The organism is Bifidobacterium sp. B4081 (assembly GCF_026537335.1).
Classification (GTDB): Bacteria; Actinomycetota; Actinomycetes; order Actinomycetales; family Bifidobacteriaceae; genus Bombiscardovia.
In genome coordinates this window covers 1-57,671 of record NZ_JAFNMM010000006.1, presented here as the reverse complement: position 1 = coordinate 57,671, position 57,671 = coordinate 1, and the positions used below count along the sequence as shown (strand labels likewise).

Below are 57,671 nucleotides of genomic sequence, written 5' to 3'. Positions count from 1 at the left end.
TCGATAGACCCGCAGCCCGGCGGTCATGTCACGCACTGAGGATCCCAGGGCGGTGCGCGCATACCAGGATCCCATACGCGAGATCAGGTCCCGATACCAGGGCCAATGTTGAGTGCGGCCTCCGCGCACCCGGCGCGAGCCGATGACCAGATCCGGATGCGCCTCACCTCGGGCCACCGCCAGCATCCTAGCCAGATCCTGGGGTCGATGGGAGCCATCCATGTCCATCTCGCAGATCAGGCCATAGCCATGCCCCAAAGCCCAGCGGAAACCCTGCACGTAGGCAGGACCCAACCCGCGGCGGTCATGCCGATGGATGACGTGCACGCGAGGGTCGCGCTTGGCCATGTCCTCGGCCTTGGCACCGGTGCCGTCCGGCGAGTTGTCGTCGACGACCAGGACATCGACTTCCGGACAGCAGGCCAGCAGCTGTGGAAGGGTCACCCCAATGTTGTCAGCCTCTTGATAGGTAGGCATGACCACAACGGTCCCTGCTCCACCACGAACAGCGTCCATGGCCGCTCTCAGCGTGCGATGCCGTAGGCCCCGCGCCGGTAAGGCTCAGGGTAGGGGGCCTGCTGAGCGGACAGCCCCAGTTTGTAGGCAGCCCTGAGCGGCCAGTAGGGGTCGCGCAGACTGGCTCGACCGATCTCGACCGCATCGGCCAGACCCTTGCGTACGATCCGGTCAGCCTGCCTGGGCTTGGTGATCAGCCCCACCGCTGTGGTGGGAATCAGCACCTGACTGCGCACCTGGTAGGAGAAGGGCACCTGGTAGTTGGGAGCGGCTGGGATCTTCACGCCTGGCACCAGACCCCCGGTGGAAACGTCAATCAGATCCACCCCGTGCAGCTTGAGCACCTTGGCGGTGCGGATGGTCTCGTCCAGACCCCATCCGCCAGTGGCCCAGTCGGTGGCGGACATGCGCACCAGCAGGGGCATGCCCGAGGGAATGACCTCGCGCACCGCATCGGTCACCTGGATCAGCAGGCGCATTCTGCCGGACAGGTCACCCCCGTACTCGTCGCTGCGTCGGTTGATCAGGGGATCCAGGAATTGTGAGAGCAGGTAGCCGTGGGCGGCGTGCAGCTCCACTCCCAGGAAGCCGACTTGAACGGCTCGCACGGCAGCTGAACGGAAGTCAGCCACAATGGAGGCTATCTGCGCCCGCGAGAGCTGAACCGGGACCGCCATCCTCCCGAAGGCGATGGGGCTGGGACCCACGGGCTGCCATCCTCCTTCGGCCACGGGTACGGTGGCGTTGATATAGCCCATGGAGGAGCACCCGGAGGAGCCCTTGCGCCCCGAATGGTTGAGTTGGACGATGGGGACGGCTCCAGCGGCCTTGACATCCCGGACGATGCCCTGCCAGGCCCTGGTCTGCTCGTCATCCCATAGCCCCACGTCGCAGGGAGAGATCCGCCCCTGGGGATTTACAGCCGTGGCCTCCCCGATGACGACCCCGAAGCCGCCCAGGGCCCTGGATACATAGTGCTGATAGTGGAAGTTGGTAGGAACCCCGTCATGCCGCAGGGACGAATAGGTGTCCATGGGCGGCATCCAGATCCTATTGCGGATGTGCTGGTCGCGCAGTTCCATGGGCTGGAAGAGCGCAGGCAGGGCCGTCTCCCGCCTTTTTCCTGATTTTGATTTCCTGGCCTTTTTGACTCTTTTGGCCTTCTTGTCCTTCTTGGACGATTTGATCCCCTTGGCAGCCTTGCCAGTCTTCTTCTTGCCGTCGCCGGCATCCGGCTCAAAGGGCCAGATCGGTTTGGAAACATCCAACCTGCCGGAGCCGCTCACCGGCCCCGGCATCACCTGATCCTCATGAACCCGGCCGTCGGCCCGAGGGGCCTTGTCATCCAGCTCTGAATATTCCTGGACCATCTATTCCTGCCTCTCCCGGCGGACGGCCGTACCCCTCGTGGTCCCGCCCGTCGACGAATCCCTAATGGTCTCCATTGTAAGCACAGCCTCGCTCGGGTCCCAGCCGGAACCCATCAAGCGGATCAGGCCAGGTACTAGTCAGCCGCTTGCACGCTCTGAGTCGCTTCCGAAGTGAGCTCCTCGCTCTCCGGCTCCTGCACGCCTACACCACGGGTCATCTGACGCTGCTGCATCGGAGCCGACTGCTGAGGCTGGACCCCGCCGGTAAAGCGAGCGTCGGGGTTGCCGTAGGAATTATCAGGCTGAATGTTGGCAGCGGCCAGGTAGGTGTTCATGAACTCCTTCCATGCCGGGGTGGCGATGTACATGCCGTACCAAGTGCCCATGGACCGTCCGTTGATGACCTTGCCATTGAAGGAGACCTGACCCTCGGCATTGCCCACAGTGACGAAGGAGGCCACCTGGGGCACGAACCCGCCGGTCAGCATGTACTTGTCCTCATGGGTGCCCGTCTTGGCGAAGGTCTTGCGGCCCCCGTCCAGCTGGGTCACGGCCGCCTCGCCTCCGGGCTGGACCACGCCCTGGTTGAGGGCATAGGCGGTGGTCTCGGCGATGCCCGGGTCGATGGCCTGATGGCAGTTGGCCTTGGGCACCTTGATGGACCGCTTGTTCTTATCGATCACCTTGGTCATGGCAATAGGGCTGCAGGCCACGCCCTTGGCGGCGATGGTGGCGTAGACGTTGGCCATGGTCAGCGGGGAGGCCTGGACCGATCCGATGGTCATGGGCGGCTGGAAGCTGTTGTCTGAGTGGATGTCCATCTGGTCCTTGGGCGAATTGTGGTAGCCCATGTCCTTGGCTGTATCCGCTATGCTGCACAGACCAATCTGCTGGGCCATGGAGGCCTGGGTGGTGTTGTGCGAGCGAATCAGGCCCTGCAGGGGGCTCTCAGGCGAAGTGGTGCCGCCGCCCGAGTTCTCAACGTGCCAGCTGCCAGTGCCGAATCCGTAGGAGGTACCGTCAGCCGTCTTACAGGCGAAGGCGGTCTGCGGATAGCTGGTAGAGGTGCGCAGGGGCTGGTTGATGGACTTGCCGGCCTTCATCCAGGCCACCAGATTGATGGGTTTCCAGGTGGAACCCACGGGGAAACCCCAGCCGCCGCCATCCTGCTGGTCCACTGCATAGTTGATGGCCGTGCGGGTGCCACCGCCGGAGTTCTGGGTGGCGTCGTAAATGCGGTTGATCCCGAAGCCCAAAACCTCGCCGGTGCCCGGACGAATGGCCGCCATCGTCACTTCGAAGCCGGTCGGATCATCCACGGGGATGGTGTCCCGGGCCGCCTTCATGGCTGCGGCGTTGGCATTGACGTCCATGGTGGTGTAGATGTCCAGGCCGCCCTCCTTGAGGAGTTTGTTGCGATCCTCCTGGCTCTTGCCGAACTCCTTGGAGTTGAGGATCTGCTTGGTCACGTAGTCGCAGAAGAAGGCCGCGTCCCCGGCCGCCTGGCAGCCGGCGTCCGCAGACTGCACATGCAGCATCTGATCCAGCGGCTTGGCCTTGTTCTCCTCATACTGGCGCTGACTGATGTAGTTCTCCTGCCTCATCAGATCCAGGACGATGTTCCGCTGCTCCTGAGCGGCCTTGATATTGACGGTTGGGTCGAAACGTGCGGGATTCTTGGTCACGGCGGCGATGGTGGCCGACTCGCCCGGATCCAGCTCCTTGGCCGACTTGCTGAAATAGCGCCTGGCCGCCGACTCAACCCCGTAGACGTTGGTTCCGAACTGGGCGATATTCAAGTACCCTTGAAGAATCTCGGCCTTGGAGTACTTCTTCTCCATCTGCACCGCTATCAGCATCTCCCGCATCTTGCGGGCTATGGTCTCCTCCTGGGCGTGATACTCGGCGATGGGGTCGTTGTTTTCCTCGGCCTGGTTCATGAGCACGTTTTTGACGTACTGCTGGGTCAGGGAGGAACCGCCCTGGGTGTCACCCTGCTTGATGTAGGTCTGGATGAAGGCCCTGAGCACGCCCTGGGTATCCACGCCCGCATGCTCGAAGAAACGACGGTCCTCACGGGCCACCACGGCCTTCTGCATGTAGTCGGAGACATCCTTGATGGGTACCACAATCCGGTTTTGCGCGTAGAAGGTGGCGATGACGGTATGCCCGTCGGAGGCGTAAAGGCGGGACTGCTGGGGCAGATCGTTGACGTTGAAGTCGATGTTCTCCGTCTTCAGAGCAGGCATCAGATTCTTGGAGACGGCGTTGATGCCGAAGACTGCGGGGAACAGAAAACCAGAGACGACCACGCCACCTGCGACGCAGAAGATGAGGTAAGCCAGCAACAGCGTGAAAAAGCGCCTGACCGACATGGATTTCTTTTGTTCGGGCATGGTCTCCATCCTAGGCCGTTGGCTCTACCTGACAGCGGCGTTCACATGCGTGAGCGTCGAATCAGCGGTCCTGGCTGGAAAATGATGATGGTGCGGCCCTTGCGAGAGATCCATCCCCGGTTGGAGAAGTCCATCAGGGCTTTGTTGACAGTCTCGCGCGAGGCACCTACCAGCTGGGCCAGCTCCTCCTGAGTCAGGTCATAAGGAACCATCAACCCCTGCTCGAAGGGTTCGCCGAAGCGTGTGGCCAGATCCAGCAGGGTCTTGGCCAAGCGGGCCGGCACGTCCAGGAAGACCAGGTCGGAGATGCGCTCGTTGTCGGTCCGCAGGCGGTGGGCCAGCACCTGAAGCATGTCCACGGCCACCTTGGGATGCTGGTTGAGCCAGTCAAAGAGGGCGTCATGGTCCAGGGCAGCCACCTTGGTCTTGTTGACCATGACCACGGCCGATGCGGTACGAGGCCCGCCTGAAGGGTCAAAGACGGGAATCTCGCCCAGGATCTCCCCGCGCCCGTGGATGCTGAGCAGCTGGATGCGGCGGTCGGGCGACTGCCGGACCAGCTTGACCCGGCCCTCCTCCAGCAGATACATGCGGTGGTCTGTGTCACCCTGTCGAAAGATCGTGGACCCCTTGGCGTAAGTGGACTCGTGCATGGTGTCCAAAAGCTGGTCGGCATCCTGCCTGGGAACTTGTTTGAATAGGGCGGTCTGCCTGAGGGCGTTCCCGTCATCGGGAATCTCGTTGGGCTTGTGAACCGCCATACTCCGCACTCCTTTTCGCCATATTTGGCGGGTCTGCACCGACTCACGCATGGTTGATGACCTCACGCCGGGTTCGACGCGACTGAGCACGATTATACCCACACACATCAACCCCCTCGCCTGTCATGCGATCTGGGCGGTCCACTCCCCACGGCCGTAGCGCTGCCGGGCCAGGGTGCGGGCCCGTTGCTCAACCTCGGGCGCAGGACTTGATATGCGAAGATCCGACACCAGGGAGGGCAGGGTGTCCAGAAGGGCATCGATCAGAGATTGACGGGTCAGACTGGTCTGCCTGTCGATGGGATCCACCCGGCTTTTGACCGAGGTCACGGCCTTGTCGTGGAATTTCGCCGGATCCACGTTGAGCACCTGGGCCATCAGATCGGCATCCACTGAGTAGGAAAGGGTAGTGTGGTGGAGCAGTCCGCCCGGCCCACGGGAGCCTGGCGGCAATCTGCGTTGGGCGGCGCCCCCCATCTTGCCCCGCGGGGAGGCGATGTCATTCATACCCTGCCAGCCCGCCTGAATCCCTTGCATGCGCAGACCACGAACCAGCCAATAGTCGCAGATCCGGTAGGAGTCGATCAGGTCGGTCCCCTTGACGAAGTCCAGGGGCAGATAGAGGGAATAGGTGATGGCCCGGTCGGGCTGGATGACCATGGTGCCACCGCCGGTACAGCGGCGAACCAGGGTAAAGCCCAGACTGCGCGCCCGCTCCACGTGGACCTCCCGGCTCAGGGACTGGAAGCGTCCCAGGATCACCGCTGGCGCCGCCCAGTTCCAGATGCGCAGGGTGGGTGGCAGCTGGCCCTGGGCCACGACATCATTGAGAGCCTGATCCATGGCCATCTGCATGGCCGACTGACGTGGACGGTCCCTGATCAGGTCCAGCTTCAGGCCAGACCAACGGCGGCGGCATTCGACCTCGTCCGGCTGCGACTGTTGAAAAGACGCCTGGTCGGGCTCCTCGTGCCTGTGGATGACCAGCCCAGACGGCAGGGCGCGCTCCAGTGCAGTCACTAGGGTCCATGGGGACACGCCGACAACCCGTTGGCCATCCCCTTCTGCCATGATCCTGCCCAGTCGCTTCAGAGCCAGACCAGGATCCAAGGGCAGCGGGATACGGCAAATTGCGGATTCCAGCCGGGATACCGGCCCATGATCATCCTCGGGTTCACGGGAGGCGGTAGGAGCCGGCTCCGTAAAGAAGTCGCCGTCAATCCTGCAGGAAGTGATGACTGGACGGGAGTCTGCCCCCCGGCCCAAGGTCAGGGTTACGCCCGCAAGTTTACCGCACATCTGCTTGCCGACACCGTGCAGAGGGGCCGGATTCAATCCGTCAACTCCCATCCGCGAGCGTCACGATGCCAGAAGGAGCCGGTTGAAGATGTCAGAATCAGGATGCCTTCGATCAGCCCCCAGATTATGGCAATGGTCGGCCCAATGAAGAAGAAGAGGAAGCCGATCAGGGTGAGCATGAGCTGAGCCACACCCCGGCCGGTTCTGCCCAGGTAGAAGTTGCCCACGCCGAAGCAGCCCAGAAAGATGCTGAGCAGACCTGCCGCCAACTTAGTATGCGGAGTGGGTGATATTGGATAGGGACTCCTGCCGGTGGGCATAGCCCCTGGATACCCGCCCTGGGGCATGCCCGGATAGGGCCAAGGCATAGGAGCCTGCGGGGGATACTGCCGGCCAGGATATTGATTGCCTGGATACTGGCCTGCTGGGTATTGATTGCCCGGATACCCGCTCGGTGAGTACTGGCCAGACGGGTACTGGTCGGGATAGCCCTGTCCCGGCTGATAGGGCCTTGGCGGATACTGGCCACCAGGATATTGCAGACCGGTTGGATATTGTTGACCAGCTGGATACCCGGCGGTCGGATACTGACTGGGCTGATAGGGCCCTGGCTGATACGCCCCAGGATATTGGCCGCCGTTCTGAGGGGCAAATGGGTATCCGGCATTGGCCCTCTGACCTGTCGGATACCCACCATGGGGATACTGACTCGTGGGATACTGACCGGTCTGATACGGACTCTGATTCCCTCCGCCAAAATCATGGCCAGCGGGATAGCCCGAAGCCTGTTGCTGCCCGTCGACTGCATCTGGACCTGACTGGCCCGGCTGCGCAGATTTGGCAGCGGTATCTCCCCCGGCGGGCTCCTGTTGCTCGGGCGAAACCTGCGGGGACGGGGAGGGACCGAAGCCGGGATTCCCTGTCGGCATATCGCTGGACTGCCGGTCATCCGGCTGGGGGGCATCATCCATAGTCATGCCCTCCAGTCTAGCCGCCATCCGGCCCGATCACAGCCGGCTTAGGATATCTCTGCCGATCTGCTCCGTGCTCCGCTGGGTGGAGCCGGAGCGTTCGATGTCGTCCTCCACGGCCCGTTCGATGCCGGCCGCCTCGTCCTCAAAGCCCAGATGATCCAGGAGCATCCCGGCCGAGAGAATGGCAGCCGTGGGGTTGGCGATCCCCTTGCCGGCGATGTCAGGGGCGGACCCGTGGATGGGTTCGAACATGGATGGGTAGGTGCCCGAGGCGTTGATGCAGCCGGAGGCCGAGTAGCCCACGCCTCCCACCACAGCCCCCGCCTCGTCCGTGAGGATGTCGCCGAAGAGGTTGTCGGTCACGATCACGTCGAAACGGCTGGGCTCGGTCACCAGGAATATGGTGGAGGCATCGATGTGCAGGTACTCGCGCTCCACGTCGGGGTACTCCTGACCCACCTGGTCGACCAGCCGCTGCCACATGTCTCCCGCATTGGTCAGTACGTTCTTCTTGTGGACCAGGGTCAGGCGGCGGCGACGCTTCATGGCCAGCTGGAAGGCGTAGCGGATGACCCGTTCCGCCCCGTAAGCAGTGTTGATGGAGACCTCGGTGGCCACCTCCTGGGGAGTGCCCCGGCGAATGGAGCCGCCGGCCCCGGCGTAGAGCCCCTCGGTGCCCTCCCGCACGACCACGAAGTCGATGTCACCCGGATTGGCCAGGGGTGACACCACGCCCTTGTAGAGCTTGGAAGGCCGAAGATTGACATACTGGTCCAGTTCGAAACGCATTTTGAGCAGCAGCCCCCGCTCCAGGATGCCGGCCTTGATGCGGGGGTCGCCGATGGCCCCCAGGAGGATGGCATCCTGCCGCTTGAGCCGGTCCAGATCCTCATCGGGCAGAATGGCTCCATCACGCAGGTATCGCTCAGCACCCAGGTCGAAGTCCTCATAGCGGATATCAGCCTTGCCCCGGGTCACCTTCTCCAGCACAGCCTGAGCCTGGGGAACGATCTCCTTGCCGATGCCGTCACCGGCAATGACCGCAATGTTATATGTTTTCTGCTTGCTATTTGTCATACTGCGAGCATAACGAGCCAGCCAAGCCCCTTTCACGACCCCGACCGAATCCCGGACAGACTAGAATCAGCGGCTTTCGGGGACCATGATGGACAGGCACCAGGCATTCTCGAAGGCCAGTTCCTCCCACTGCCGGTAGCGTCCGCTGATGCCCCCGTGGCCTGCCTGGACCTCGATCCTAATCAGCGCATCGGCCCCCACCTGCGGCTCCTGCAACCTGGCAACCCACTTGAGCGGCTCCACGTAGAGCACACGGGTGTCGTTCATGGATGTGGTCGCCAGGATTGCAGGGAAATGGTCGCTGTCGAAGAGCCGGAGCCTGCTATCGGCGTCAGGAACGTTCTCGTAGGGCGAGTAGGAGCGCATATACCGGTAGACCTGCTGGTCATGCAGAGGGTCTCCCCACTCGTCCCATTCAGTCACGGTCAGCGGCAGATCCGGGTCCAGAATGCTGGTCAGCGCGTCCACGAAGGGCACATCCGCCTCGATGCCGGCATAGAGCTGGGGAGCCATATTGGCCACGGCCCCCATCAACAGCCCACCGGCCGACCCGCCGTTGGCCACGGTATGACGGGGATCCGCCCAGCCCTGAGCCTGCAGTGCGGCGGTCACGTCGATGAAGTCCAGGAAGGTATTGACCTTGTGCAGCCGACGGCCCTGCTCGTACCAAGCGCGGCCCATCTCCCCGCCGCCACGCACATGGGGGACGGCGTAGAGCACGCCTCTGTCAAGCAGGCTGAGCCTGCCTGTGGAAAAACCAGGGTCCTGGCTGATCTCGTAGGCTCCATACCCGGTGATGAACATGGGAGCAGGCTTGTCCTGATCCTGGTCCGGCCAGGGACGGCGCTCGGGATGGTTGGGGACCTGAATGACCGTGTCATCAAGACCAGTCCTCCCGCAGGCATCCAGCGCCGGATGCATGCCTCGCCGCCAGACCAGGGAGACCGGCACCAGGGCCCCATCCCTGACACGGACCAGAATTCGACGCTCGGCGTAGCGCTCTGGCCGGAAGTCGCCCAGCACCCTGGCCCGCTTGAGCAAGCGATCCACGCCCCGGACCGGATCCAGCTCCCGCAGCTCGGCGGGGGTCCCATAGCTGCCCCGGATGTAGCGCAGCCCAGGAGCCTGGTAGGAGGGATTGTCCGTGGAGCCTATGCTGTAGAGACGGTCGATGCCGTCCCTGGCCTGGTCGGGCAGGACCTCGCGGAAGCGCCAGGGTCGGCCCGCCCGCAGATCCTCCAGCGCCTGGTCCTTGGTGATAACGGCTATGTGGGGCATGCTGTCGGCCCGGTAGGTCAGGACCACGAAGCTGCGGTGGATGCCCAGCCCCTCGATGGCTAGCCCGCGAGCGCCTTGGAGGATGGTCGGATTGCTTGGATCCCGATAGGGCTTCTCTGGCGGCAGGGAGGCTAGGTCTCCGGAGCGCTCGCAGCCATAGGGGCTGCCCTGGGCCAGCCGCACCCCTTCTCCCAGCCGAAATGGCGGACGATGGCTGCGCAGATCGATAAGATCCACCTCAAAGTTGGGGTTGTTCACATTGTGATAGACCACAGCCACCGGCAGGTCCTCCCCCGCGGGACCGGCATTTTCGAACCGGGCCAGGCTGATGTCGTACTCGATTCCCTCCTTGCGGGGGATCAGGGGCACAAATTCGCCCTGCGGATCCTTCAGGTCCAGCATGAGCACCTCGCTGGTGGTCTTGGACCCAGTGGCAATCAGCATGGCGGATTCGTCGTAACTCAGGCCCAGCCCCACCCAGAAGCGCTCATCATCCTCCTGGTAGACCATGACATCCTGATCGGCCGAAGTGCCCACCTTATGCCGCCAAACCGTGTCCGGACGCCAGGCCTTGTCCAGGCCGGTGTAGAAGACCCAGTGGCCGTCGGGGGTCAGCACTGCCCCTGAGGAGACCTGGTCGATTCGATCAAGCAGGTCTCGGCCTTGACATAGATCACGAATGCGCAGGTCGTAGCGCTCATTGCCCCTGGTGTCCAGTCCATAGAGCATCCAACGGCCATCGGCGCTCAGGTCCAGACATCCCAGAGAGAAAAAGTCATGCCCCTTGGCCTCGGCATTGGCGTCGAAGATGACCTCCTCGCCAGGCATGGATCCAGGTGCTGCATCGGCCTGGACAGCAGGAGGGTCCCAGTCATGCTGGTCGCGCACCGGCAGGCGGCACTGCACCCCATACTCCTGGCCCTTGAGCGTCCGGGAGAAGTACCAGTAACCATGCATCCGAGTGGGCACCGACATGTCGGTCTGCTGCACCCGGTCGGTGAACTCCTTGAGCAGGGTGGCCCGCAAACCCTTCTGGCCGGCAAGCCGTTCCTGGCAGTAGCGATTCTGGTCGCGCACGTAGGCCTTGGTGGCAGGATCCTTCAGGTTGCGCATCCACTCGTAGGGATCCTCGAAGTGATCCCCATGAAAGCATCGATCAGCAGGACGGCGTTCCGCACGAGGAGGGGCGGGGTTGACGGCCGAAAAACTCATGGGGCGATTATATTCGGGCGCGGCGACGCAGATAAGGCAGCAGGGTCCGCATCAGATTGGCGCCCGTGGTCCCGTAGAAGACAGGCACCTCCGTCACGGGCACCGGCTGTGTGGCAGTGCGCTTGACCAAGGTTCCCAGCCCGGTCTCCTGGGGGCTCAACTGACGGATGCCGATGGCCAGGACCCGGCCCGGATACTGCCGTACCACCTGAGCGAAGGTGGAGGGATCGCTCTGGCCGTCGTCGCCCATGAGCACGAAGCGCATCTTGGGAAAGTCGGCCATGAGCTGGCGGATGAACTCCATCTTGTGCTGCACGATGGAAGGCACGAAGGTCTTGGGCCTGGGATCCAGATCCCGTAGCAGCAGAGGCCCGGCAGGAAAGCCATGATCGCGGATGAATCCGCGTATGGATCCCTCCACATTCCAGGGCGAGGCCGACAGGTAGAAGAAAGGCATCCGGGGGTCCAGATCGCGGATGCGGTTGTAGAGCACAGCCATGCCCGGCACCGAGGACCGGCGGTGCGGATTCGAAAGGAGCAGGTTCCAGGCAGCCTTCCAATGATTCGGCACCTGGCTGATCATGATGGTGTCGTCCACGTCGGATATGACGCCGACAGGAGTCTGACCGGGCACGATATAGAGCGGCGCATCGATGGGCCGGCGGCCCCGTACCTGGTAGGAGACACGGTGCACGCCTGGGACCAGACCATGCTCGGCCACCAGATCCAGATAGCCCGATCTGTCCGAGAAGACCGCATCCGCGCTCAGGCTGCGGGCGGGATCGACAGCATCGTAGACCGAGGAGTCACCCACCTGGACCCTCCCGATGGCAGTGCTGTCGATGGCCAGACTGACCCTGGTCCTGGGCGCAGGTACGGTCAGCAGGCCACGGATGCCCCGAATGGCCGGATCCCCGCGTCTGCGGCCGTCAGTCAGAATGGTGCGGCAGATCAGCCGGGAATATGATTCGGTGCCGTAGCCCACATAGGGTTGAACGTCGGGCGACCAGCCCAGGCGGCCGGTCATATTGATGGACAGCCCCACCCAGAGGTCGAAAGCGCCAGTAATCAGGCGACGCAGCAGACGCACCGGGGCTGGTCTGCTCTCGATGCCCTCACCGGGCGCGGCCGAATCGAAGGTAGTGCTGACCGATCGGACCCGCAGAGGCCCTTCATTGCGGCCGGATCGCCTGGTCATCACCGGACCGTCAGTTCAGGCTCTTCAGCAGCTGACCGTACTCCTCGGCGCTCATCAGATCGGGCTCATCGTCCTCCAGATCGATCTTGGCTATCCAGCCTTCCCCATAGGGGTCGGAGTTGATGACCTCCGGATCGTCCGAGGCCGCCCTGTTGACGTAGGCGATGGTGCCCGCCACCGGGCAGACCACCGGCTCAACAGCCTTGGAGGACTCCAGCTCGATGACCTCATCACCGGCATCGACGTGGGTGCCGGTCTCGGGCAGGTCCAGAAAAACCAGTTCTCCCAGCTGATCCGCCGCATACTCGGTCACACCCATGGGCGCCGGGGACTGGCTAGGGTCGATCCAGACGTGATCCTGGGAATACTGCAGATGGTCGGGCACATCCAGACGGGAAGTTCCATCACTGTGTTCATCGCTCATGGTTCCAGCCTACTCGGCCGTCTGCCGCGACAGTTGCACCTATCGGGCCGGACCTGGCGGAACCTGTCCCTCCACCTTGACCATGGTCCCGACCGGTGCGTTGTCGTAGATCCATTTGGCATCCTGCTCATACATGTTGATGCAGCCGTGTGATCCGTAGTGAGTGGGGTCGCCCTTGGCAATGCCTCCGTAGTTCCAATCGGCCGTATGGAAGCCCTCGCTGCCATTGTAGTAGGAGACCCATCTGACATTGGGCGACACGTAGCCGGGGCCGCGCATGGTCTGAACGGTATAGCGCACATTGATGAAGAAAGTGCCTGTATCTGACCAGTCCCCGTCATAGGGCTTGCCCGAACAGATAGGGAAGGCCTTAACCTCGGTGGTCCCATGGTAGGCGGTGGCTGTCTGATCGCTCAGGTTGACTCGGATCCAGATGTCGCCGTCAGGCACGTCATAGCGGGCCACCCGAGTCTGCTCCTTGTGAGGCGTGACCTCAGCGCTCGCCTGGATCGGGTTCACGTCGCCCTGGACCAGGGCCTTGACGACCAGATCAGCTGTGGCGGGCACATTCGTAACACGGACCCCGTCTACGCCCTTGGTGGTCTCAGCCACTACATCGCCCTTGGTGTTCTTGACATTGACGGCGGTGACCATATCCCGATCCAGATGCCGAGCTAGCTCCTGATCCAGATACTGCTGGATGGCCTGCCGATCGAAGCCCAGCTCCATGGTTCCCTTGCTGAGGTCTGTCACCGGCTTGACCCAGGTGGCTACAGTGGCGGCCGGAACAGTCATGACATCGTCATCAGCTCCCTTGATGACCAGATCCTTGGCCAGCCGTTGGTTGGCTTGAGATGCCACCTGATTGGCGGTGTCCAGGCTGATGGGCATGCCCACATCCTTGTAGACCAGCCCAACAGCCAGCTGCCTGCCTGGCTTGTCTATCAAGGAGGAGACAGCACTCTGCACACGGCCCAGTTCAGCCCCCTTGCCGCCACGTCCCTCCTGGGCTCTAAAAGCATGAGCACCGGAATCAAAGACGATGGTGGAAGGAACAGAGCGATCTTGACTGGGGATGAAACGTTCAGTCAAATACTTATTCATGGCCAGTTGATCCCGTTCTGCCACCAGCGGCACCGCCTCGCTATAGAAGGGGTTGAGCCGGGAGAGGCCTGCAGGGCCCTTGGCTGTCATGACTCTTGTGACTGTGGCATCCTGATCCACGCTCACGCCCAAATCCTTCAACCCAGCCCGCGCAGAGGCGCCATTGCCTTTGAGCTCCACCTGGGAGTCGCGCACCTGCTGATCGACGATCCGCCGGACTTGGTCGCTGGTCCGGCCCATCATGACCTTTCCGCCTAAGGTGACGCCGGGGGCCACCCGATCACGGAAGAAAGCACGAACGCCGAACCAGCAGCCTACCAGAATCAGCACAGCCAGAAGCGACATGGCCAGGATAGTGCGTCCTCGATGACCACTCGAAGGAGTCTTGTCGCTGGCACCTGCGCCGAAAGCCCGCTCTGCTTGTTCGTCGGCGAACAGGTCCACTGGGTCGGGCCCGTTACCGATCGCGGGCGGCATGGTCACAGTTTCAGTCTGGTCGACATCCGGAATACGAGGCTCTTCTTGCCCCTCCATGGCCATAACGCACCTTTCGCTACTTACATTTCCACAAAATATTTTACGACAGAACCAAACCCAAAGGCACGGGCCTTCCCAAACAGGTCAGAGCTCGCTGCCATACCATTGTTCAATCATATGTCTGGCAACACTGGCCGCCTGGGGTATGTGCAACCGGCCCGAGGCCAGAGCATTGCTGAATTCCTCCCGTGTGAACCAGCCGGCATCCTCGGTCTCCTGACCATCCACCCGGATATTCGTATTCAGGGATCTGGCCTTGAAGGCCACCATCAGGGAGGAGGGGAAAGGCCAGGGCTGAGAGCCCAGGTAACGCATCTCCCCCAAATTCAGGCCCACCTCTTCCAGAGCCTCACGCCGGCCTGCATGCTCCAGATTCTCTCCAGCCTCAACGAATCCAGCAGTGACCGAACGAAAGCCAGGAACCCACTTCCGGTTGTGCTGGAGCAGAAGCCGATCATGGCCGTCCACCACGGTCATGATCACTGCGGGCTCGATGCGGGGAAAGAGCGTGTGTCTGTCCCCCGACACATTCCCCTGGCAGATCTGAGCCCATCCAGCCTGGCAGGGATGAACCGGTGCGCCACAGTGGGGACAGAAGACCTGGAGTCCATGCCATACGGACAGAGCGACTGCGCAGATTGCCAGGCCCACCTGACGCGGATGTCCATGAGGGGCATACTCGCGCAGGCCAAGCCAGTCGAAGCGCTGATCCGCAGCCTGAACCAGGTCACGAAGAGGGTCATGGACGACCCGACCGGCACAGGCTAGATCCAGATCCAGGGCCAGCCAGGCCTGCTGGTCGGCCTTCCCCAGGTAGTAGCAGGGCGGCTCGAACTGGTCTGTCGAGCTTGCTAGAGGACCCCGCAAGTATGCAGCGGGCAGTGTGGCCAGACGGATGCTGGCTCCGGTGCGGCCAGACAAGGCTCCCTCCCCCCTGGGCACGGCCACCTTCTCGCCCCTCACCAGGATGACCCCCGTGCCGTCCTGGTCCAGCAGGTGGTCAAGCAGACCGGGCTGCGGCCGCGATGCCGTGTCGTAGTCCACATCCCCCTGTGCCAGGGGCAGGAAGGGCAGGGGCTCGGTGAGTGCCAACGGGGAGAAGACCGTTTTAGGATTGCTCATGAGAGCCTCCCCACGCGACGAACCAGATCCAACAGGGCAACGGCCACCTGATGCGGATGCTCGACGGCGCTGAAGTGGCCACAGTCGTCGATAGCGGTAAAAGTAACGTCGGTTCCTGCCTGAAGCATGGCCTGGGCCAGAGGCTCCATGGCACGTGGGGGGCTGGATGGATCGCAGCGACCGCTGACCAGAGCCACGGGCACCCTGATGCGGCCGACAAGATCGCTCTGATCCGGGCGGCCTGCAGCCATCCGCTCTCGCCAGGCGATGCCGCGAGGATCCTGGGACTGTATCCATTCGGTCATGGTCTGCACGAAAGCAGACGAACGCTTGACCTTGGAATCGCCCTCCTGAGGCCTGGCGAAGTGCATGACCGGATCCAGCGTCCCCTCCACCTCACAAGTTTGGGCGATCCGCAGCCGGTTGGCCCGGGAGACTGGACGGTCAGCCATCATGGTGGTGTCGCACAGGGCCAGCCCGGCCGCCATCTGTGGATAAAGTCTGGCTATGGCTTCGACCAGGTAGCCTCCCATGGAAAGTCCGACCCAGATGGCCTTCTGCGCCCCCGTGGCGGCGACCATATCCACAAAGGCTCGAGCCATGGCATCCAGAGCACTAGGCAGGGCGCCATCAGAGTCTGCCGGGCCGCAGGACGCCGGCTCAGGCAGGGGGCAATCGCCTGCTCCGGGCATATCTGGCGCAAAGACAGGAAAGGGGGCCATACCAGCACGATCCGCCTGGTCAATCAGCAAGGCCGCACACCGATTCCACATGCGGTGGTCCACAGGGAAAGCATGGACCAGCACCAAGGGCAGCCCCTCCCCTTGTCGATATACGGTATTGACGATGTTCATGCCCGCCTCCAAGGTTTCACGGCTCATAGTGCACCAGCCCAGGTCAGGGCGCTCATCAGCACCTTGCCGTGCCCACCAGGCATCTGGCTCATGAAGGACTCCAGCATATCCGCCTTGGGATCGATCCACTCCACATCCAGGGTCTCGTCCTGGGGCTTGCAGTCCCCGGCCACCGGCACCAGATAACACAGAGCGATGGCATGCTGGCGGGGGTCGTAGTACTCCGAGACCCCCGGTGTGGGGAAGAACTCAGCCACGGTGAAGGGCTGTGGGCTGGCAGGCAGCATAGGCAGGGCCAGCTGGCCCAGATCCTTGGCGATGTTTCTGGCCAGAGCCTCCCTGATGGTTTCATGGTAGAGGATCCGTCCGGTGATCAGGGTGCGTTCAATGTTGCCCTGATCATCCACGCGCAGAAGAGTGCCCACTTGGGTGACAGCGCTCATTTCATCCACGCGAACCGGCACTACCTCCACATAGGGCATGGGTAGGCATCGCCGCGCACGGTCAATGGCATCACGGTCCAGCCATCCGGGAGGATTCGAACCCGAAAAACCCCGGTTGAAGTCCTCTGGAGTGATGTGCGAGAAGGCGCCACGGTCGCGATCGGCATCGAAGTCGTCATCATCGGGAATCTCGTCGTTCAGCACTGGCATGGTTCCATTATCCGCACCAGGCTTGACCGCCCACGGGACCCCGACGGACATCTCCACCCAGAGCATATTCGGGCGCTTTCTCCAGCCTTGATGAAATGCTGATGGTTGAAAGCGGTTGCTAAACACGGGAGCTTCCCGCGCGACAGTCAAGCGACTTCAAGGAGCGTCATTATGACCACCACGACTATCACTTCGGAAAACTTCGAGCAGACCATCAAGGACAACGACCTGGTGCTGATTGACTTCTGGGCCACCTGGTGCGGGCCCTGCAAGGCCTTTGGCCCCATTTTCGAGAAGGCTTCGCAGGCCAACACCGACATCGTCTTCGGTAAAGTGGATATCGACCAGAATCGGGATTTGGCCGCGGCGGCCGACATCCAGGCGGTGCCCACGCTGATGATCACCAAGCAGGGGCAGATCATCTTCAAGCAGGCCGGCGCGCTCAGGTCTTCGGATCTGGACGACCTGATCAACCAGGCACGTAAGGCCGATTTGTCAACCCCTGCGCAGCCCTGAGCCGGTCGAGTTGGCTCCAAGGCAGGTTTGTACTAAAATAGAGATGTATTTGTCCAGTGACCATTTCGGTCTTACCGGAAGCATGCGGTCGATAAGAAGCATTAAATCGACTGATCACTGAGGATCTGTCGGTCCAACAGAGGAGAGTAATGGCGAACCACCGTAGAGGACGGATGAGTGCGGTCAAGGCTCTGACCAAGCGTCAGTGGCTGCGTCTAGCCGCCGGTGTTACTGTTCTCGGTATGGTCATTGGCGCGGGTTTCGCCTCGCGCGACTTCTACGCATCCACTGAGAACTCGGCCAAGTCCGGCGTAACATCCTATTCCGCCACCCAGGATCTTGGCACGGTGTCCCGCAGCAGCACTAGGCAGGCCATCCGCAATGGTGCGGGCGGTGCCAACTCCGGTACATCCTACGTGAATGTGCAGATCAACGGGAAGAACAAGGTGGTGCTGGGCAACGGCTTCACCGATGTCAAATCCGTGCTGGAAGCCGGGGACATTACCCTGCAGCCGGGAGACCAGATCGCCCCGTCGCTGACCACTCGCATCAACGAGAAGACCATCATCCGCATCGACCGGGCCAACGCCCAAGTCAAAACTGACGAGTCGCCCATCCCCTTCAACACCATCGAAGAAAAGACCGACTCCCTGCCGGCAGGCACCACCAAGGTCAAGACTGAGGGGCAGAATGGCGTCATGGAGACCACCAGCCTGGTCACCGAAGCCGGCAGCAAACATCTGGCCAGCAATATCTTCGCATCCTTCGTTAAGACCGTCCCCGTCGATAAGGTAATCCTGGTGGGCACTGGTGGCGGAACCCCTGCACAGTCCGGCTCGACTACCACCACGACGCCTGTAGGCGAAGCCCAGAGCATCGCCCACGATGTGGTCGCCTCCCGCGGCTGGGGCGAAGACCAGTTCACCTGCCTGGTGCAGCTGTGGAACAAGGAGTCCGGTTGGCGGACCAATGCCGCCAACCCCTCAGGCGCCTATGGCATTCCACAAGCGTTGCCCGGCAGCAAGATGGCCTCGGCCGGCCCCAACTGGCAGACAGACGCCCACACTCAGATCGTCTGGGGACTGGACTATATCCAGGGCCGCTATGGGACACCCTGTGGCGCATGGGCTCATTCCCAGTCATCCAACTGGTACTGATTCGTTTTCATACAACTCAACCAGGAACTTCCGGTAGGCTAGTTCGGCTTACCGGAAGTTCTTTTTTGCCTGAGACACGACCTGTTCCAATTACCTGCTGATAATCCGATCGTCAAGCGAGAGAAGGCCATCACTGAAACCTCGGTATTCCAGAGCTGTGATAAACTAATCATAATTGAGCGACATACACGTTGGCCGTGCGGATTGAGTCGGAGATGCAGTTGCAATGTTGTATGCGCTGTTGCTTTTGAAAAGGACCGTATGCAATTGTTATATAAGAATCGCGCATGCTGCATTACTTCTCTTATAGCTATTATCGGATCAGGGTTTATATTGGCAAACCTTTCGTGGATTGACCTAGCACAGGCAGATGCCACCGCATCCCCAATAGCATCGCAAAGCATGAAAAATCCAGGGACGGGGGGGGGGGGGGACTCCAAGTATACCTGGCTCTACTCAAATTCCCTCTAATATTTCCACACCACCTATAACTCAAAAGCTGGATTCCTCTATTCAACTAACACCCTCTCCGGCTTTGCCCTCCCCCACTTCACTAGACTCAGCAAGCCCCGCTCTTTCCACTCGGTCGATAAGCTCCTGCCCCAATAGTCAATGTTCGGTCACCTTTGACACGGTCCAAGCTGACACAGAAGCCCCTGTCGCACAAATTATCCCTTCGGGAGGTCTGGCGAAACGACCGACAGATCCCACCAAGCACGGATGCCTCTTCGACGGCTGGTTTACGGGCCAGGTAGCCTACGACTTCAACCAGCCCGTCACCAGCAACCTGAAGCTGACTGCAAAATGGACAGCCGGCGATGGCCATTGGTCTCTGGCACCTGCGCACGGAGCTGCATCGGGAAATACTGCAGTGACACTGACTCCCCCAGCAATCCGTGGCATCAAATTCTCTCAAATCACATCAGGAGCAACCCATTCCTTGGCTCTTGGGTCGGATGAAAACCTCTACGCCTGGGGTGATAATAGTTCAGGACAATTGGGCGACAGCACCAACACTCTGCGACAAACACCAGTGAAAATAAACAAGCCGGCCAATACGTCAGCCCAATTCACTTTCACTACCATTGCCGCTGGCGACCATTCCTCTTTCGCTATAGGTTCTGACGGTAACCTCTATGCTTGGGGGAACAATACCCGTGGACAACTTGGCGATGGAACTACCACAAACCGGTCGGCTCCTATCCAGGTTCCGAAGCCTGCCGGTGTCTCAAATGGATTTACCTGAACCCAAGTAAGCACCCGATGGGATCACACCCTGGCATTAGGCTCAGATCACAATCTCTATGCCTGGGGATGGAACGAGTACAGCCAGCTCGGCAACACCAGCGTCCCTACTGGCACCGATAATTCCGATGCGTATAGCAGCAAACCTGTACTTGTCAGCAGGCCAGCAGGAGTCACTTTCACTCAGTTAAGTGCTGGACGGTATAACTCTTTTGCCCTAGGCTCAGATAACAACTTGTACGCTTGGGGATGGAACGGATACGGACGGCTAGGAGATGGGACCGATATTCCGCGATCTACTCCTGTTCAGGTCCACCAACCCGCCGGCGTTACCTTCTCCCAGTTCAACGCGGGAGATACATCTTGTTTCGCAATCAGCACGAATGGAGATCTTTACGCTTGGGGATGGAACGGATACGGACGGCTAGGAGATGGCAGCAATGCAGAAGATAGAAAAACACCCACTTTAATATCTCCACCCAACGGAGCACCGTCAGGGTTTACCTGGATACGAGTCATGATAAGAGACTCTCACGTCCTAGCCATTGGCTCGGACGGCAATCTCTATTCCTGGGGACGAAACGATCACGGCCAACTAGGTATCAAAGATATAAGCACCGACGGTTCATACATCAATAGACCACACATTGTCAATCAACCAACATCTACAACTGCCCAGAAATTCACTTGGGCTCAGATCAATGCAGGATGGGAAGAATCATCTGCATTAGGATCAGATGGAAACCTGTACACCTGGGGATGGAACAACGGCGGACAGTTAGGTGATCCAGACGTTCCTATAGGTACGGATAATAAGCAGGCGATGAGGCTGACACCAAGCTTGGCTGCTTTCCCGCTTTCGCCAGATGTTACTGCGGTCAAATTCGACCAAACACTGGTCAACGATATCAAAAAAGCAGGTACGAACTGGCAGGTGATGACCCCAGCTCATAGGAAGGGGCGAGTAGATGCGACCATTACCTGGAATCTCTATGGCCAGCAGTTCGATGAAATCCTGAATTACACCTATGACCCGCCCAGATATGTCGTCTCTTTCGATAAGGCTGACGGCAGCCAGACCACCAGTCAGTCGGTCATCGAGGACCAAACGGTTCCCAGACCAGATCAAGACCCGACCCGACCGGGCTTCCTATTCGACGGCTGGTTCAACGGCGATGCGGCCTACGACTTTTCTTCCCCCGTCAAGGGTCCCACGAAACTGACAGCCCACTGGACGGCAGGCGCCGGGCAATGGACCACCTCTCCCAAGCAGGGTCCCGACAGCGGTCAGACCAAGGTGATCCTGATACCACCTGCAGCACGGGGCATTAGGTTCAGCCAAGTCAGTGCCGGCGACGATCATTCATTGGCTCTCGGATCGGATGGAAACGTCTATTCTTGGGGGGCCAATAAATACGGACAGCTGGGCGATGGGACCACAACGGACCGCTTGACGCCGGTTCAGATTCCCAAACCGACAGGCGTAATCCGATTCACACAGGTCAGTGCGGGAAGAGCCTTCTCATTGGCTCTGGATGGACAGGGCCACGTCTGGGCATGGGGACTCAACAGCTCCGGACAGCTGGGCAACAATGCCGTTGCTACCAATGGCTCAGCTGCATACAGCTCGAGCCCGATTCGCGTGCAAGCCCCAAGCGGGATGACGGCAACAAACTTCAGTCTCATTGGTATCAGCGCGGGAATCACTCATGTCCTCGCCGTAGACGAGCAGGGCAGAGCCTGGGGCTGGGGATCCAATGAGTTCGGCAAACTAGGCGTTCCTTCTAGCACTGTAGCGACGACAGGAATCGCCACCAGACCCGTCCAGGTTGCAACTCCGCAAGGCGAAACGACGGGATTCCGCTATGCACAGGTCAGTGCGGGCGGTTCACATTCCCTGGCGACTGACACCCAAGGCCATGCCTGGGGCTGGGGATCGAACCAGAACGGTGTCCTCGGCAACACGAGCGATGTAACACTCAATGGTTTCACCTCCATACCTGTCCAGGCCAAGCCAGACACCAACCCGACAGGCGGCTTCAAGCCTGTGCAAATATTGGCAAGCACAGGCCACTCCTTCGCCCTCGATGAGCTGGGACGCCTATGGTCCTGGGGCGGAAACAGCAATGGAGAGCTCGGCCTGAGCGACACCAACATAAGGACTGCTCCGTCCCTGGTAGCCATGCCTACAAACGTCAGCATGTTCACTCAGTTGACAGCCAGCAGAGCTAGCGGCAATTCACTGGCTCTGGACCAGAACGGAAACATCTGGGGCTGGGGTCAAAACTCATCAGGCATGCTGGGGACCGGAAATACAGGCAGCCTGAACAAGCCAACCAAGATGGGCAATCCATCAGGCATCGACCACTTCGTCAAGGTCAGTGCTGGCACTGACCACACTCTGGCTATAGCCTCCAGCGGCAGCACCTTGGGCTGGGGAGACAACGGCCAAGGACGCTTGGGCAACAATGCAACGCAGACAGCCTATTCCCCTGTCGACGCACTCTTCCCCTTCAGACTCGGTATCCCATCCACAGTGAAATTCGGAAACACCAGAGGAACCAGTCCAAGCTTCACGGGGCAGGAGGACGGCGCATGGACCGTGCTGACGCCAAACCACCAGGCCGGCGACACGACTGTCAGCATCACTTGGACGCTCAATGGGGCTCCACAACCCGAGGATGAGACCAATGCCTTCCGTTTCATCCACTATGGCGTCCTGCCCTTGACAGGAGAAACAGGCATCCTGATCACCATCTTGGCTGGATCGCTGGCCGCAATCAGTGGCTTGGCCGCAAAACGTCAGCGGGTTGAAATGCAAAGTGGACAAGGTGGAAGGACGAACGTCCGACACGAGCACTGACCCGAAGTGCCAACCACATCACCAGGCCACAAACAAGCAAGGTCCCGCCACTACATACATGGCGGGGCCTTGCTGCGGTCTCTGTATCTACTTTGCTCTATGCGCACCCTCAAACCCTGACAACCGCATGGCAACTGCTTGCGCGACCGGGGAATGCTCCTGACAAATACTTCTTGAGGATGCCGTGTTTGCGAAAACGTGCTTAGAGCACGGCCTGGAGCACGAAGTCCAGAATGAAGAGGGCTGAGACCGCCCAGATGATGGGGTGGACCTCCTTGCCCTTGCGCTTGCAGACCATGGTCAGGCAGTAGGTGATGAAGCCGGCGGCCACGCCGTAGGAAATCGAGTAGGCAAAGCCCATGAAGATGGCTGTGAAGAAGGCCGGAATGGCCTCAGACAGCTCGCCCCACTCAATCTCCGCGAAGGAGCCCATCATCATGCAGCCTACAATGACCAGAACGGGTGCAGTAGCCGCCGAAGGCACAGCCGATATCAGCGGAGCGAAGACGGCGCTGAGCGCGAAGCAGGCGGCGATGACCACCGAGGTCAGTCCGGTCCGGCCACCGGCCGCGATGCCGGCTGCGGACTCCACATAGGTGGTGGTGTTGGAGGTGCCGAAGAGGGCGCCGATGGAGGTGGCCGTAGCATCGGCGAACAGGGCCCTATCCATCTTGGAGCTGAACCCTCGGCCGTTTTCCAGAGCCTGCTCATCCTCGGCTGAGAAGATGCCTGAGCGCCGGCCGGTGCCCACAAAGGTACCGATGGTGTCGAAGGTGTCAGACAGGGAGAAAGCGAAGATGGTCACCAGAACCAAGGGCAGCTTAGCCGGGTCCGAGAAGAGGGCAGGGAACCCATCCTGACTGAAAATGGCCAGGAAGGTCTGCGGCAGCTGTGACCAGGCCTGGCCCAGATCGACCGACTTGGCCATGCTGGTGACCCCCATGGGAATGCCCAGGAGCGTGACTGCGATGATGGCGATGACGAAGGCGCCCTTGTTGATGAAGGCAAGGCGGCCCTCGAACTTGAAGATCAGAAGGAAGACGGTCAGCAACAATCCGATGACGAAGAGGATGACCCCGGGGGTGTTGAAGGTGGTCAGTCCAGGGTTGGCGCCTGCTGCCGAAGTCTTGTCGGGCGCGAACTTGATAATGCCCACATTGAGCAGACCCACATAGGCGATGAAGACGCCGATGCCGCCGCCGATGGCATGCTGAAGCAGGGGCGGAATGGCCTGGATGATCATCTTGCGCAGCTTGGTGGCCGTGACCAGGATGTTGATCAGGCCGCACAGGAAGACCATGCACATGGTCTGTTGCCAAGTGAAGCCCAGCCCCTTGACCACGGTGAAGGTGAAGAAGGCATCCAACCCGACACCTGGCGCCACGCCATAGGGCACGTTGGCCACCAGACCCATGATCAAAGTGCCGATGACAGCAGCGATCAGGGTGGCGAGAAAGACGGCACCCCAAGGCATGCCCGCCGTGGAAAGCACCGAGGGATTCACCACGATGATGTAGGCCATGGCGAAGAAGGTGGTAATGCCTGCTACCACTTCCGTAGAGACTGTGGTATTATTATCCGAAAGCCGAAATAGCTTATGCATATTCGATTCCTTATTGTCTTATTTGGCGATGAGACAAGAGCAGAATATCACGAGCGCTCGGCTTTTTTGTTACAAGACCTCCTCCAGGCTCCAATACCGCCCCACCACCTTCCGCTCATCTATAATCGGCATACCGGCACGGCCCTGAAGCCGTCCCACATGGGGATGAGCTGATGGGCGGGCACTGTTGAGGAGGGGTGTATGGCCAGGAACAATCATTGGGATCCGGACGATCAGAAGCAGTATCAGCACGTGCATGACAGCGAAGTCGGTCGCGGACAGGACGAGCGCTCCGCCGAGCGGATTGCAGCCGCCACAGTCAACAAGCAACGCACCCGCGAGGGCCGAACCCTGCGTCAGGAGCAGGAACGCCGCGACCAGCGCCAAAACGACAAGGAGGATTGATTCCTCAGAGGGCGCCCATCAGCAGGTGCGCCAAAACCATGAGCACGGCACCGATCAGCGCAGTCAGAGCCAGGGTGAATCCCGCCAGACGGGCGCTGCCAAGAACCTTGTCAGTGAACATGGTGGCGAAAACCGCCGTCGGAGCCAGGCAGCACAAGGCCACCGCCTGACGGATCAAGGGTTCGAAGGGCAACAGATACCATGCGGCCACCGCGAACAGGATGCCGAAGGGCAGTCGCCAGGCCAGAATCTGCAATACGGCCTTGATGTCAGCCCGTCCGCCGGGCAGCTCCATGAGCATGCCCACCATGAGCATGGAGCAGAAGGCGTTGGCCGCCGAGAATGGACGGGTGATTTGGGCCGACCAGTCAGGCAATGGGATCCCGGCCAGCGTAAATCCCACCATGACCAAGTAGGTGTCGAATGAGGGCGAGCTCAGGAAGCCCTTGGCTATGGAGATGGCTGCAGCCTTGCGGTGGAGTTTGCGGGCATCTGGGTCATCCAGCTTGACCGTCTCCCCCGCATCGGGATCCAGAGACTGGCCCGGTCGAATATGCAGAAGCCCCTGGGTCATGACGTTGGTGCCGGCAGAGACCATAACCGAATTGCCGATGTCGAACATGGCGGCGGGGACCAGGGCCGCCGTGCCCAGCAGCGACTGGAGCATGGGGAAGCAGAAACACCCGATGTTGAAGCCCGATCCGTTGAGCATAAGAAAAGCCCGCTGAGCCGTAGGACGATGCCTGCTGGTCAGGAAGATGGCCAGGGGTGGAGTCAGCGAAGCCACGAAGGCGAAGGCCGAGACCAGAAGCAGGCTGGGATCGTGGGGGCTGGTGGCGAAGGAGTAGATGATGGCCCCGGGCAGGACCAGATCGAACACGACAGTCTGCAGCACCCGGTAGTCCAACGGGCGAAAGAGTCCAAACCGCTTGAACAGGTAGCCCACCAGGATGATGCCCAAGAGGGTGGCCGGTTCCAGCAGTGCTCCCATGCTCTCGCTCCTTCCACGGATGCCGGAACCATGATACCTGACGAGCGGGTGCGCAGACCGGTTCTGTCTCAGCCGAAGCGACCGGATATGTAACGCTCGGTGTCCGGCTCGTGCGGGTTGGAGAAGATTGTGGTGGTGTCGTCCATCTCCACCAGGTGGCCGGGCTGACCCACGGCCTTGAGATTGAAGAAGGCCGTATAGTCCGAGACCCTGGCGGCCTGCTGCATGTTATGGGTGACGATGACGATGGTGTAGTCCCGCTTGAGCTCGTTGATCAGATCCTCTACGGCCAGAGTGGAGATGGGGTCCAGGGCCGAGCAGGGTTCGTCCATGAGCAGGACCTGGGGGTGCACGGCCACGGCACGGGCAATGCAGAGCCTCTGCTGCTGACCGCCAGAGAGCCCGATGCCCGGCTTGTCCAGACGGTCCTTGACCTCGTTCCAAAGATTGGCCCCGCGCAGGGCCCACTCCACCAGATCGTCGGCGTCAGACTTGGCAATGTGCTTCTTGTTCAGCCGTATGCCAGCCAGGACGTTCTCCCGGATGGACATGGTCGGGAAGGGATTGGCCCTCTGGAAGACCATGCCCACGTCCCGCCGTACCTCGACCGGGTCTACATCCGGTCCATACAGGTCGCGCCCCTCCAGGAGCACCTGCCCGCTCACATGCGCCCCCGGGGTGATCTCGTGCATGCGGTCCAGGGTGCGCAGAACCGTGGACTTTCCGCAGCCGGAGGGACCGATGAAGGCGGTGACCTTGTTGGCTCGGATGCACATGTTCACGTCCTGGACGGCCAAGAAGTCGCCGTAGTAGACGTTGAGATGGCTGATGTCTATGCGTTGGCCCATATTCCGGCCTCCGTTCCTCTCATGGCGGCGCTCAACGGGTCCGCCCAACAGCAAAGATGCGCGAGACCAGTCGCCCCAGCAGGTTGAGCAGCAGAACAATAAGGATCAGCACCAGAGCCGCAGCCCAGGCCCTCTGCATGTGGACATCAGTCAGGCATCCCGGGTCAGCGCCTGGCCCGCAGACGGCCAGACCCTGGGAATACTCGTTGTAGACGAAGACCGGCAGGGTGGTCATCCTTCCGGAGAAGAGGTTGGGGTTGGTGGTGGCGATGAAGCCCGAGGCTATCAGCAGGGGCGCCGTTTCCCCGATGACCCGTGCCACGGCCAGAATAGTGCCCGAGACGATTCCAGGCAGGGCGGTGCGCAGAACAATACGGGTGATGGTCCGCTGCTTGGTCACCCCCAGGGCATAGGCCGCCTCACGCAGGTCATTGGGAACCACTGTCAGCATATCCTCGGAGGTCTTGACCACCGTGGGCAGCATGAGCAGGGAGAGCGCCACGGAGCCGGCCAGGCCGTTGACCGTGCCCGGTCCAACCACCAAGGCGAACATGGAGAAGGCAAAGAGGCCTGCCACGATGGAGGGAATCCCGCTCATCACGTCCACCATGAGACTGATGGCCTTGGCCAGGCGGCCTCCATGGGCGTACTCGACCAGGTAGACCGCGCACATGACGCCCACCGGAATGGATATGACCATGGATCCAAAGGTAATCTCCAGGGTGCCGATTACCGCGTGCAGGATGCCGCCATAGCCTCCAGTCGGCGTGGGGTTGCCCCCTACCACACCGCTCATGTTGTGGGTGAGGAAGTCCGGTGTCAGCCGTCGCACACCCTTGGACAGGCTGACCCAGAGCACCGAAACCAACGGAATCAGGGCCACCAGGAAGGAGAGCCCGATCAGGACGGTCATCAGCCGGTCCTTGCGCTTGCGCGCACGGATGGAGGACCTTGTAGGCCTGAAACGATCAAAATCGATGACCGGCCCACGATCAGTTCGGCTCGCCATCATACACCCGCCTTCGCTGTGATCCTGCGCGCCATGTAGTTGACGATGAAGGTGATGATGAAGAGGACCAGACCGGTAGCCACCAGAAGGGCCACACCCTGGGAGTCCGCCTCCGGGAACTGGGCGGCGATGTTGGCAGCGATGGTCTGACTGTTTGAAGCCTGCAGTAGCCGCAGGGAGTAGCTGAAGCCTGGCGAAAGAATCATCAGCACCGCCATGGTCTCGCCCAGAGCGCGGCCCAGGCCCAGCATGGAGGCCGAGATGATGCCCGAACGGCCGAAGGGCAGGACCGCGAGCCGGATCATTTCCCACTTTGTAGCGCCCAGAGCCAAGGCAGCCTCCTGTTGCAATCGAGGGGCTTGGATCAGGATGTCACGGGTGACCGAGGTGATGATGGGCAGGATCATGACCGCCAGCACCAGGGCCACAGTGGCCACGGACCGGGCAGGGGCTGCAACGGGTCCGGCAAACAGCGGAATCCATCCCAAATGAACAGATAGCCAACGCCAGAAGCCTGTGATATTGGGAACCAAGACCAGAGCCCCCCAAAGCCCATAGATCACCGAGGGCACGGCGGCCAGCAGGTCGATCACCGTGCTAAGCAACGTGGACAGGCGGGCGGGAGCGTAGTAGCCGATGAAGAGGGCGATGCCAAGGGAGACAGGGAAGGCCAAGAGCAGGGCCAGACCGGCAATCAAAATGGTGCCAAAAACCAGGGGACCTACATAGCCCAGGAAACTGCCCGCCCGCCCCCCGCTCAGGGAGAGGATGGCCTGGGTGCGGGAATCTGGGTCCCCAGTGAAGGCCGGAAAGGCCCGCAGGATCAGAAAGAGGGTGACAGCAGCCAGGGCCAGCAGGATCAGAATGCCCGCACCGGTGGCGCAGGCCTTGAAAATCCGATCCGCCCGTTTAGCCTTGTTCAGGGTTGCAGCCCCGTCCAGTTTCTCGTTCATGCCTTCCCCCCGATGGTCTCCACCGAGGCCATGGCCTGGTTGCGCAGCCCCTGCCCCAGCTCGGCGCTGCCCGCATTTGCCGCAGCCATGCGCTGACCCTGCTCGCTCAGCAGATAGGTCAGCCAGGCCTTGGCGAACCGGGTTTTGGATCCGTCTTGATCATCTCGATAGGCGGTGCAGACCACGTTGTAGGAGACCAAAACAATGGGATAAGTATGCTCCCGGCTGGTGCGATGGTCCACGGTCAGGACCACCCGGCCGGGCTGGCTGGCCTGCGGATCCCGCTGGGCTGCATCCAGCAGGTTGGCCACGGTCTTGGCTGTAGGCGGCTGCCAGGTCTTCCCCGCCTGGACCGCCACCGTGCCCAACCCAGTGGTCTGGGCCGCGTCCGCATAGCCAAAGGTACCCTTCGCCTGGTTCATGGTCATGACCACTCCGGCAGTGCCCTTGGCGCCCTGTCCTAAGTCGTTGGGCCAATTCTCGCCCGCTGGGTAAGGCCAGGCAGACCCGGCCGTGTCGTGCAGGTAGGACAGAAAACTTTTCGTAGTGCCCGACTTGTCCGAACGATGGATCACCGTGATGTCCAAGTCGGGCAGATTAGCCCCCGAATTGAGGGCTGCTATGCGCGGATCCCGCCAATTAGTGACCTTTCCGGAGAAGATCATGGCGATCAGAGCCGGGTCCATCCGCAGATGGCCGCCTGAACCCTTTGGCCACAGATCGGGGAGATTATAGGCCACGGCGATTGGGGTGGCGTAAACGGGCAGATCAATGGCCGTACCGGAACCGCAGACCTTGCGCGAGCGCTCAAGCTGGTCTGAAGTCAGCGGTGCATCAGTGCCGGCCCAGATGGCCGAACCCGAAAGGAAGGCGTTGACCCCAGCACCGGAACCTGCTGGATCATAGGAGATGCGCGCACTTGGATGCTGCTTGCGGAAGCCGGCTATCCAAGCCTCGTCGGCGCTCTGCTGGGAGGATGCGCCGGATCCGGCGAACTCGCCCTGGAACAAGGCTTGATCTGGAGCATCGATTGCTCCGCCGCCTTCGATGGGGACGTTGTCGCCGCAGGCCGCCAGGGGGATCAACATTGCCAAGGACACGAGGAGGGCCGCAAATCTACCACGACCATGACCATGTGCGTGCATGTTACCTACCTCGACCGCCGTTGCATTTCAAACGTCCGTCCTCATCAGCCCGTGTCGGACCCTCCTGCATTCACATTACCGAAGCCCGCTCAACAACAGCATACTGGAAACGCTGACCGCAGGACAAGGCCGCCGCAACCGCGTCAGCCAAGCGGAAAAGCTCAATCACAATCCACAGCCGGGTATATTATAAGGACATTGTCAGACGCTTCACTCTCTAGCTTTTCTTAGTGTCACCGGTATCGGTATGCCCTGATTCCTTTTCTAGGACGGCACCGCAGGGAGTGGTATACGCAGCGGAAACTGAGCCCAAAGGAAGTGGTGGTTGCATGAGGAAGCAGGAGCTCGCCAAACAGGGGCGGACCCTCAGCAAGGATGGAGCCTTCGTCAACGGAAGACTCACCCGTGAGGCCTTCCTGTCGCTGGCCATCCTGACCGTCATCACCTTCCTAGGCAACTTCACCCAGCTGCAGCTGGCTTCGGCACTGCCCACTATAGTGGACGAGTTCCACATCACCCTGACCACCGGTCAGTGGCTGACCTCGGTCTTCCAGCTGGTCATGGGCGTTATGGTGCCGTTGACCGGCTTTCTGACCAAGCGTTTTTCCACTAGGCAAATCGTCATCACCTCCATGGCGGTCTTCACACTGGGTTCCCTGCTGAGCTGGCAATCGCAGACCTTCGCCATGGTTCTGCTGGGGCGCATCCTGGAGGCCGTGGGCACCGGGACCATGTGGCCCGTCCTGCAGATCACCGTCTTCTCCATCTATCCTCTGGCCAAGCGCGGCATGGCCATGGGCACCGTGGGCCTGGCCATGAGCGTGGCCCCGGCCATCGGCCCCACCCTGGGCGGATGGCAGACCGATGCCAACGGCTGGCGCTCCATTTTCCTGACGCTGAGCATCTGCGGGGCCGTGGCGCTGCTCCTGTCGATCCTTGGTCTACGCAACTTCGGGCAGCGAGACAAGAGCGTCAAGGCGGACTTCTTCTCAGTGGCCCTGTCCATCTTCGGTTTCGGCGGCCTCATGTTCGGCTTCACCAACATCGAGAACTTCCCCATCACCTCCTTCATGACCTGGCCCTTCATGCTGGTCGGCCTGATCGGAATCATCTGGTTCGTCCTCCGCCAGCTCAACCACGACAAACCCCTGCTGGACCTGCATGTGCTGCGGATCAAGAACTTCACCGTAGGCACCATCATCGCCTCTATGTCCTTCTTCGCCTTCAGCTCGGTCACCGTCATCCTGCCCATGTACATTCAGACGGATCGTGGCTTCTCAGCCACCATGAGCGGCCTGGTCATGCTGCCAGGGGCCATCGGCACCGCCATCGCTCAGTTCTTCGGTGGCCGCATGCTGGACCGCTGGGGCGCTCGGCCCGTAGCCATGACCGGCTGCTCGGTCCTGCTGCTGGGCACCATCGCCATGAGCATGATTGGGGCCAACACCTGGATCGGCCTGGTCTCCATCTGCCAGTTCATCCGTCAGATCGGCATGGGCTTCACCCTGATGCCCCTGACCACCTGGTCCCTGAACAACCTGGCCCCCGAGGATGTTTCAGCCGGTTCGGCCGTCACCAACACGGCCCGGCAGATCGCCGGAGCTGTCGGCGCGCCCATCCTGGTCATCCTTATGGAGACCATCACCACCCTGCGCCACAACGCCTTGGGCGGCGGCCACTCCACCCAGATCGCAGCCAACATTTTCGGGGTGCAGTGGGCTCTGCGCATCTCGGCACTGATCTGCCTGGGCATGGTCCTGCTGGTCTACTTCGGCGTTCGCGGAAACGGCGCCGGCTCCGGCCGTCAGATGACCCGCATGCTCCTGCGTCACATGCACATCATCCACACCGATGCGCCTGCCGTCACTGCCTCCACCGCCGACTCCAAAACACAAAACTGATTACCGGGTGGTTTTGCGGGCTATGACCCGCGATCCTATGACAAGATCCTGGGGAACCGTAGCTCTGCCCCCAATACGTCCCAGGACGCGGTCAACACAGGTCCGCGAGATCCACCCCAAGCATGAATCCATGGTAGTGAGCGGAGTCTGCAGGTAGGCCGACTCTTCGATGTTGTCGAACCCGACGAGCTGAACCTGGTCGGGCACGGCTCTGCCGTAAGCAGTCAGAGCTGACAGGGCGCCGATAGCCAGCTGATCATTGAGAGCAACCACCCCATCGAACGGCATCCCCGCCTCTAATATCCTTTGCATGGCCAGATACCCGCTGCCCAAGGTCCAGTCATAACCGGTAACGCCCAGAAGCCGATCATCCAGCTGGAGCCCCCTGGCATGAACCGCTTTAAGCACGCCTTTCATCCTTAACTCGGCATTGCCTTCGACTGCAGCCTCCAACTGATTCCGGTCAAGCGGCGCATGCAGACCGATGACCGCCAACGAACGCACCGACCGATCAAATAGATACTCTGCAGCCATCCGAGCTGCCTCGGCATCGTCGACCATGACATGATCCGCCACCCCATGGGTGGTCCGCGCACCCACGCAAACCAGGGGATAGCGTACATTCAGGTCCTCCACGGCAAATCGTTCAAGCTCCGACATAGAAAGGATTATGCCGTCGCTGATAGTGCTATTAAAGGATGCCAAAATCTCGTGCGCACCCTTGGCGGACCCCTCGGCATATGTGCTGACATATACTGCATAGTCCCGCAGGCGAGCGCTGTCGATGACCCTATTAGCCAATTCAGCCAGATAGGGAGGTGTCAGCGAAGGCACGGCCAGCGTAATGATACCGGTTTTGTTTCGATGCAAATTGCGGGCCGCGGCATTGACCTTGTATCCCGATTCGTCAATCACCTGCTGCACACGCGCACGGGTCGCATTTGACATACGGCCATTGCCATTGATCACATTGGACGCGGTCTTCAGCGAGACACCCGCCTTGCTGGCCACCTCGCGCAAGGTGATCCGTTTACCTGGACGTCCTTCATCCGTAGCCATAGGCACCCCCTAGAATGCAGCAACCTCCAAGGCACTATGGCAATCAGATCCATTGACGGGTGATCACCACACCATGCACTCCTATAGTGTACTGATTACCGGATAAACCGCCTCCATTGGACCGGGTTGCTCGTTGAACCGCCAAAGCCTCACCCATGGTGGACACATCTCTGACAACTGTCGACCCCCGGTTGAAATAGAAATGATAACAGCCCTGTGGCCCGGACCTGATCAGGTGCACCAACCGCGGGTCGCCATCACGTCCGTTATGCAACCCTGCCCCTGCCGCGCCAGTGAGAAAATCAGGAGGAAAGATCCGATTGATCACCGAGACCAGCGATTCCTTGGTGAAACCAGTCCCGAGATAGAGAACCCGGCCCTGACCGTATCCATGGATGGTCGCCGCAGGTTTTCCAGCCATGTCGAGGTCATAGGAACGACGCCCATGGTAACGAGCCAGCACCCTTACCGAATCCTCTATGCTCAAGGGATCGTTGACCCATATATTGCCCTCAATGCCCTCTGATACCAGGATGGATCCACCGCCTTGGCCACTCGTGCCCAAGGCGATCATCTCCTGGGAAGCGATACCTGTCAAATCACGCAAAACCGCAGGATACCCGCCCAGACCGACGTGCATATGGCCGTCCATAATGCCACTGGCGAAGTCCACCACCAGACGGCCGCCCTCGCTCACGTAGTCTCGCAGACGGCCGGCTTGCCTCTGGTCCAGCAGGATCAGGGCGGGCAGCACCACGACGTCATAGCGCTCCCACTGCCCTTTCAGCGGCATTACGTCCGCTCTGAGCCCGACGTCAAGCAAGGCTTGATACCAGATATAGACCTGCTGCCAATGATCCAGAGAACAATCGGGCAGAGTCGAATCAGCCGTAGACCACTGGCAGTCGGCATCGAAAAGCAGAGCAATAGGCGAGGGCTCCAATTGGGTCCCGGCCAGTCCACTCCCGGAGAGCCTGTGCAGAATGTCTCCCAAAGCAGCAACCTGAGTATAAATTGCCGAATCCGGCCCTGCATGAGGGACCATGGCCGAGTGGAAGGCCTCTGCTCCGAAGGCGGACTGCCGCCATTGGAAGAAGTTGACTGCATCCGCCCCCATGGCTACGTGGGCCAGAGCGTCCCGGATCAGTTCGCCTCGACGCTTGGAAGCATTGAAAATGCGCCAATTGACGGCTGACGTGGAATGCTCCATCAGACACCAAGGATGCCGTTGAGCATAGGCATCCACCAGTGAATCCGAGCAGAGGAGCTCATCCAGGTGTCCGGGTCCATGAGCGAAATAGTGGTCATTGGCCACGAAATCGACCTGGTGGGACCAACGCTCATAATCAAGGGCACATTGGTCTGTAGAGACCATGAAATTGGTCGTCAAGGGTTTATCAGGCGTGAGCTCCTGCAACTGATCGCGTTCGGCACAGAAAAAATCCATCAGCGCATCTGAGCAGAATCTACGAAAATCCAGACGCAGTGCTGGATTGATAAAGGCATCACGCACGCCGGCATGTTCAGGCAGGGGAACCTGATCGAAGTTCTGCAGACGTTGGGACCAGAAATCGTTGCCCCAGGCTTGGTTAAGCTCCTCGATGCTGCCATAGCGCCGGCGGCACCAGCCTTGGAAGGCCTTTAAAGCATCCTGCGAGTAGTCGGTTGCGTTGTTCCATCCATATTCATTGCCGACATGCCAGGCGACCACAGTCGGATTGTCGCGGAAATGCTCTCCCATGACCCTGCAAAGGCGGAGGGCATAGCGCCGAAAAACAGATGAGGTGGGCCTCCAGGATTGTCGAGCACCAGGATGGACCAGGGTTCCGTCCGCCTTCACGGGCAACACCTCAGGATGTGCCTGATAAAGCCAGTACGGAGCCGTAGCTGTAGCCGAAGCCATGTCCACTGCAATACCGGCTTCGCCTAGTAAGGCCACCGCCCGATCCAGCCATCCGAAATCCCAGACTCCGTCGCTTGGCTCCAGACGTGCCCATGAGAAAATGCCCAGTGCCACCATGGTGACGCCAGCCCGCTTCATCAACGCGACATCTTCGGTCCATGCCCGCTCCGGCCATTGGTCCGGGTTGTAATCCCCGCCGAACCAGATCTCCCCTGAATGACCGTCGAGGCCTTTCGGCCATCGGTAAGGTCTGTACTGTTGGGGCTACCGACGGTCATGATAGTCCGTTCTGCTCATGTCTGATCCCGTCTGCGCCTTCCCGCTACTCCTTGACAGCGCCGGCAGCCAAACCGGACTGCCAGTATTTCTGCAACAGCAGGAAAGCGACGACGATGGGGATGATGGTGACAAGGCTGCCGGTCACCACCAGGTTCTGAATGGCATGGGCACCAGCGGTCGACGCCTGGTCCTTCCAATTGTTGAGCCCGATCGTCAGCGGATACCAATTGGAATCTTTGAGCATGATCAGAGGCAGGAAATAGTTGTTCCAAGTGGCCACGATAGTGAAAAGCGCCGTAGTCACGATGCCGGGGGCCAGCAGAGGCAGACTGATCTGCCAGAAAGTGCGGAATTCCCCGGCCCCGTCGACTCGGGCTGCTTCCAGCAGCTCAGTAGGCACTGCCTGGTCGGAAAAGATCCACATCAGGTATAGGCCGAAGGGCGAGATCAGACTGGGGATGATCATGGCCCAAGGCGTATCAGTCAGTCCGATCTTGGCAAAGAGCAGGAACTGAGGCACAGCAAGAGCGATGCCTGGCACGCTGATGGCTCCGATGACTACAGCAAAGACGAGGCGACGGCCGGGAAAGCGGAACTTGGCCAGGGCGTATCCACCCAGCACAGCCAGTAGGGTGGCGCCACCGGCTCCCACAACCACGTAGAGCAGGGTATTGAGCAACCAGCGCCCGAAGATTCCTCCTTCATAGGTGAACACCTCGCGCAGATTTTCCCAAAGGGCGAACTTGTGCCCAAAGGCCAAACCGAAGGTGCCGATGAAATCCGACTGGGTCTTGGTGGCATTGATGACCAGCCAGATCAGGGGAAACAGGCAGTAGAGGGCGAAGATCCCCGCGGCAAGGGTCAACGGCCAGCTGCGCCGCGGATTGTCCGGATTGGAGAATCCTGTTCGAGCTGCCCTTTGGCGTTCCGCACGCTCATCCCGGGCGACGCGTCGGGCCAGCATACGTTCAGCCTTGGCCCCGTCGACAGCCGTGGAATCAACCGTGCTCATTGCATCTGCTCCTTCATGCCCCTGAGCTGGACGGCGTAGGCAGCGACCATGGTGATGATGGCCATGACGATGGCCAAGGCCGCCGCATAGTTGCTCTGACCGCCCATGAAGCTCAGGTTGTAGGCATACATGTTGGGGGTGTAATAGGTGGTAATCGCATTGCCTGGGACCATGGTCTGCAGCACCGAGGGCTCATTGAAGAGCTGGAAACTGCCGATGATGCTGAAGATGACCGTGATGACCAGGGAGCTCTTGAGCTCGGGAACCTTGATGCTGCGCACGATCTGCCACTCCGAGGCTCCGTCAATAGCCGCCGCCTCATAGAGCGAGTGCGGCACAGTCGACAGCGAGGAATAGAAAATCAGCATGTTGTAGCCCGTGAACTCCCAGGTGTTGATGTTGCCTATGGCGGCCAGGAGCACGCTGGGCTGCAGAACGTCGATATGCGTGCCCAGCCATTGATTCAAGGAACCTACCATTCCGTACTTGGTGCCGTAGATGAACCCCCACATCAAAGCCGCCACCACGGCGGGCACTGCGTAGGGCAGGAAGGTGGTGATCCTGAAGAAGCGCGTGCCGTGCAGCTTGAGCGAGTCCAGAGCCAGCGCCATCAATGCCGCCAGAAGGAGCATGATGGGCACCTGGACCACAGTGAAGAGGGCCACACGGCCCACCGATGACCAGAACTGCCCATCCTTGAGCAGCCTGGCGTAATTGGCCAGGCCTACAAAGACGTTCCCTCCGATCATGCGCTTCTCGTACAGACTCAGGTAGATGGCATAGAGCACCGGCAGAACGAAAACGAACACGAAGACCACAACAAAGGGCCCCATGAACTTCCATCCACGCCAATCTGGTCTGCGGGGCCGCTCCCCAGTGCGGCCCCCGCCGGTTTCGCTAGGGCCTTGATCCCGCGCAGGGGCCAGAACCCGCGCAGACGAACCTTCGGCTTCACTCATAATGCCTGCCCTTCTCTCCTGTAGCCGTCCGGAGACGGCCCTGATCGGCCGCCTCCTTCATCATTCACTTGTTGACCTGGTACCCCTGCTGGTTGCCATGATCCACCAGCTTCTGCTGATAGTTCTCGAAAGCCTTCTCCAGACTGGTCTGCTTCATGTAGGCCTTGCCGATGGAATCCCCGTAGGTCGACTGGGCGAAGGGGTTGTAGGGCAGATACTGGAATTTGGAGACTTTGAGGTTGGCTGCCTCGGTCAGGACCTTGTTGACCTCCTGGCCTCCGAAGTACTCATTCTTCTTGCTGGTGAATTCAGCTGAGCTCAGGATGCGTTTCAGAGAGGGGAAGCTGCCCTGGTCAGCCATGACCTGGGCTCCCTTGCCGTGTGTCAGATATTCTGCGAACTTCCAGGCTGCCGCCTTGTTCTTGGCCTTCTTGGGCACAACAAGAGCCGAGCCCCCGTCTTCGGCGGACACGCTGCCCCCCTCTTCCCACTGCGGCAGGGGCGCGACCCTTCAGTTGCCCTTCTGGTCGGGTGCGCCGGACTCCAGATTGGTGGGCATCCAGGCGCCGATGGTCAGCGAGGCCACCGACCCATCATTAAGCGCCCTGTTCCAGTCATCGGACCAGTTGGCGGTCTTGGTATCGAGCAGGTCTTCGTCGATCAGCTTTTGCTGAAAGTCGATATACCGCTTCATGCCGGGGTCCTTGGTCATGTTGATGGTGATCTTGTCCCCATCGACCTTCCAAGGATGCGCCCCGGCCTGCCAGGCCTGTGCAGTAAAAGGCTGATAGGCATTCTTGTCACCGGCGTTGTTGGTGATGTAGGAACCTGCGGCTCGGATCTTCTTGGCATCCTGATAGTACTCATCCCAGGTCTTAGGAGGATCGGGGATGCCGGCCTTGTCGAAGACCGCCTTGTTGTAGAAGAAAACCTCGGGACCGGCATCAATGGGCAGCGCATAGGGTTTCCCGTCGTACTGGACCTTGTTCCATGGCCCCGGGGTGAAATCGTCAGCGAACTTGTCGGCCCCATACCCCGACAGATCCTCCAGGTTGTCTTCAATGGCAAACTGCTGGACGGTAGGATCCTCCATCATGGTGACGTCGGGGATGCCCTTGCCTGCAGCGACCGCATTGGACAAGGCCACCTGGGTGTCACCAGCAGTGCCGGTGTTGTTGTACTTCACGGTGATGCCGGGATTGGCTTTTTCAAAGGCGGCAATGGTCTCCTTGATGCCATTGCCCCAGCCCCAAAAGACTATGCGCCCCGAGGCCTTGCTGGCGTCCGCCGGCTTCGATGCTGATCCGGAGCCGCTGCTTCCACAGGCAGCGAACGAAGCCAGGGCGACCACGGTGATGCCCATGGTCATGAGTTTCCGTGCAGAATGCATGATGAACCTTTCGATGTTTGAAAAACCACGTCCTTGATAAGGTTTTGATGCCCCACTCCTTCCGATCGTTGATACAACTGTGTACCAACGTGGTATTCAGTATAACCCTTAGCCATGGATTGTCAATTCAGCGCAAGAAGACGCCGCCCACGCCCGGCTACAGCCATCAACAGAACGCCCGCCGCCACACAGCCGGCCGCGAAGATCGGAATGCTGCCGGCGGCGATGCCCCCGGCAGCCAATGCATGGGATGAAACCGCGCTCTCGATGCCAAGACGAACGGAGACGGCCCCTCCTCCTGCATGGACCGCCGGAAGCACATTTGCGCCCTGATTGATTTCACCATTGCTTTCAGCCCCCTTGTCAGGCGCATCTGTCAGGGACACGTCGTCCACATGCAGGGTCTGGCCCGAACTGCCGGAAGCCTCGACAGCGATCCTGGTCCTGGCCGCCAACTAGTTCGACCGGCAAGGAGGCCTGCCTCCAGCCTGTGCCAGTAGAGTCAGCCAGGTCGATTTCAGAGGTTCTCCCACCGGATTCGATTGCGATCCTGGCCCGATCCATGCCTTTGGGATTCATATAGGAGAGTTTCAGAAGGTAGCGGCCCGCGTGCAGGGGAACATGTCCCGGTGCATTAAGATCCTGGACGATGGAGGCGTCGCGGGATCGCCCGGGAGCGAACCGCAGGTCGAAGTCGCCCACTCGCCCATAGGCATCGGCTACGTTGGCCACAGCATCCGGATTGGCACGCCGCCATCCGGCGATGTCGCCAATCACCTGGCCATCCTTATCCCGATACCCGTGCTCGCCTACCGAAATCCTGTCCGCTTCGAAGGACCCATTGAGCACGTAGTCATTGGCCTCACCAACCGACCAAAGGCCGGTATCCGCATCCAGCCTCCACTGGCTCATGGAATTGAAGCGGGGCGTGCCGACATCATCGAAGCTCAGCGGATTCCACTGGTTGTAGCCAAGTCCGTTGCCTGCGAAGTCAGCCCATCGGTCGCCGCAGTGGATGACGGTCTCCGCTCTGCTGCCACGCAAGGTGTAGTAAAAACCGGTATGGGTGATATGGCCGAAATCTGCTCGGCTGCCATCCATGATCACCGTCTGATTGACGGGCTGATACGGGCCGAAAAGGTGATCTGCAACCTGGAAATGAATTCGGGAAGCATCCCACCCGAACAGATCGGAGCCAGCAAGATAATACCGGCCAGCGTGCTTGAAAAGCGCATTGCCTTCACGCCCAAAACCTTGGTAGAGCTTGGTAGGCTCCAGCAAATCCACCCGGCCGTTTCTGGCGCCTATTCTGGCTGCCCAGACACTGCCGCGGCCACGGCCATAGGAATAGATCAGATAACCTGTGCCGTCCTCATCCTGGAAGACGCTCTGATCCCCGGTATTGCTGGTGCCCAGTCCGTAATCGCGCATGTCGATACGCCTCTGGGCTTTGAACGGGCCAGCAGGTGAATGGGCCGTAGCGATCAACACCTTTTTGTCGAAATTGCGACCAGCGGCATCAGTAGGCATCTCATGCTGGATGAGCATGGCATAGGTTTGCAGCTCGGGGATATAGGCAACCCCCGTTCTGCACACCCAACCCGCACGGCGGCCACCGAAATCACCGGAGAAGGCATCGGCCTGTGCTCTGTCCAAAGCCACGCCTTGATAGCGCCAGTCGGACAGATTCTCGGATTTGTAGACATCCACTGAAATGAAGTCATTGCCGGTGAGCGCATGGGTGGGGTCATGACGGTAAGTTTCCGCCTGTGAAAAGTGAACACCATACCAAAAGTGAGAGACCCTCCCCGTGGCCGGATCCGGGAAATCGAAGATTCCTCCGCCTTGCATATACATCGGATTGCCGTCGGCGTCATTCCAGAAACGGTCATTGACAATTTGCCCGCTTCCGCCTGCAGAATGAGATTTTTGCCCTGCTTCTTGAGCGGCGACCGTCTTTGGCGCCACGAATGACAAACCCATAATCACAGCCAGAGCGACAAGCAGAATGGCCGATTTGCGGCTTTTCAGCATATGGCCCCCTATGTGATGCCCTTCCCCTGGCATATGCGAACCACGATTGCCGTTCATGGCCAACCTCCCTGTTGCCGATGGCTGCGGGCATAGAACCTGAGAAATTCAGGAATCCATGCGGATGATACAACTGTGTATCAACCTCCGATCATTTTACCACACCAGAACAGGCCCGGATCAAAGCAGGGGGGGGGGGGGGAGAGAGAGAGAGAAGCAGTAGAACGAAGGAGGAGAGGGATTGTGACGATCCTATACGAGCAGACCCGTCCATCGCGGTCTGTTTCCGCCTATCAGGGAAAGGCCAGCAATCAGCGATCCTGCGGAAGGGGCTGGCCCGGGCAGGTATGCAGAACGGCCAGCATGGCCTGCTTTTCCGAGCTTGTGACGCTCAGGGAGTACTTGTCCTTGACTGCTATCTGACGGGCTACATAGGAGCACTGATAGTCCTTGTTCTCGGGCAACCAGTAGTCGGCCGAAGCACTCCCCTTGGCCTGGTTGGCCGGGCCGTCCACGGCAAGGAGATTGTAGGGGTCGTTGCCAAAACGGTAACGGCGGGCCGTGTCCCATTTGCTGGCTCCTGACCGCCAGGCATTCTCCAGGGCGACCACGTGGTCGATCTGCACAGCCGAGCTAGTCTTAGGGCCTCTGATAAATTCAATGGTCCGCCCAGTGTAGGGGTCCTGCAGACGGCCACTGGCCACCTTGCAACCGCCGGGGGTGGTGGTGCGCAGATCAGTCAGATCGCGAGTCAGCACATCCTCTCGCACATTGCAGCCGTTGCCGTCCTCATCGGTCTCCTTGAAGCCGAAAGCCTCGCGCCGGTACTGGCGGCCCGGTCGGGCATGATCGTCCACTGTCAAACCCTGCAGGGTCTGGGCCGCATCGCCGGTTGCCGTATATCGGCCGGTCAGCCGTCCGACTCCACCATTGACCCTTGGCAATATCAGGCCGATAGTGATGCCCAAGACCACAGCCACCACCAGAAGGATCAACACACGTTCCGTCAGCGATTCGCGACGAAAGCGGGCCGGGGCGGGATTCCTCAATGTCGAACCGTACCGGCCGCGGCTCCGATATCGATGTCTTCTGCGCCTCGAATCGGTCATCTGCCGCTAATACCTCCTATGCCGGCTGCATGCATGAAATCTCCATCATAGCGCTCAGGCATAGGCGTAAGTCATTGGGTCGTGTCCTGCACGCACCGGAGTGTCCATGGCATCGATGGAGGCATGCTCCTCAGAGGTCAGACTGAAACCGAACAGGTCCAAGTTCTCCGCCTGCCTTTTCCTGTGGACGGACTTGGGGATGATGATGGTTCCGTTCTCGATGTGCCAGCGGAGTACCACCTGGGCCGGCGTAACCCCGTGGGCCTGGGCGATTTTCTCCAGTCTTCCGCCGCCGACTGTCAGGTCTGCGCCGCGCGCCAATGGCGAGTATGCCTGGACGGCGATGCCGTGTTCCTTGCAGAAAGCCGTCACTGTGCGCTGCTGCCAGCTGGGATGCAGTTCGATCTGATCCACGGCAGGGTATTCCCCCGTCTCCCGGTGCAGCCTTTCCAGATGCTCAGGCAGAAAGTTGCAGACCCCCAGAGTCCGCACTCGCCTCTCATCACGCAGCCGATGGAATGCGCTCCAGACCTGGTCGGCCCGCCAATCAAAGGGGGTGGGCCAGTGGATCATATACATGTCGACATAGTCAGTGCCCAGCAGGGCCAGCTGGCGGTCGAACGCCCGAAGAGCACTGTCGTAGCCCTGTTCGGAGTCACGCAGTTTGGTGGTCAGCCACAGGCGAGCACGCTCAGGGCCACTCTGACAGCCGAAAGCCCTGAGACCACGGCCCACCCCGCCTTCATTGCGGTAGCCCGCCGCGGTGTCGATGTGGCGATAACCCAATTCCAAGGCAGAGCGCACCGCCCCAGCGGTCTGATCATCGTCGATTCTGAGCACGCCCAAGCCCACCTGCGGAATGCGGTTGCCGTCAGACAAAAGAACGTCAGGGACTGCTGCCATGGTCCACACCTTCCATGATGCAGCCCGGCAGTCTGCCGGGCCATGCTCGCTCCATTCTAGAGCCGGGGAAGAGCCGGACCCGGACAGAACTGATACCTGTGGTCAAACATGCTTCCCCATGCACCAGCTAGAATTTGGCGATGCCGAAGAAGTACAGCAGGTGGGTGTCGAACCAGTGATAGCCAAGGTCGAATACAGGCAGGAAGCCGATCCGCATCATCATGCCGACCGAGCCCCAGGCGAAGAACAGACAGAGCAGAGCCAGCAGCCACATGAGTGCGCTGCAGATCCGCCGTGTTTTGATCAACCGGCGACGACGGGTGGCTTCGGCTCGGGTCTTCTGCTCATGGCTGACCATGATCGTGGCCAGTGGCTCCCCCACGGTTCCGGATCCTGTGGCCCGAGACACCAGATGCTCCATCTGCTCCAGGTCTTGACGGCAGCTGCGCCGGCGGCGCGAGAGCAGGTACCAGCCCACAAGGCTGGCCGCAAACAGGGCAAGGAGCACCCAGACCATGTAGATGGGCGCCCCCTCAGGTTGAGTGGGGGGTACATCATCACCGATATAATGCCCACGCACGATCAGTCGGTGGGAGTTGACGCCATAGGGATAGCAGGTCAACAGGGTCACGTAGTTGGAATTCTGGCTTGGCTGCAGTGCGCTGACATCGGTAGGCAAGATGACCTTAATCTGGTCCACCTTGTAGCTCATGTGCCGTTTGAGCACTCGTATCTGGAAAACATCCCCCTTGCGCAACTGGGTCAGGTTGTCGAAAAGCATGTACCCGACCTCACCGGTATGCCCGGTGATGACGGCATGGATGGTTCGGTTGTCTGTAGGCACGTGGGTCGTGGCAATATGTCCTGTGCCGTCCTTGAGCACCGCATCACTTGTTCCATGGCGCACGGGCAGCTTGACATTGATTTTGGGGATCTCCACATAGGCCATCATGCCCTTGCCGTCCACATTGAGGATCTTGTAGTAGCGACCCAGTGGTTCCTTGACTTCCTTGTACTTGAAGGGGTCCCTCAGCGTAGGCTTGCCTAATTCCTCGTCGTACTTCTTGGCATCGCGCCACATGGCTTTGCGCTGTGCAGGCGAGAGTGCATCCACGATCTGATCGTAGTTGTCGACTGCGGCGGAATCCTTGGAATAGTTCACGTAAGCTGCCAGCAACGGATAGAGGAAGATTGCCAGACCAATCAGGAAAGCCAAGGTCTCCAGGAGGCCGAACCCTCGCCCTGACTTGCTGGCCTTGCCATTGTTCTTAGCTTGTTTGGACGCAGCCGCAGTTGTCTGGCCTGCGTCCTGAGCATGATTTCCTGAAACAATAATTATAGGAGCCGACGTGGTAGCTTGGACAGGAACCGGCGCTGGAGCTGCTATTGCATCTGAATTATCCGACTCTACAGCTCTGCGATCCTCAGGTGTTGCCGAAGGTGGATAGGAAGGGGGTACATCGGAACTTGGAGCATAGGCAGGCGGCATATCCGCTTGCACAGCAGGCTTTTCTAATGAGGACGATACTGTCGGAATGGACTCATATGCTACATCACCGTTGCCGGTGGCATTTACTGGGCTGATAGTAGCCGAGTCAGTGTTCTGGTCCATCTATAGCCTTCCTCGTACTGCGCTTCCTATAGTCCAGTTGCCAGTTTTTTGACATATAAAAACCGGCGGTACCTGTATGATACCGCCGGTTTTTACGCATCCTCACAGATGCCTACGATGCCATTTGGTGGCAACATGCCGACATCGCCATGAGAATACCTAGCGTTCATCCCGGTTCCAGGATCGTGCAACTACCCCCAAGTAGATGCCCATCATGGCCAGAATCATAAGCAAAATGCCAGGCGCCACCATGGATGCACCGGTAGCTGCCAGTTTGCCTGGCCCAGATCGCACCACTGGCACGACCTGAGGCACGTCCACAAGCTTGGGGCTTATAGTCACATCATAAAGCGGATGGACCTCCCCCTGCTCGCGGTAGAGCGGCAACTGTACAACTACAGGGTCGGCTTTTACCTTTGCATTCTTAGGTGTGGCTACCATAGTGACCAACCAGTACGAAGCGTGGAAGTAGTCGCCATCAAAAACAGCCGGGCTGCCTCCGGTCAGGCTGGATGCGTCTGAATCGAGATTGGCCCCAGTAAGCCAAACACCTTGCGATTTCGCCTCTGACGCATTGGTTATAGTGCCTTCTTGATCAGAGACACCGTAATATTCAGCGGGTTGCGACTTGTCTTTGAAAGCATCTGGATTGGCTGCCACCTCGTTGCTGATGGCCGCTTGTGCCTTATCAGCGCCTGGATTATGGTCAAGTGCCTCCACCCGGCTCTTGAGAGTACCTGCATCCAGTCTTAGGGCACGAAAGACGTACCCTGCTCCAGCAGATACAGGAGCACTCGGCAGGATGTCATTCTGGCCTCCTTGACCTGAATGCCCTCTCTTGAGTTGCACCGTCAGGGTCGGGTTAACCGTCGCCGCCTCTGCCGCCGGCGTCATATCGAAAGCGGTAAGTCCTAAACAGGCCAAGGCCGCAATCAGACAAAGCAGGACCCGGCGGGTGAGGCATTTCGGCAAGGCAATTCCCTTCATAAACCTTCCCTTCCAAGGCCGCCTTTCGACGACGTGGTTGCGTCAGATCCGCTGGCCCAAATGGAATCAGACCAGCGTCCCGACATGCGCGGACCGAAGAAGATCTCAACAGTCCATATGAAAATGGCGGACGATTCACGGAGGAACCGTCCGCCATCAGGTCACCTCACATGATTCTTGATATGACCGTGATCATCAGGCCCGGGCGGCGTTATTGCGCCGATTGCGGGCGTAGAGGGCACCACCCATGATCAGGGCGCCGACAACCAGCAGCAGCAGGATGCCGCGACCACCAGTCAAAGGCAGGGCCAGAGGCGCATCACTGTCAGTGGTCTTGTAGTGAGCCAGATACTTACTGATTGCCACATTGTTGAACTTCATCTGAGTATCGGCTGGCACCTCACTTGCAGGCGCATCAAAATGGCCGAAGTCCAGCTTCGAGTAGTCTGGCTGCACAGTAGCGTTACTGCCATACTTCTGAACGATGGCTTCCTCAGTCAAGCCGGCATCCTTATAAGTTACAGTTCCCAAGGGTATACCAGGGTTACGCCAACCTTGTGGCGTCTTAGTTTCAACCAACATCCAGCTTGTATTTTGGACTGTCTTGTCGGCTGCTTTTGCAGTAGTAGATCCGACTTCGAAGATAGGCAATGCCGCGAAGACTACCAGGCCCTTATCGTTGGCAGTAGCCTTATAAACCTGAACACCGTCAGGAAGGGTATCCTTCGAGCCATAGAAGTTACCATCCGAACCCAAGTATTTATCTGTCGAATTGGCATCCTTAACAAGACGATATTCTGTACCGGGCAAAGCTCCATACTTTGGATTCTGATTCTTACTCTGCACAGAACCAAAAGCTAACACTGCATTGGTAACGTTTGTATGAGATGGGACAGGTTCCAGTGGATCGCCGTTAGAATCCTTGTTTTCACTAAAGTCGGATGCTGCATCGTTGACTACACCACCAGTACCTGTAGAATCACCATCTCCTGTAACCAATGCATCATAGGTGACTTCAAGCTCCATCACTGATGCTTCGACAGTCTGCGCTTTTGAAACTCCGCTTTTGGTAAAGAAATTGAATACCCAGTAAGTCACATTAGCCGAAGGCGCATCTGCAAACATCTTCTGATCTGCAGCATTCAGACGAGCGGGATTTGCATTAGTACTTGTATCTGAATCGAAATCAGTTGCGTTTACCAGTGGTACCACCTTACCATCAGCGCTCCGAATGACAGCCTTGATGGTGGCTGGGTCGCCCTTCAGCGAGCTAGACATACGATCAGCAAGCCTCACATCAGAGCCAGTACCACCCAATTCCTGGACGTCAAGCTTCCCGTCATTCTTAGCACGGGCACTACCTTCATTGTAGATCTTCTGAGACAGCTTGTATGTAATCGTATCACCCGCAGTCGCTGTGGTTTGACTCTTGACTGCACCGTTTTTACTCTTCACGCTTTGCACAGTCTTAGCGAAAGACTGTGTATTGACATTCTTGGGATACAGGTGCAGGTGATATATAAAACCACGAGTCTGGTTTGCATCCGATCCATTAGTTGCATAAGGCAGACCGAAGAACGAGTTTGCTGCAGCCTTGTACTTCGTCTTGTCAAGCTTGTGTGGGTTGCTGTCGAGGAAAGCAGGAGAAAGGTCCTTGTTCTCAGACAGGATATAGTAATGATTGGGGCCTGCGGGGAAAGTCGCTGCTGTGCTAGTTGCTGTCCCGTCTGCATTGCCTGCGTACCATTTATCAATGACACCATGGCCGTCAGTCACACCAGCAAATAGCGTGCTACCACTCTTAACAGTGTAGGTTTCAGCGTTATTTGCATCGATATCAGCTAAACTCTTGCCTTCTGTTGGCTCGACTTCTTTAACATTAAACAGAATGCCTTGAGCAGGAGCCAGATCTTTATTTTTGTCCAGCTGTACGACATCATTGGCTGAACCGGTAGGCGCATAGCCGTCATTCAGCGACAGATACTTGGTGACAGTTAACTGAGGCACCTTGTTGGTATCCAGATCGCCTGCTACGAAGTTATCTTCAGGTGCAAATCCATAGGCATCAGCATCAGCGGCCGAAGCCTGGGTGACAGGCATGACGACCATGCCCGCCAGGAGCGTCGCTCCGGCAACCGCTAAGCCTAAAAGCTTAGGGAGCCTTGTCCCTTCATTATCTCGTTGCATGTGCATGCACGCATTCCCTTCTTTGTTAATAGGCACAGGATGGCCAGGCACATCTTCACCTCCCCAACCGTTTACTGCCCCGACTCAGGGGGGTGGGTAATATGTCAACTTTGGGACATGCCACTGTTCCCATTGCCTAATCATCACTGTACCGACAAAATATGGACAACGCAAACCGACAAGCCGAACATGCGAAGGCCCCGCCATGCTCTGTGGTCGGGGCCTTGCAGTCTTTCCAGGAACGGGGGCTCAGTGCCGGTTGTCCAGCCGATGGTAGAGCTCGGCTGCTCGCAGGTCGGCCTCGAAACGTCTGGGTTCGCTGTTTTCGTCAATGACGGCCAGCTCCACTCCGGCCATCCGCGCGAAGTCCTCCCAGGCCTCACGGCCCACGGTGGTGGTCATGCAGGTATGATGCGCCGCACCAGCGCGCAGCCAGCACTCAGCCGAGACCTTGAGCGAGGGCCGGGGCTTCCAGAGTGCACGGGCCACAGGCAGCTTGGCCAGGGATCCGCCGGGCTCAACCACATCCACCACGTTCATGACCAGGCGGAAGCGTTCACGTACATCCGCCAGGGAAATGACCACGGCATCCGTGCAGGGTGTGGCCGTGAAGACCAGACGCACAGGGTCCTCTCTGTCGCCAATGGACAGCGGGTGGATCTCCAGGCGGGGCCGCCCCTCGGTCAGCAGCGTGGGCGAGACCTCCAGCATGTGGGCGCCCATGATCTCCTCGTGACCTGGCACAAAGTTATAGGAGTAATCCTCCATGAGCGAGCAGCCGCCCTTGAGCCCATAGCCCATGACGTTGCCGATACGGATCAGAACCGAGGTCTTCCAATCGCCCTCTGCCGAGAATCCATACCCGTCAGCCATCAGCCGCTGGGCCCCCACGCCGGGCAGCTGATGCAGACCACCCAGATCCTGGAAGTTGTCCACGGCGGCCGAGGCGCCCACCTCCTCCATCATGGCGCGCATGCCGAGCTCCTCGCGGGCGGCCACAGCCAGCGAGTCGTACCGGGAGTCCAGAAGTTCGGGAGCCACCTCATAGCTGTTCTTGTAGTCCTCGATCAGATCCTTGACCTGGTCGTCAGCGACGGCGTTCACATGGTCTACCAACTCATTGACCGGCCAGGTGTTGACGGAGACTCCGAAGACCCGCTCGGCTTCGGTCTTGTCGCCCTCGGTGACGGCGACATCGCGCATGTTGTCGCCCCAGCGGCAGACCTTCATGTTGTTGGCGGCGTCCCAGCCGGCGCAGGCGCGCGCCCAGACGCCGATCTTGTCGGCGACCTCGGGATCGGTGTAATGGCCGACCACGATCTTGCGCGGGATCCCCAGCCTGGTCAGGATGTAGCCAAACTCCCGGTCTCCATGGGCCGATTGGTTCAGGTTCATGAAGTCCATGTCAATGGTGTCCCAGGGGATCTCCATATGGTGCTGGGTGTTCAGCTGCAGGAGCGGCTTGCGCAGCCTCTCCAGGCCACGGATCCACATCTTGGCCGGGCTGAAGGTATGCATCCAGGCCACCACGCCGATGCAGGCAGGGTCCGAAGAGGCCTCGACCATGAAGTTCAGGATGGAATCAGAATCCTTCAGTGTGGGCTTCAGGACCAGCTTGACCGGGATGCGGCCGGATTCGTTGAGAGACTTGGCAATGTCCGCAGCCTGAACGCCCACCTGGCGCAGGGTCTCTTCGCCATAGAGGTCCTGGGAACCGACGGCGAACCAAAGCTCTTTGCCTTCGAATGGATTTTTCATGCTCATGCTTGCTCCTTTGCTTATGCGTTTGTGCGATGTGATTGCCCGACCGGTTCAGCGCTGGCCATAGACGTGTTGGTAGCGGTCGTTGAGCCGGGCTATGTCGGCCGGATCGATAGGCTTGGGCGTGCCGATCTGCTCAGCCGCCCAGACCGTGTGGGCCACCTCCTCGGTCATGGCGGCCGCCTTGACCGCGGCCTCAGCATCGGCTCCCACAGTGAATGGCCCATGGTTGCGCATGAGCACGGCAGGGCAGCCGGGGTGGCCCTTGAGGGTGTCGACCACACCCTTGCCGATGGCTTCCGAACCGATCAGCTCGAAGGGGCCCACGGGAACGGGACCGCCGAACTCGTCGCCCATCATGGTCAGCACGCAGGGGATGTCCCTGCCGGTGGCCGCCCAGGCGGTGGCATAGGTTGAATGGGTGTGGACCACGCCGTAGACCTCGGGCATGTGCCGATAGATATAGGCGTGGGACAGCGTATCCGAGGAAGGGGCCTCGGCGCCGTCAACCACATTGCCATCCAGATCGGTGACCACCATGGATCCCGGGGTCAGATGCTCATAGCGCACCCCCGAGGGCTTGATGACCATCAGATCGGCAGAACGCAAACGCTGCGAGACGTTGCCCGCCGTCCAGACCACCAGATTCCACCTGGTCAGCTGCGCATGGAGGGTGGCCACTTGCTCGCGCACCAGCTTCACCTCGTCGCGCACCTGGGGTGAATAATCAGCCAAAGACACCATTCTGCAACTCCTTTTCCCGGCCCGATCCCGCTGATCCGGCCGCTTGACGTTTATTTCGTTCCCTGCCTCATCCCTGCAAGGGAATGGTCTTTACGGCCGCCTGTTCGATGGGCAGGCCCTTGGCGAAGCGGCCGAAGAAGGCTCTGAAGCCTTTCACGTCGGCCGGGTCCGGCTGCTCTGTAGTGGACTGAACGCCCGCAAAGACATTGGCGTCCAGGTAATCGGCCAGCGTCTGGTCGGCATGGCCCAGGTAGTCGGCCAGGACGGCCATGCCCCATGCGCCCCCCTCGACCGCTGTAGACATAACCTTGATGGGGGCGTTGAAGGCAGCCGCCAGGATCCGCTGAGCCACCACAGGGGTGGCGAAGATGCCGCCGTGACCGACCATGGTATCCACCTGGACATGCTCCTGGCGGGTCATCACATCCATGCCGATGGTGACCGGCGAGAAAGCCGAATAGAGCTGGGCCCGCATGAAGTTGGCCAGGGTCATCCGCCCCTCGGGGCCGCGTGCAAAGACCGGGCGGCCCTCCTCCAGGCCAGCCAGGAACTCCCCGGAATAGAAGCAGTAGTTGATCAGCCCGCCGGCATCCTTGTCACCCTGGAGCGCCTGGTTGAACAATGCGGCGTAGAGCGCATCCCCCTTCAGGTCCAGGCCGACCACCTTGGCGAAGTCTCCGAACAAGCCCACCCAGGCGTTCAGATCCGAGGTGAAATTGTTGGCGTGGCTCATGCCGGCCGGATCTCCAGCCGGGGTGGTGACCGGATCCACCTCGGGATGGAAATCGCGCAGGGGATGCTCCAGGACCACCATGGCAAAGATGGACGTGCCTGCAGACACGTTCCCGGTGCGGGGGCGGACCGCGTTGGTCGCCACCATGCCGGTTCCAGCATCGCCCTCGGGCGGCGCCATGGGCACGCCGGGCTGCAGCCGGCCGCTGGGATCCAGCAGGGCGGCGCCCTCGGAGGTCAGTGCGCCCGCCCGGCTGCCGGCGGTCAGCGGCTCAGGCAGCAGGTCGTGGATGTCCCAGGGCTGCGCCTGAACCCGGGGCAGCTTGGAGAAGATGTCCAGCAGGCTCTGATCGAACTCCTTGCGGGAGGAATCGATGGGGAACATGCCCGAAGCGTCGCCGATGCCGATGACCTTGCGGCCGGAGAGCCTCCAGTGCATATAGCCGGCCAGCGTGGTGATGTAGGCCACCCTGGGCACATGCTCCTCGCCGTTCAGGATGGCCTGGTAGAGGTGGGCGATGGACCAGCGTTCGGGAATGTTGATCCTGAAGGCCTTTGACAGGGCCTCGTGGGCCTGGCGGGTGTTGGTGTTGCGCCAGGTGCGGAAGGGCACCAGCAACCGGCCGTCCTTGTCGAAGGCCAGATAGCCGTGCATCATGGCCGATATCCCCATGGCGCCGATCCTGGTCAGCGTCACTCCGTACCGGCGGAGGACATCCTCGGCCATGGCCGAGTAGGCCGCCTGCAGACCCTGGTGGACCTGTTCCATGGAGTAGGTCCACAGGCCATCCTTCAGCCGGTTCTCCCACTCGACGTCCCCGGTGGCCAGCGTCCGGTAGTCATGGTCGATCAGCACCGCCTTGATGCGGGTGGAACCGAATTCGATGCCCAGACTGGTCTTGCCCTCCTCCAGTTCGCTCACGATGACACCTTGCTCGCCTACCGCCATGTCTGCTCCTTTGCCTGATATGTTAACGCTCACATAATCTGGTCCCGATTGTATCCGAGACCGAAGCGACAGGCAAGCCCGGGGGAAATGCGGGCCGACGGGGTCAGAACCGCTTGACGGCGTAGCCTAGCGACCGACGCGGAACCACATCCGCCTTGATAAGCCCCACCCCATGACGGGTGACGGGAAAGTCCACCGGCTGGCCCTGGTGGAGCAGAGCCAGAACCTGCCGCATGGTGGCCACCCCCAGATCCTCGAAGCGGGGACGAACCGTGGCCAGCGGCGGAAACATATTATCCACAGTGGGAACGTCGTCGAAACCCACCAGACTTATGTCCCCTGGAATGCGGATGCCGTGCTCCTGCAGGGACCGGGCCACGCCCACAGCCTGGTTGTCGTTGGCGGTGACCACAGCCGAGGGCAGGGAGGCGCCGCTCATGCCCCGCTGATCGATCAGTTGGTTCATCAGCATGTAGGACTCCCCCGCCTCCCAACTGCGGGCATGGACCACGGCCGTCCGAATGCGGCAGCGGGCGCATGCCACCTTCCAGGAGGCCAGTCGCGTGGCCGCATCTCGCCACTGCGAAGGACCGGCCATGTACAGCACCCGCCGATGGCCCCGGGAGACCAGCAGCCGGGCCAGACGCTGGACGGCACCCCACTGGTCGATTCCAGTCAGGGCTATCCGTCCGTCGCCCCGCCTGTGACCCAGGGCCTCCTCGACGCTGGTGATGCCATGCGTGGAAGTGACGATGACCCGGGGCTGACCTACCTCTGTTTGGCAGGCGGCCTGGAACATGGTGTCGGTGGGCGTCAGAAAAATGAAGGCATCCACATTCTGCTCAAGGAAGGTGCCGCAGAGCTCCTGAAAACCCCTAAGAGTGCAGGCCGACTCGTCCACCATCATGACCGACATGAACAGACCATGGGAACGGGCCACGGTCTCGATGGCCGTAATCGACGAGACAGGCCCAAAGAGACTGACGCCGCCAGCCACCAGACCGATGGTCCTGCTGCGGCTGGAAGCCAGTGCCCGCGCCGAGTTGCTGGGTCGGTAGCCCAGCTTCCTGATGGCCTGCTGGACCTTGAACCGGGTAGCAGGTGAGACATCCTTGGAATTGTTGATGACTCTGGACACGGTCTGGTGGGAGACCCCGGCCAGCCGTGCGACCTCGAACATGGAGGGGCGCTTGGACCGTGAATTGCCGCCGCTGCCTGCGGGCATATGACCTTCTTCCGATAGCCGTGTCGACCGTTCCGATATTAGCTCCCGCCGGGACTGGACGAGGGCAGATGCCAGCTGACACGATGCAGACGGCTGGGCCCCAGACGGCGAATGGCCTCCAGGTGGGCAGGCGCCCCATACCCCTTGTTGCGCTCCCACTGGTATGGGGCCAGGGCTGGATCGGAGGCGGCCAGCCGAACCATAAGCCGGTCACGGGTGACCTTAGCGATGACCGCTGCGCAGGCCACACTGGCGCAGTGGGCGTCGCCCTTGACCTGTGTGGAAACCTTGGGCAGAACCGGAAGGTCGGGTGCGTCAAAGCTATCGGCGGCCAAGGTGATGTAGTCGTGGGGGCCGTCAAGGATGGCGGCCAGCCGGCAGCCAGGCCCCAGGCCCATCCCATGCTCCAATTCGGCCAGTGCACGCAGGGCGGCGATGCCCAGGGCATGAACGATGCCCCACTGGTCGATCTCATGGTTGGAGCAGGCCCCCACCGCCCAGCCAGCAGCCCAGTCCTCAAGATCACGGTACATGGCCAGCCGACACGCAGGGGTCAGCATCTTGGAGTCCGCCACCCCCTCAGGGACTGTCAAATGAGGCAGGTCAGCGGACCGGACCGCCACCACGCCGACCATGGCCGGGCCTGCCAGGGCACCGCGGCCGACCTCATCAAGGCCCAGCACATACTCAGCTCCCTGGTCAGCTAGAGCAGCCTCGGTCGCCAGGGTCGGCAGGATCCGCCTCACAGTCGGTTCAGTCCTGCGTCGGCTCGGGCACGGCGTCGAAGACCTTGTGCTGGTTGTTGAGCAGCTTCCAGCTGCCCACAGGGTAATAAGTCAGCAAACCGGTGCCCTTGATGTTCTCCATGGGGACCAGCCCATTGTGACCGTCATCCTTGTGCAGGCGGGAATCGGCGGAGTTGGAGCGATTGTCGCCCATGACGAAGACGTACCCAGGGTCCACCTTGACCTTGAAGGCAAAGGAACTGGGCTCCACTCCTGGGCGTAGGTAGGAGCTCTCATCCAAGGCGACGCCGTTGACGGTGACTGGGGCGCCATGACCCTTGCAGGCCACTGTGTCACCGGGCATGCCGATCAGGCGTTTGACCAGGTGACTGCCGCGGAAGCTTGGCGTGGACTCTTCGCCTAGCCAGTTAGCAGGGTCGGTGAAGACCACCACATCCCCTCGGCGGGGGGCCACCATGGATCTGGTCAGCCTGTGAGTGGTCAGGATTCTGTCCCCGATGCCGAGGGTGTTCTCCATGGAACCGGAGGGGATGACGTAGATGCTGAGCAAAAATATGCGCAGGATGGCGACGACGGCCAACAGGGCAACTAGCTCGAACAGAAACTCGGGTAGAAAACCGCGTTCGCCCAGCCGTGGGTGACTGCCCTTGGTGGAGCCACGTCCGCCGGGGCGGTCTAAGGCATGGCGGGGCGGCACTGGGGCTGAGGTGGCCCGTATGCCGTCCGGGTACGGGATTCCCGACGGGGTCGCTTCCTCATCCCGAAAAACCATATCCACTCCTTGCCATCAGCAGGAACCCGCACGCAAAAGATTCCGCATGCCTCATAGCGTACACACCCAAGCATGGAAAAACCCGGGAGAACTGCATCCCGGGTGTTAGCGGCCAGGCCTGGGCTGGATCGCTCGGACCGCACCTACTTGTTGGACTCGGCCTTGTTGTCACGCCGTTCGACAATGCGGGCGGCCTTGCCGTGCAGCCCACGCAGATAGTAGAGCTTGGCGCGACGGACGCGGCCGTGGCGCAGCACCTTGATGGAGTCAATCTGGGGAGAGTGCAGAGGGAAGCGGCGCTCGACGCCCACGCCGAAGCTGACCTTGCGCACCAGGATGGTCTCGCGCACGCCGGCGCCCTGGCGGGCGATCACCACGCCCGTGAAGGCCTGGATACGGGAGTTGTTGCCCTCAGTGATGTTGACGTTGACCTCGACGGTATCGCCGGGACGGAAGTCGGGGATCTGCTCCGCAGGCTTCATGTGGCTGGCGTCAAATTCCTGAATCGCGTTCATGCTGTTCCTCCATGGCCGCCGCACATCGACCCATGACATGGACCGCAACCACCAAAGGAGGCGATCCTGGACGGAACCCGACGGTCTGCCGTCGGGGGTGCCGATCCGCCGGAGCATCCGGCTGGACCTGAAAGGAAGGGAGCCCATGCGGCAGCCGCCCTTCCGGCGAATAACTCTCCGATAATATACCACAAGCCGGACCTGCAAGGGCCCGGCTGAACATCAGCGGCGATGGGCCCTGTAGAAGGCGATCAGGGACTTTGTGGACTGATCCTGTTCGGCCAGTGCCTGGTCGTCCCGGGAGATGGCCGGCGTAATTTCACGGGCCAGCTTCTTGCCCAGCTCAACGCCCCACTGGTCGAAGGAGTCAATGCCCCAGACTGTGCCCTCGGTCAGCGTGATGTGCTCGTAGAGGGCGATCAGCTCGCCCAGGGCGGCCGGAGTAAGCGCATCACCGAAAATGGATGTGGTGGGGCGGTTGCCGGTGAAGACCCGGGCCGGGACAATGGCCTCCGGAGTACCTTCGGCGCGGACCTCGTCGGCGGTTTTGCCGAAGGCCAGAGCCTTGGTCTGGGCCAGGAAGTTGGCCAGGAAGAGCTCATGCACGTCCTGGTCGCCGTCCTTGGCCGGATTGGGAGTATTGGCAAAGGCGATGAAGTCAGCGGGAATCAGGCGAGTGCCCTGGTGGATCAGCTGGTAGAAGGCATGCTGGCCGTTAGTGCCCGGCTCCCCCCAGAAGATTTCGCCGGTCAGGCTGGTCACTGGCGTGCCGTCCCAACGCACGGACTTGCCGTTGGACTCCATGGTCAGCTGCTGCAGATAGGCCGGGAAGCGGTGCAGATACTGGTCGTAGGGCAGCACGGCGTGCGAGTGGGCACCGAAGAAATTGACATACCAGACGTTGAGCAGGCCCATCAGGGCAACTACATTCCGATCCAGAGGAGTGGCGCGGAAGTAGCGATCCACGGTGTTAAAGCCCTTGAGGAACTCCTCGAAGCGGTCCGGTCCGATAGTGATGGCCAAGGAGGTGCCCACGGCGGAATCCACCGAGTACCGTCCGCCGACCCAGTTCCAGAAACCGAAGACGTTGTCCGGATCGATGCCAAAGTCGCGGACCTTGTCCAGGGCGGTTGAGACGGCGATGAAGTGTCGGCGGATGGCCTCGGCTGAGAGGTCCTCACCGTCCTTGGACAGCAGGCCACGCCCCCCTAGGCTCTTCAGGAGCCAGGCACGGGCCTGGCGGGCGTTGGTCAGTGTTTCCAGGGTGGTGAAGGTCTTGGAGACGATGATGAAGAGCGTGGTCTCCGGATCCAGGTCGCGCGTCTTCTCGGCCAGATCGTTGGGATCGATGTTGGAGATATAGCGGGCGCTGATGCCCACATCCGCATAGGGCTTCAGGGCCTCGTAAGCCATAACCGGGCCAAGGTCGGAGCCGCCGATGCCAATGTTGACCACGGTGGTGATCCGTTTGCCGGTCAGACCGGTCCAGCTGCCCGAGCGGACCTGGTCGGCAAAGGCATAGATACGCTTAAGAGTGTCGCGGACATCGCCTACCACATCCTGGCCGTCCACAACCAGCCGGCCGCGATCCTCCTCGGGGCGGCGCAGGGCTGTATGCAGAACGGCCCTGTCCTCGGTGTTGTTGATGTGCTCGCCATTGAACATGGCTTCGATCCGCTCCTCAAGGCCGACCTCGCGGCCCAGCTGGGCCAGCAGGGACAGGGTCTCGGGCCGAATCAGGTTTTTGGACAGATCAATATAGAGATCACCCAGCTCGAAGCTCAGCTTTTCGGTGCGCTGCGGGTCCTTGGCGAACCATGCGCGCAGATCGATCCCCTGGCGCTGCATGTCGTCGAAGTGCTGGTGCAAGGCCGCCCAGGCCTTGGTACTGGTAGCATCCACTGGAGGATTGATGGCCATGGTTATTTGGGTCCTTTCATGAGGTGATGCCCGTTCTACCGAGCACCCGGTTCTGTAACCCAAACTACTCACAAAAGCAGACAGAAGACAACAAAATCAGTCAATCTTCTTAACCGAGCCGAATCGCTGTCAGAGTATGTCGTCACGGCCGTACTGGGCCAGCTTGGCCACCATGTCCTTGACCTCCTGGCTGCGGGCCCGGGGGGCCACCAGGAGAGCATCGGGAGTATCGACGACGATCATGTCATTCACACCGAGAAGGGCGACCGTGCGTTCCGAGCCCGGCACGACCATGTCTCCGGCTGAATCCAAATACATGACCCGGTCAGCGTCACCCAGAATCTTGATGTTGCGCCTGTTGGATGACGGAAGCAGGCCGGCCACTGAATTGAAGTCGCCGATGTCATCCCAATCGAATCCCCCCGGAACAACCGCCACGCCGCCGGCCGCCGATAGGGGCTCGGCCACAGCATAGTCAAAGGCGATCTTCTCGATGCCCGGCCAGTGCTCCTCCATGGCCTCGCTGCGGGCCTGCTCACCCTGGTCCCAGACCTGGGCGATGGCCATGACCGCGGCGTATAGCTCCGGCTTGTAACGACGCAGGCAGTCCAGAAGCACCTGCGCCTGCATGACGAACATGCCTGCGTTCCAGCGATACTCTCCTGTGGACAGGTAGGCCTGTGCCGTAGAGGCATCCGGCTTCTCGACAAATTCGCTGACCAGACGGGCATCAGGGGCCCCGGGAATGCGATCGGCCAGGGAGGGACCTTGGTGGATGTAGCCGAAGGCGGTGGAAGGACGGGAGGCGGCGATGCCGATGGTGGTCACGTAGCCGGCGCGGGCCGCCGCCACCGCCTGTCCCACTGAGGCAGCGAATGCCTTGTCGTCACGGATGATGTGGTCTGCGGCGAAGGAGCCCACGATGATCTCCCCGCCATGTCGCTGAGCCAGCACAGCCGTAGCCAGGGCTATGGCCGCCGTGGAGTCGCGTGGAACGGGCTCAGCGAAGAGCGCGTCCGGAGCCAGTTCCGGAAGCTGCTCACGCACCTGGGCCACATGCCGCTGCCCTGTGGAGACGACCACATGGTCCGCTCCGCAGATGCCGGCCAGCCGGCCAAAGGTGCCTTGAATCATTGTTCTGCCTGACCCCAGGAGGTCATAGAGGAACTTGGGCCGGTCCTGGCGGCTCAGGGGCCAGAGCCGGGTGCCCACCCCACCGGCCGGAATGACGGCATAGAAATTATCGAGGTCCATGCCCCTATTGTGTCAAGGAGCTTGTACACCCTTGGCCCGAGGACCAAGGCGTTTTTATCCCGAGCATCCAGTATGATGAAACCTGCTGTCTTCATCCGGCCAGCCCGGAGGTAAGGCGAAGGCCACTTTAGCTCAGTTGGCAGAGCGTCTCACTCGTAATGAGAAGGTCGACAGTTCGATTCTGTCAAGTGGCTCTTTTGACAGCTGCCCT

General features: G+C 60.3%; 46 protein-coding genes, 1 tRNA gene and 2 pseudogenes (1 of these 49 running past the window's edge). 8 read left to right on the top strand and 41 right to left on the bottom strand.

Annotated elements, in window-relative coordinates:
* The 14 genes from J3T92_RS08795 to J3T92_RS08730 form a co-directional block, all read right to left on the bottom strand.
* A protein-coding gene (locus tag J3T92_RS08795; RefSeq protein WP_267401132.1) for a polyprenol monophosphomannose synthase crosses the window boundary here: on the bottom strand, positions 1-477 show its 5' portion. Its footprint begins 228 nt before the window's first position; only the first 477 of its 705 coding nucleotides appear in the window; its start codon is at positions 475-477; its stop codon lies beyond the left edge, outside the window.
* 47 nt (positions 478-524) lie between these two features.
* Positions 525-1,886, bottom strand: a complete 1,362-nt coding sequence (locus J3T92_RS08790) for an NADH:flavin oxidoreductase/NADH oxidase (RefSeq protein ID WP_267401131.1) — start codon at positions 1,884-1,886, stop codon at positions 525-527.
* A gap of 134 nt (positions 1,887-2,020) precedes the next feature.
* Positions 2,021-4,282 (bottom strand): transglycosylase domain-containing protein, encoded by a 2,262-nt coding sequence (locus J3T92_RS08785; RefSeq protein ID WP_229132540.1) that lies wholly within the window; start codon positions 4,280-4,282, stop codon positions 2,021-2,023.
* A gap of 41 nt (positions 4,283-4,323) precedes the next feature.
* A complete protein-coding gene (locus J3T92_RS08780) occupies positions 4,324-5,043 on the bottom strand; it encodes a Crp/Fnr family transcriptional regulator (protein ID WP_220236916.1) in 720 nt (239 codons plus the stop codon).
* Positions 5,044-5,166: 123 nt separating this feature from the next.
* Positions 5,167-6,393, bottom strand: coding sequence for a lipoate--protein ligase family protein (locus J3T92_RS08775; RefSeq protein WP_267401129.1), 1,227 nt, complete (start codon positions 6,391-6,393; stop codon positions 5,167-5,169).
* Entirely contained in the window at positions 6,375-7,319 is a 945-nt protein-coding gene (locus J3T92_RS08770; protein WP_267401128.1) for a TM2 domain-containing protein, read from the bottom strand. The genes J3T92_RS08775 and J3T92_RS08770 overlap by 19 nt, the downstream gene beginning before the upstream one ends.
* Positions 7,320-7,349: 30 nt before the next feature.
* Positions 7,350-8,393, bottom strand: a complete 1,044-nt coding sequence (locus tag J3T92_RS08765; RefSeq protein ID WP_267401127.1) for a 3-isopropylmalate dehydrogenase — start codon at positions 8,391-8,393, stop codon at positions 7,350-7,352.
* Between the two features lie 66 nt (positions 8,394-8,459).
* A complete protein-coding gene (locus J3T92_RS08760; protein WP_267401125.1) occupies positions 8,460-10,883 on the bottom strand; it encodes a S9 family peptidase in 2,424 nt (807 codons plus the stop codon).
* Positions 10,884-10,890: 7 nt separating this feature from the next.
* A complete protein-coding gene (locus J3T92_RS08755) occupies positions 10,891-12,081 on the bottom strand; it encodes an App1 family protein (RefSeq protein WP_220236912.1) in 1,191 nt (396 codons plus the stop codon).
* 10 nt (positions 12,082-12,091) lie between these two features.
* A complete protein-coding gene (gene gcvH, locus J3T92_RS08750; protein WP_267401122.1) occupies positions 12,092-12,505 on the bottom strand; it encodes a glycine cleavage system protein GcvH in 414 nt (137 codons plus the stop codon).
* 39 nt (positions 12,506-12,544) lie between these two features.
* Positions 12,545-14,143 carry a L,D-transpeptidase family protein gene (locus tag J3T92_RS08745; protein ID WP_267401121.1) on the bottom strand — a complete coding sequence of 533 codons (1,599 nt, stop codon included), beginning with the start codon at positions 14,141-14,143 and terminating at the stop codon, positions 12,545-12,547.
* Between the two features lie 87 nt (positions 14,144-14,230).
* Positions 14,231-15,268, bottom strand: coding sequence for an NAD(+) diphosphatase (gene nudC, locus J3T92_RS08740; protein ID WP_267401120.1), 1,038 nt, complete (start codon positions 15,266-15,268; stop codon positions 14,231-14,233).
* Positions 15,265-16,122: an alpha/beta fold hydrolase gene (locus J3T92_RS08735; RefSeq protein WP_267401200.1), complete on the bottom strand. Its 858-nt coding sequence runs from the start codon at positions 16,120-16,122 to the stop codon at positions 15,265-15,267. Before J3T92_RS08735 ends, nudC begins: the two co-directional genes overlap by 4 nt.
* Before the next feature lie 23 nt (positions 16,123-16,145).
* On the bottom strand, positions 16,146-16,775 hold the full coding sequence (locus tag J3T92_RS08730) for an NUDIX hydrolase family protein (RefSeq protein ID WP_267401119.1): 630 nt from the start codon (positions 16,773-16,775) through the stop codon (positions 16,146-16,148).
* A gap of 171 nt (positions 16,776-16,946) precedes the next feature.
* Between J3T92_RS08730 and trxA the strand changes: the two genes are divergently transcribed.
* The 5 genes and pseudogenes from trxA (at position 16,947) to J3T92_RS08715 (ending at position 22,556) form a co-directional block, all read left to right on the top strand.
* Positions 16,947-17,291 carry a thioredoxin gene (trxA, locus tag J3T92_RS08725; RefSeq protein ID WP_267401117.1) on the top strand — a complete coding sequence of 115 codons (345 nt, stop codon included), beginning with the start codon at positions 16,947-16,949 and terminating at the stop codon, positions 17,289-17,291.
* Positions 17,292-17,464: 173 nt separating this feature from the next.
* A complete protein-coding gene (locus J3T92_RS08720; RefSeq protein ID WP_324123865.1) occupies positions 17,465-18,448 on the top strand; it encodes a G5 domain-containing protein in 984 nt (327 codons plus the stop codon).
* A gap of 535 nt (positions 18,449-18,983) precedes the next feature.
* A complete protein-coding gene (locus tag J3T92_RS09550) occupies positions 18,984-19,694 on the top strand; it encodes an InlB B-repeat-containing protein (protein ID WP_416378880.1) in 711 nt (236 codons plus the stop codon).
* A gap of 24 nt (positions 19,695-19,718) precedes the next feature.
* A pseudogene (locus J3T92_RS09545) lies at positions 19,719-20,219 on the top strand (RCC1 domain-containing protein); the annotation flags it as partial.
* A complete protein-coding gene (locus J3T92_RS08715; protein ID WP_267401114.1) occupies positions 20,211-22,556 on the top strand; it encodes an InlB B-repeat-containing protein in 2,346 nt (781 codons plus the stop codon). The pseudogene J3T92_RS09545 and the gene J3T92_RS08715, both read left to right, overlap by 9 nt.
* Before the next feature lie 202 nt (positions 22,557-22,758).
* On the opposite strand, the gene J3T92_RS08710 is transcribed toward J3T92_RS08715, so the two are convergent.
* Positions 22,759-24,159 (bottom strand): NCS2 family permease, encoded by a 1,401-nt coding sequence (locus tag J3T92_RS08710; protein ID WP_267401112.1) that lies wholly within the window; start codon positions 24,157-24,159, stop codon positions 22,759-22,761.
* Between the two features lie 201 nt (positions 24,160-24,360).
* Between J3T92_RS08710 and J3T92_RS08705 the strand changes: the two genes are divergently transcribed.
* The gene (locus tag J3T92_RS08705) at positions 24,361-24,564 is read left to right on the top strand and encodes a hypothetical protein (protein WP_267401110.1); all 204 of its coding nucleotides are present in this window, start codon (positions 24,361-24,363) and stop codon (positions 24,562-24,564) included.
* A 4-nt stretch (positions 24,565-24,568) separates the two neighbouring features.
* Here the strand turns inward: J3T92_RS08705 and J3T92_RS08700 are convergent, their stop codons facing one another.
* From J3T92_RS08700 to J3T92_RS08680, 5 genes are all read right to left on the bottom strand, one after another.
* Positions 24,569-25,555, bottom strand: coding sequence for an AEC family transporter (locus tag J3T92_RS08700; protein ID WP_267401108.1), 987 nt, complete (start codon positions 25,553-25,555; stop codon positions 24,569-24,571).
* A 68-nt stretch (positions 25,556-25,623) separates the two neighbouring features.
* Positions 25,624-26,403, bottom strand: a complete 780-nt coding sequence (gene pstB, locus J3T92_RS08695; RefSeq protein ID WP_267401107.1) for a phosphate ABC transporter ATP-binding protein PstB — start codon at positions 26,401-26,403, stop codon at positions 25,624-25,626.
* A 31-nt stretch (positions 26,404-26,434) separates the two neighbouring features.
* Positions 26,435-27,415, bottom strand: a complete 981-nt coding sequence (gene pstA, locus J3T92_RS08690; RefSeq protein ID WP_267401106.1) for a phosphate ABC transporter permease PstA — start codon at positions 27,413-27,415, stop codon at positions 26,435-26,437.
* Complete coding sequence (gene pstC, locus J3T92_RS08685; RefSeq protein ID WP_220236899.1) at positions 27,412-28,365, bottom strand: phosphate ABC transporter permease subunit PstC; 954 nt, start codon at positions 28,363-28,365, stop codon at positions 27,412-27,414. The genes pstA and pstC overlap by 4 nt, the downstream gene beginning before the upstream one ends.
* Positions 28,362-29,453 carry a phosphate ABC transporter substrate-binding protein PstS gene (locus tag J3T92_RS08680; RefSeq protein WP_267401199.1) on the bottom strand — a complete coding sequence of 364 codons (1,092 nt, stop codon included), beginning with the start codon at positions 29,451-29,453 and terminating at the stop codon, positions 28,362-28,364. The genes pstC and J3T92_RS08680 overlap by 4 nt, the downstream gene beginning before the upstream one ends.
* 386 nt (positions 29,454-29,839) lie before the next feature.
* Here J3T92_RS08680 and J3T92_RS08675 point away from each other — a divergent pair, with 386 nt between their 5' ends.
* On the top strand, positions 29,840-31,411 hold the full coding sequence (locus J3T92_RS08675; protein ID WP_267401105.1) for an MDR family MFS transporter: 1,572 nt from the start codon (positions 29,840-29,842) through the stop codon (positions 31,409-31,411).
* Here J3T92_RS08675 and J3T92_RS08670 read toward each other — a convergent pair whose 3' ends face one another.
* The 21 genes and pseudogenes from J3T92_RS08670 to J3T92_RS08570 form a co-directional block, all read right to left on the bottom strand.
* The gene (locus J3T92_RS08670) at positions 31,412-32,470 is read right to left on the bottom strand and encodes a LacI family DNA-binding transcriptional regulator (RefSeq protein ID WP_220236896.1); all 1,059 of its coding nucleotides are present in this window, start codon (positions 32,468-32,470) and stop codon (positions 31,412-31,414) included.
* A gap of 43 nt (positions 32,471-32,513) precedes the next feature.
* Positions 32,514-34,580, bottom strand: a complete 2,067-nt coding sequence (locus J3T92_RS08665; protein WP_267401198.1) for a beta-galactosidase — start codon at positions 34,578-34,580, stop codon at positions 32,514-32,516.
* A 115-nt stretch (positions 34,581-34,695) separates the two neighbouring features.
* Positions 34,696-35,664, bottom strand: a complete 969-nt coding sequence (locus tag J3T92_RS08660; RefSeq protein WP_267401104.1) for a carbohydrate ABC transporter permease — start codon at positions 35,662-35,664, stop codon at positions 34,696-34,698.
* Positions 35,661-36,623: a carbohydrate ABC transporter permease gene (locus J3T92_RS08655; protein WP_267401103.1), complete on the bottom strand. Its 963-nt coding sequence runs from the start codon at positions 36,621-36,623 to the stop codon at positions 35,661-35,663. Before J3T92_RS08655 ends, J3T92_RS08660 begins: the two co-directional genes overlap by 4 nt.
* 64 nt (positions 36,624-36,687) lie before the next feature.
* Positions 36,688-38,013 (bottom strand): annotated as a pseudogene (locus tag J3T92_RS08650) (ABC transporter substrate-binding protein).
* Positions 38,014-38,135: 122 nt separating this feature from the next.
* Positions 38,136-38,408 carry a hypothetical protein gene (locus J3T92_RS08645; protein ID WP_267401102.1) on the bottom strand — a complete coding sequence of 91 codons (273 nt, stop codon included), beginning with the start codon at positions 38,406-38,408 and terminating at the stop codon, positions 38,136-38,138.
* Positions 38,377-40,047, bottom strand: a complete 1,671-nt coding sequence (locus J3T92_RS08640; RefSeq protein WP_267401101.1) for a family 43 glycosylhydrolase — start codon at positions 40,045-40,047, stop codon at positions 38,377-38,379. Before J3T92_RS08640 ends, J3T92_RS08645 begins: the two co-directional genes overlap by 32 nt.
* Positions 40,048-40,355: 308 nt before the next feature.
* Complete coding sequence (locus J3T92_RS08635; protein ID WP_267401100.1) at positions 40,356-41,153, bottom strand: HNH endonuclease family protein; 798 nt, start codon at positions 41,151-41,153, stop codon at positions 40,356-40,358.
* 54 nt (positions 41,154-41,207) lie between these two features.
* Positions 41,208-42,056 (bottom strand): aldo/keto reductase, encoded by an 849-nt coding sequence (locus tag J3T92_RS08630; protein WP_267401099.1) that lies wholly within the window; start codon positions 42,054-42,056, stop codon positions 41,208-41,210.
* Between the two features lie 127 nt (positions 42,057-42,183).
* Entirely contained in the window at positions 42,184-43,272 is a 1,089-nt protein-coding gene (locus tag J3T92_RS08625) for a class C sortase (RefSeq protein WP_267401098.1), read from the bottom strand.
* A 555-nt stretch (positions 43,273-43,827) separates the two neighbouring features.
* Positions 43,828-44,655, bottom strand: a complete 828-nt coding sequence (locus tag J3T92_RS08620) for a hypothetical protein (protein ID WP_267401097.1) — start codon at positions 44,653-44,655, stop codon at positions 43,828-43,830.
* 195 nt (positions 44,656-44,850) lie between these two features.
* Positions 44,851-46,848, bottom strand: a complete 1,998-nt coding sequence (locus J3T92_RS08615) for an LPXTG cell wall anchor domain-containing protein (RefSeq protein WP_267401095.1) — start codon at positions 46,846-46,848, stop codon at positions 44,851-44,853.
* A 243-nt stretch (positions 46,849-47,091) separates the two neighbouring features.
* Positions 47,092-48,606: an L-arabinose isomerase gene (gene araA / locus J3T92_RS08610; RefSeq protein WP_267401094.1), complete on the bottom strand. Its 1,515-nt coding sequence runs from the start codon at positions 48,604-48,606 to the stop codon at positions 47,092-47,094.
* 48 nt (positions 48,607-48,654) lie between these two features.
* Positions 48,655-49,347: an L-ribulose-5-phosphate 4-epimerase gene (locus J3T92_RS08605; protein ID WP_220236884.1), complete on the bottom strand. Its 693-nt coding sequence runs from the start codon at positions 49,345-49,347 to the stop codon at positions 48,655-48,657.
* Positions 49,348-49,414: 67 nt separating this feature from the next.
* Entirely contained in the window at positions 49,415-51,028 is a 1,614-nt protein-coding gene (locus J3T92_RS08600) for a xylulokinase (RefSeq protein ID WP_267401093.1), read from the bottom strand.
* 103 nt (positions 51,029-51,131) lie between these two features.
* Entirely contained in the window at positions 51,132-52,253 is a 1,122-nt protein-coding gene (locus J3T92_RS08595) for a LacI family DNA-binding transcriptional regulator (RefSeq protein ID WP_267401092.1), read from the bottom strand.
* A gap of 38 nt (positions 52,254-52,291) precedes the next feature.
* Positions 52,292-52,999 (bottom strand): ribonuclease HII, encoded by a 708-nt coding sequence (locus J3T92_RS08590; protein WP_267401091.1) that lies wholly within the window; start codon positions 52,997-52,999, stop codon positions 52,292-52,294.
* Positions 53,000-53,006: 7 nt separating this feature from the next.
* Entirely contained in the window at positions 53,007-53,771 is a 765-nt protein-coding gene (gene lepB, locus J3T92_RS08585) for a signal peptidase I (protein ID WP_267401090.1), read from the bottom strand.
* Positions 53,772-53,914: 143 nt separating this feature from the next.
* Complete coding sequence (gene rplS / locus J3T92_RS08580) at positions 53,915-54,286, bottom strand: 50S ribosomal protein L19 (RefSeq protein ID WP_220236880.1); 372 nt, start codon at positions 54,284-54,286, stop codon at positions 53,915-53,917.
* Positions 54,287-54,508: 222 nt separating this feature from the next.
* Positions 54,509-56,206 carry a glucose-6-phosphate isomerase gene (gene pgi, locus J3T92_RS08575; protein WP_267401088.1) on the bottom strand — a complete coding sequence of 566 codons (1,698 nt, stop codon included), beginning with the start codon at positions 56,204-56,206 and terminating at the stop codon, positions 54,509-54,511.
* 129 nt (positions 56,207-56,335) lie between these two features.
* Positions 56,336-57,460: a mannose-1-phosphate guanylyltransferase gene (locus J3T92_RS08570; protein ID WP_267401086.1), complete on the bottom strand. Its 1,125-nt coding sequence runs from the start codon at positions 57,458-57,460 to the stop codon at positions 56,336-56,338.
* 121 nt (positions 57,461-57,581) lie between these two features.
* On the opposite strand from J3T92_RS08570, the gene J3T92_RS08565 reads away from it, so the two are divergent.
* A tRNA-Thr gene (locus J3T92_RS08565) sits at positions 57,582-57,654 on the top strand.
* Positions 57,655-57,671: the final 17 nt, after the last annotated feature.

Excerpts from the sequence above, each read along its gene's own strand:
- J3T92_RS08680 (WP_267401199.1), bottom strand. The coding sequence starts at position 29,453 with ATGTTGATCCCCCTGGCGGCCTGCGGCGACAACGTCCCCATCGAAGGC.
- J3T92_RS08615 (WP_267401095.1), bottom strand. The coding sequence starts at position 46,848 with ATGCACATGCAACGAGATAATGAAGGGACAAGGCTCCCTAAGCTTTTA.
- J3T92_RS08600 (WP_267401093.1), bottom strand. The coding sequence starts at position 51,028 with ATGGCGGTAGGCGAGCAAGGTGTCATCGTGAGCGAACTGGAGGAGGGC.
- J3T92_RS08735 (WP_267401200.1), bottom strand. The coding sequence starts at position 16,122 with ATGAACATCGTCAATACCGTATATCGACAAGGGGAGGGGCTGCCCTTG.
- J3T92_RS08790 (WP_267401131.1), bottom strand. The coding sequence starts at position 1,886 with ATGGTCCAGGAATATTCAGAGCTGGATGACAAGGCCCCTCGGGCCGAC.
- J3T92_RS08605 (WP_220236884.1), bottom strand. The coding sequence starts at position 49,347 with ATGGTGTCTTTGGCTGATTATTCACCCCAGGTGCGCGACGAGGTGAAG.
- J3T92_RS08745 (WP_267401121.1), bottom strand. The coding sequence starts at position 14,143 with ATGGAGGGGCAAGAAGAGCCTCGTATTCCGGATGTCGACCAGACTGAA.
- J3T92_RS08675 (WP_267401105.1), top strand. The coding sequence starts at position 29,840 with ATGAGGAAGCAGGAGCTCGCCAAACAGGGGCGGACCCTCAGCAAGGAT.
- J3T92_RS08760 (WP_267401125.1), bottom strand. The coding sequence starts at position 10,883 with ATGAGTTTTTCGGCCGTCAACCCCGCCCCTCCTCGTGCGGAACGCCGT.
- lepB (WP_267401090.1), bottom strand. The coding sequence starts at position 53,771 with ATGGTTTTTCGGGATGAGGAAGCGACCCCGTCGGGAATCCCGTACCCG.
- nudC (WP_267401120.1), bottom strand. The coding sequence starts at position 15,268 with ATGAGCAATCCTAAAACGGTCTTCTCCCCGTTGGCACTCACCGAGCCC.
- J3T92_RS08630 (WP_267401099.1), bottom strand. The coding sequence starts at position 42,056 with ATGGCAGCAGTCCCTGACGTTCTTTTGTCTGACGGCAACCGCATTCCG.
- J3T92_RS08655 (WP_267401103.1), bottom strand. The coding sequence starts at position 36,623 with ATGAGTGAAGCCGAAGGTTCGTCTGCGCGGGTTCTGGCCCCTGCGCGG.
- J3T92_RS08765 (WP_267401127.1), bottom strand. The coding sequence starts at position 8,393 with ATGACAAATAGCAAGCAGAAAACATATAACATTGCGGTCATTGCCGGT.
- J3T92_RS08755 (WP_220236912.1), bottom strand. The coding sequence starts at position 12,081 with ATGACCAGGCGATCCGGCCGCAATGAAGGGCCTCTGCGGGTCCGATCG.
- J3T92_RS08780 (WP_220236916.1), bottom strand. The coding sequence starts at position 5,043 with ATGGCGGTTCACAAGCCCAACGAGATTCCCGATGACGGGAACGCCCTC.
- trxA (WP_267401117.1), top strand. The coding sequence starts at position 16,947 with ATGACCACCACGACTATCACTTCGGAAAACTTCGAGCAGACCATCAAG.
- J3T92_RS08570 (WP_267401086.1), bottom strand. The coding sequence starts at position 57,460 with ATGGACCTCGATAATTTCTATGCCGTCATTCCGGCCGGTGGGGTGGGC.
- araA (WP_267401094.1), bottom strand. The coding sequence starts at position 48,606 with ATGAGCATGAAAAATCCATTCGAAGGCAAAGAGCTTTGGTTCGCCGTC.
- J3T92_RS08720 (WP_324123865.1), top strand. The coding sequence starts at position 17,465 with ATGAGTGCGGTCAAGGCTCTGACCAAGCGTCAGTGGCTGCGTCTAGCC.
- J3T92_RS08700 (WP_267401108.1), bottom strand. The coding sequence starts at position 25,555 with ATGGGAGCACTGCTGGAACCGGCCACCCTCTTGGGCATCATCCTGGTG.
- J3T92_RS08730 (WP_267401119.1), bottom strand. The coding sequence starts at position 16,775 with ATGCCAGTGCTGAACGACGAGATTCCCGATGATGACGACTTCGATGCC.
- pgi (WP_267401088.1), bottom strand. The coding sequence starts at position 56,206 with ATGGCCATCAATCCTCCAGTGGATGCTACCAGTACCAAGGCCTGGGCG.
- J3T92_RS08620 (WP_267401097.1), bottom strand. The coding sequence starts at position 44,655 with ATGAAGGGAATTGCCTTGCCGAAATGCCTCACCCGCCGGGTCCTGCTT.
- J3T92_RS08705 (WP_267401110.1), top strand. The coding sequence starts at position 24,361 with ATGGCCAGGAACAATCATTGGGATCCGGACGATCAGAAGCAGTATCAG.
- J3T92_RS08770 (WP_267401128.1), bottom strand. The coding sequence starts at position 7,319 with ATGACTATGGATGATGCCCCCCAGCCGGATGACCGGCAGTCCAGCGAT.
- pstC (WP_220236899.1), bottom strand. The coding sequence starts at position 28,365 with ATGAACGAGAAACTGGACGGGGCTGCAACCCTGAACAAGGCTAAACGG.
- gcvH (WP_267401122.1), bottom strand. The coding sequence starts at position 12,505 with ATGAGCGATGAACACAGTGATGGAACTTCCCGTCTGGATGTGCCCGAC.
- pstB (WP_267401107.1), bottom strand. The coding sequence starts at position 26,403 with ATGGGCCAACGCATAGACATCAGCCATCTCAACGTCTACTACGGCGAC.
- pstA (WP_267401106.1), bottom strand. The coding sequence starts at position 27,415 with ATGATGGCGAGCCGAACTGATCGTGGGCCGGTCATCGATTTTGATCGT.
- J3T92_RS08670 (WP_220236896.1), bottom strand. The coding sequence starts at position 32,470 with ATGGCTACGGATGAAGGACGTCCAGGTAAACGGATCACCTTGCGCGAG.
- J3T92_RS08710 (WP_267401112.1), bottom strand. The coding sequence starts at position 24,159 with ATGCATAAGCTATTTCGGCTTTCGGATAATAATACCACAGTCTCTACG.
- J3T92_RS08715 (WP_267401114.1), top strand. The coding sequence starts at position 20,211 with ATGATAAGAGACTCTCACGTCCTAGCCATTGGCTCGGACGGCAATCTC.
- J3T92_RS08640 (WP_267401101.1), bottom strand. The coding sequence starts at position 40,047 with ATGCTGAAAAGCCGCAAATCGGCCATTCTGCTTGTCGCTCTGGCTGTG.
- J3T92_RS08785 (WP_229132540.1), bottom strand. The coding sequence starts at position 4,282 with ATGCCCGAACAAAAGAAATCCATGTCGGTCAGGCGCTTTTTCACGCTG.
- J3T92_RS08775 (WP_267401129.1), bottom strand. The coding sequence starts at position 6,393 with ATGGGAGTTGACGGATTGAATCCGGCCCCTCTGCACGGTGTCGGCAAG.
- rplS (WP_220236880.1), bottom strand. The coding sequence starts at position 54,286 with ATGAACGCGATTCAGGAATTTGACGCCAGCCACATGAAGCCTGCGGAG.
- J3T92_RS08635 (WP_267401100.1), bottom strand. The coding sequence starts at position 41,153 with ATGACCGATTCGAGGCGCAGAAGACATCGATATCGGAGCCGCGGCCGG.
- J3T92_RS08660 (WP_267401104.1), bottom strand. The coding sequence starts at position 35,664 with ATGAGCACGGTTGATTCCACGGCTGTCGACGGGGCCAAGGCTGAACGT.
- J3T92_RS08595 (WP_267401092.1), bottom strand. The coding sequence starts at position 52,253 with ATGCCCGCAGGCAGCGGCGGCAATTCACGGTCCAAGCGCCCCTCCATG.